We start from the raw sequence: 57671 nt of genomic DNA on the forward strand, positions 1-57671 counted from the left end.
CTGGGTCCTGGTCCCCACCTTCGAACGCTCCACCCTCTTTCTCTATGAAGATGGACGCCTCAAAGAGACACGGTTTTTTGATTAAAAACGGCACCTGAAACAGTAACGCTTCGATTCCCCCCCCCTGCGCCAGGGATATCCGTCCCTGGGCGTTTCCGACCCTTCCGGTTGCCCCAGCCAGAGTTACCCTGAAATGCTTATTATTGAAATCAGACCTGGCTTTTTTATAATAGATTGAGCGCAGCGACTCCTCGAACCAAGAACGAGGAACCAAGCACTAAGAACGCTTTTAATAGAGGAATATCCGTCCTTGGGCGTTCCTGACCGTTCCGGTTGACCCGCGGTGCGCAAGCACACCCTACCCTCGCAGCCCCCACACCGTCGACAACGCGTCACATCAGGGTTCCCGGCCGCCGAAACCATCTCAAGCCCCTACCCCCCCATTTTATGTATTTTACTTTCATGTTTTTCGTGATTGACATGTTTTTTAAGGTTATTAAAAGCCTTTGGACCACGAACGAAGAACCAAGAACGTTCTTCCCTTTCGCCATCTCCCCCAGCCCCGGCTTTTGGCCTCGTTCAAACAGGGTTACACCTTTGAAGTGTGGAGTGAAGGCACCACGGGACCCTCCTGGGCGCGCCGTGCTCCGTCGCGGCTTTTTTTACCGGGGGCTTGCCCCTGCCAGAGTTACCCTGAAATGCTTATTATTGAAACCAGACCCGGTTTTTTCATAACAGATTGAGCGCAGCGACTCCTCGAACCAAGAACCCGGAACGAAGCACCAAGAACGTTTTTGATAGAGGGATATCCGTCCCTGGGCGTTTCCGACCCTTCCGGTTGCCCCGCGGTGCGCAAGCACACCCTACCCTCACAGCCCCCACACCGTCGACAACCTGTCACACCGTAGGGTATGCTTGCGCACCATTGCCAAAGAAACCAAAACCTTTTGCCATTCCTTGGTGGCGTGGGGGATATCCGTCCTTGGGCGTTTCTGACCGTTCCGGTTAATCCGCGGTGCGCAAGCACACCCTACCCTCGCAGCCCTGACGCCGTCGGCAACGCGTCACACCGTAGGGTGTGCTTGCGCACCATTGCCAAAGAAACCAACACCTTTTGACATTCCTTGGCGGCGTGGGGAATATCCGTCCTTGGGCTTTTCTGACCGTTCAGGCCCCCTGCGCCACCCTACCCGACACAGATTTTCTGAAAGTATTGATTTTCGGTGCTGTTCGAGGTAAGAAAGCATCACATTACATTTTATCAACCCATGAAAAATCAGGATGTTAGACATGTCCATTATTGCACCTTCCATATTGTCCGCAGACTTTTCAAAACTTGGCGATGAAATCAAGGCGGTGGAGGCAGCCGGCGCTGGCTGGATTCACATCGACGTGATGGACGGCCACTTCGTACCAAACCTCACCTACGGCCCCATTATCGTGGAAGCATCCAGAAAAGTGACGGACCTGCCCCTGGACGTTCATCTCATGATCGAAAAGCCTGATCAGCTGATTCCGGCCTTTGTCAAAGCGGGCGCGGACTGGATCTCTGTACACGCCGAGGCATGCACCCATCTGAATCGATCCATTCAGCTCATCAAATCACTGGGCGCCAAAGCCGGTGTGGCCTTGAACCCTGCCACTCCCTTGAGCGCCATCGAGTGGGTACTGGACGAGCTCGATTTTGTTGTCGTCATGAGCGTCAACCCGGGATTCGGCGGCCAGTCCTTTATCGAAAACAGCCTGGACAAGATACGTGAGATCAAACGCATGATCACTGAAAGAGGGCTCTCCACCCTGATTCAGATCGATGGCGGGGTGAACAAAAAGACCATCCGCACCATCGCCGAAGCGGGCGTGGATTCCTTTGTGTCGGGCTCGGCCATCTTCGGCAGCGACAGCTACGAAGAGACCCTCGCCTTTTTCAAAAAAGAGATCAGCGAAGCCACAAAATAGCTCATTCACCTTGAAACCGAACGGCGAAATGCATGAGCCAAATCCTCATGCATTCGCTTTCCCAACGGATTTATAAGGCGGAAACCTGCTTTCAAGGTGACACACCTTGCCGCCGGAGGCATGGTTTTTGTGCGTTTATTTTTTTTCCGCACCCGAAGGCCATCCATCAACCAATGACGACCGCCCCGGCGGTTGTCGACAACCGGGAGGACCCTGTGAAACCCATGGTCATCGACGTCATTCATGGTCCCAACCTCAACATGCTGGGACGCCGGGAGCCAGAAATCTACGGCACCACCACCCTGGCCGATATCGACCGGGAGCTCATGGAATACGGCACCTCACAGGGTGCCGATATCGAGAGCTTTCAATCCAACACGGAAGGTGAGATCGTCGACCGCATCCAGGAAGCCTTCGGGCGCGTAAGCGGCGTCATCATCAACCCGGCCGCCTACACCCACACCAGCGTCGCAATCCGTGACGCCCTGGCCATGCTCTCCTGCCCGGTGGTGGAGATTCACCTCTCCAACATTCACAAGCGGGAGCCGTTCCGTCACCACTCCTATATCTCTGGCGTGGCCGACGGGGTTATCGCCGGTTTCGGTGCCCGCGGCTATCTCATGGCCCTTCAAGCCATCCTTGAGATGATCCGAAAATAAGCAGCCCCCTTTTACCGGTGGCTCCCCTTGCTTCACCCTGACAAGGCGCGTGTACATGGAACCCAACCCAACCTTTCTGAACCTGCCCGAAGAAAAAAAACGCCGCATCGAAAAGGCGGCGGCTGACGAATTTTCCGACAACGGATACCGCAGCGCGAGTATCAACACCATTGTCTCCAAAGTCGGCATCGCCAAAGGCTCCATCTTCCAATACTTCGGAGACAAAAAAGGATTATTCCTTTTTATTTTCGGACAGTCCGTGGATAAGGTGAAGAATTACCTCAAGGAGGTTCGTGATGCCACCACCGAGGCCCCTTTGCACCTTCGGCTGGAAGAGACCCTGAAAGCCGGCGTGGACTTCACCCAGAAGCACCCGGTGATTTACCGTCTTTATGTTCGCACCCTGGCGGAAAAAGAGATCCCCTTCCGTGCTGAAATCCTTACTTCCATTCGGAACTACAGCCTGGAGTACCTGCGCTCGCTGCTCGACACGGCCAGGGAAAAAGGGGAGCTGCGAGACGGAGTGAATATCGACGTGGCCTGTTTTGTGATCGACGCCAGCATGGATCGCTTTCTTCAGGCCCTGACTCTGCCGCACATGGACGGGGGCCTGGGCATCCACAACGCGGATGAAAAAGAGTTGGAGATAAAAATTAAACACCTGTGCGACAGCCTGCTTTCGGGAGTCACCCCATGACGCCCATCCTGATTATTGCCGCCGTGGATCTGGAGCTGGCCCCGGCTCTGGCCCAATTTCAAGCCAAAAAACCCCTTGCCATCGCAGGCCGCACAGGGATGACCCTGCAACTCAAGGACCAGCCCCTGATCGCCTTGACCGCAGGCCCCGGAGCGGTCAACACCGCCCAAAGCCTGACCGCCGCCATCGAACGGTTCTCCCCGGGGCTCATCATTCAGGTGGGCTGCGCCGGGGGGTTTGCAAAGTCAGGAATCGCCGTGGGGGACGTGGCCGTGGCCACCGAGGAGATCGATGTTCATATGGGCCTTGAGCTTGAGAGCGATGAAAAAAGCGTCCGACTGGCTCCCCTGCCCTTTCCCGTCATGGAGACCGGCGGACGGACATACCGGCACCGGTTCCTCCTGGATCGGGACCTTGCCGACGAAGCCGCTGCTGCAATCCGCAATGAAAATCTCACCGGCTTCACCCTCCACAAAGGCTCCTTTGTCAGTGGCTCTACCATTACGGCCACCACCGCCCGCGCCAAAGGACTCTTCGACCTCTACTGCCCCGTCATGGAATCCATGGAAGGGGCCGCTGCCGCCCACACCGCCCTTCACTACGGCATCCCCTTTCTCGAAATCCGAGGAGCCAGCAACCTCGTAGGCCGACGCGACAAAGAGGCCTGGAATCTTCCCCTGGCCTTTGAAAACAGCTGTGCCTGCCTGATGGCGTTTTTGAAACGTAACTATTCAGTTCCTGTGAAATCAAAAGAGGCTCCGGTGGAATGGGGTAAGAAAAGGGGGCCAGCGGCACCCTTATGTGACGCGTTGCCGACGGTGTGGGGGATGTGAGGTAGGGTGTGCTTGCGCACCATGGATCAACCGCAACGGCCAAGAAAACTCATGCACGGATACCCCTCAAGCAGCATAGAAATGGCAAAAGGTGTTGGTTTTCCGAACAAATGGTGCGCAAATACACCCTACGTGGTGTCACGTGGCGGGTTGTTTTCGTTACTCTGACCGTCTGAAGTAGATGGGGGCTGAATAGTTACAATTGTTGTAACTATTCAGCTTGCCTTCGGCGAATCGCTTTTTAAAAAAAGCCCAAAAAAAGACGGGCCGAAACGGAGCGCCGCACTCCGGTGCGGCTTTTTAGTTCGTCGTTATTCATGCCGCACCGGAGATCAAGGGTGTTCAGGGGGCGATGTGAACACCCTCAGGACCGAAAGAAAATTCTATAATCACTTAAGAGACTCGCCAGAACACACTCATATAGTTTACCATTTTACCCATAGGCGCCAGCTATGAACCGAACCATCGCATACTCTACCTGCCCCAACGATACGTTCATTTTTCATGCCCTCATCCATGGACTGGTCAAGGCAGGAGACCTTACATTTGAGCCCCATCTCCACGACGTCGAGGCATTAAACACCTTTGCGTTGGCGAGAGAATTCGACATCACCAAGCTCTCCTTTGCCGCCATCGGACACTTAAGGGATCGCTACGCGCTGCTGCGAAGCGGAGCCGCCCTGGGCCGGGGCTGCGGACCCCTCATCGTGGCCAGGCCCGGTTTTGACCCCAAGCGCCTGAAAGAGGTCCCCATTGCCGTCCCAGGACTCATGACGACGGCTCACCTCCTCCTGGGCCTCTACCTGGGCAAAGCGCCCCAGGCCGTCCCCATGGTCTTTGACACCATCATGCCAAAGGTGGCCGCAGGCGAGTTCGAAGCGGGCCTGATCATCCACGAGAGCCGCTTCACCTATCCCGAGCAGGGGTTGACATGCGTTGACGACCTCGGTGCCTTCTGGGAGCGTGAAACAGGCCTTCCGATTCCCCTGGGCGGCATCGCCGCTGCCCGCGATCTGCCAGCAGATGAAATCCACCGCATCGATGCCGCCATCTCCCAAAGCGTCAAACACGCCTTTGCCCACCCCGAAGCCTCCCGGGACTACATCCGCAGCCACGCTGTGGAGCTCTCCGATGAGGTCACCCAAAGCCACATCAACCTCTACGTCAACGACTTCTCCATCGACCTGGGAGACGAGGGCATTGCCGCCGTCGAAGCCCTCATGGACCGAGCGGTGAAGAGGGGTCTCATCCCGCCGTCTGATGTTCCGTTGTTTGTGTAATAAGGGATTAAAAGCGTGCTTGGTTCTTGGTGCTTGGTTCCTCGTTCAAGGGGTCGCTTCGCTCCGTCTATTATTAAAGCGTTCATGGTGCTTCGTGCTTGGTTCTTCGTTCGAGGGGTCGCTTCGCTCCGTCCATTATTAAAAAGCCATGCGCAGGTGGCTGGCGTGGTAAGCCCTCGTAAATTTAAGAGCTTTGCCAGTCACAGTGGACCCGCTGCCAGTGGCTTTAACAATGAAATGGAGACACCGCAGCACCCTTCTGGGCGCGCCGCGCTCCGCCGCGGCTTTTTTTGCCAGGGGCTTGGCCCCGGCCCGCCCCCCCTTAACAGCCAAAACTTGCCACGCATCCGTTATCACATCCCAGCGAACGACTCCCTTCCATCGGTATCGCGTAAATGCCGCGACGGAGCACGGCGCGCCCAAAAAACAGCGAAGCCGCATTTTGTGATTGTGATACGTGTTGAGACGGGGCCGGCGGATTGCGTGACGTTAAACGGTGCGGGAGCCGCACCCTACGCGCGCCGTGCTCCGCCGCGGCTCTTTTTGCCGGGGGCTTGGCCCCGGCCCGTATTCCCCTAAAAGACCCATTATTGAACATAGCCCGGACATTTCATGAGAAACCGCACCGCAAAAGGATATACAATTTTATTACAGAGTGTTGTGGCGAAAAAATCAGGTTTTCGAAAAATACAAAATGTCATTTTCGTTTTCTGTTCGATTTTCTCACCCTTCGGGATAGCCCTTTTTTTATCATTGATAGAGCGCAGCGACTCCTCGAACGAAGAACCAAGCACGAAGAACGAAGCACGCTCTTAACAACCCAGATAATTCAATCAAACAACAGCGCTATGTTGGTTTATGGGCCATGGGGATTCTTTTGAAGGGAAGGTTTCAAAGGGCGAGGCAAAGGCGGGGGTGACTCTTTCAGGGAGAAGGCCGAACTGGTACAACAAATCAAAAAACAGGGTCATCCCCTTGATCTCTGAGGCCCCCAGGGAGACCACAAGATGGTTAAAGTAATGGTTAAGGACGGCCTCTGAAAGGCCTGTTTTTTTATGGGCATCCGATACAACGCCATCTCTCTCTGCAAGGCCCCTGACGCGGGAGCAGTGAAACAGCTCCACGAGGCGATCCACCACGGCGGGGGCCATGATGCAAAAATCCCGACGAATGGCCCAGACCGCAAAAACAAAGGGAAGGCCCGTCATCTGTTTCCACTCTTCACCCAGATCATAGACATACGGGAACTCGGCCTGCCAGTCTGTCAAAAGGGCCGCGTCACCGATCACCAGAGCGCCATGGGCCCCTTCGGGCAGATCCGAGGGCGTATGCACTTTTCCCGGCTCAATGACCGGATTCACCCCTTTTTCACCCAATAAAATCCGCAGAAGCCCCACCGAGGTCTCAGACTCCTCCGTGACGATGACGCGCGCGCCGTCCAAGGCCCCCATGGGCTTTTTCGCCACAAACAGGACGCTCAGCACCTTGCCGTCAGAGGCGATGGACAGATCGGGCAAAAGCAACCATTCACAGGCATTTCGGGCATAGGCCGCCGAGGAGACAGGGCTCATCACCACCTGCCCTGTTTTGAGCATGGCATTCAGGGTTGCCGGAGGCTGTGTCACCATGGAGAGCCACTCGGGACAATCGCCGTGGTCGATGCCATGGTAAACCGGTGAGACGTTGATATAGCTTATGCGACCGATGGGAATCTTACTCATATGATTACCTTTCAGGGTAAAAATTTGGTGAAATACATGCCTCCGGGGAGCCTTCCCAGACGGAGCCTGGGAGCGAGAGAGGGGACCTCTTCACTGTGAGAACCTGTTTGTCAAAATTTCGTCTTGGTCATCGTTTGTACCGCGGCCATAAAAAATGGGCCGAAACGGCCTTAGCCCGGATATTTGATGAGAAAACGACCAAATCAAAATAATAATATGTGTGACTATTCATCCCAATCTACCCCAGACAGCCAGAATAACGAAAACCTCCAGCCATGCGAAACCTCGTAGGGTGTGCTTGCGCACCATTGCCCGTATAACCGGTACCCTTCGCCCTTTCAATTCGGTGCAAGGATCATCCAAACACATCGACTTCGATGATCGATGCGGTGCTTCAGCGGTGCGCAAGCACACCCTACCTTACAACCCCCATGCCACCGGAGCCTCTTTAGATCTCATAGAGGCTGAATAGTTCCATTTGATTTATCAAAGAATACGCACATCCAGGCGTTCATCAAAAAGCCACTCAAAGGAGAAAAAGCGCCCCGAAGCTTCCGGATAAAATTTAAGACACCGTGCCGAGGCTCCAGGCACAAGACGCCCAAACCGCTCGGAGAGCCCAAGGGCTTTTGCGCCATGTTCCGTGGCCATACGAAAAATTTCGGAGGCTGCCAGTCCGGGGGCATGGGCAGCCACAGCCCGCATCTCATCAAGAATGGAGAGGCTCTCACAGCTGGCCAGGCTGTCGGTGCCCAGGGCCACGGCCAACCCTGCCTCTGCCATGGCCGAAAGGTCCGGGGCTTGCCCATGAAGAAGCAGGTTACTGCGGACGCAGCAGGCCACCGTGGCCCCCGCCTCTGCCAGTCGCCTGAAATGGGGAGGGCCACTCTGAAGCAGGTGGACCACCAGGGTTTGATCATCCACCACCCCAAGGTCCAGAAGGTAGGAGACCGGATCATCGGCTGGAAGGGGCCAGCCGGAAAAATCAATACCACGCTCTGTCAGGAAGTCGGCCCAGCCCCCCTGGCCGGTGGTAATAAACTCGCGCTCGGCCTCTGATTCATCCAGGTGAATACTGAACGGACGCCCCGCATTTGCAGCCAGGGCCTTCATCTGCCGGATGGCTTCGGGATCCGTGGTGTGGGGCGCATGGGCGGCAAGGCTGATCCACGGGGCCTCTTTATGTGCCGGCGGCATGGCCAGGGAGTCCGGTGCCCCCAGGAGCTCCTGAAACCAGACGCCCTGTGCTTCCTTTTCATCAAACAAAGGCCTTGTGATACCCAGAGTCGAGATCTCACCAAAAACGAGGGTTCCGGCACTCTCAGCCTCTTGAACAGCCTCCCTGGCCGCCTCAAACAGAACCTCATCTGAATATCCACCGCGAACCACCAGAAGATCCCGTACCCATGCAGCAAACCCGGCGTCGCTTGTGACCCTGCCCTTCAGCGCGGACAGCTCCAGATGGGTATGCGCGTTGACAAAGGCGGGAAGAAGGGCTGCATCGCCATGGTCAATCACCGCTGTCCCTTTGGGACCCGCGCCGGAGCCCACGGAGACAATGACCCCGCCCTCGGTGACCAGATGACCCTGGTGAATCACCGTATCGGCGTCCGCCACCACCCATCTGGCCCGATGCGTCCGTCTCACGCACACACCTTCAGGTGGTTGTAAAAACAATCCCGCTGCACCGGGGTAAACCCGGCTGCGGCCACCACGCGAATCAGCTCCTCCTTGGGCAGCATGTGATCCACCCCTGCGGCGGCCACCACGTTCTCTTCGATCATGGTGGAGCCCATGTCATTGGCCCCGAAAAAGAGGGCCACCTGGGCGATCTTCTCCCCTTGCGTGACCCAGGACGCCTGAACATTGTCCACGTTATCCAGAAAGATCCGGGACAGGGCCAAGACGCGCAAGTAGGCATCGGCCGTGGCCTTCTCTAACTGGAGCTTTGTATGGGTGGGCTGAAAGGTCCAGGGAATAAAGGCGGTGAACCCGCCGGTCTCGTCCTGGAGATCCCGGATACGGACGAGATGCTCAACAATCTCTTCCGGGGTTTCCAGGTGACCAAACATCATGGTGGCGGTGGATCGCATGCCGACCCGGTGCGCCTCACGCATGACCCCCAGCCACTGGTCCACGCTGCATTTATTCGGAGAGACTTGCCTGCGCACCGCGTCCACGAGAATCTCTGCCCCGCCGCCGGGAATCGATTTCAGTCCGGCCTCCTTGAGCTTCATCACCGTCTCGGCGATGGAGAGGTCACTCTGGTCGGCGAGCCAGGAAATTTCAGGGGGAGAAAAACCATGAACGTGAATGGGAAAGGTGGCGGTGAGCCAGCGGAGAAGATCGATGTACCAGTCAAGGTCCAGGGCGGGATTCATCCCCCCCTGAAGCAGGATCTGAGTGCCCCCAAGCTCCAGGGTCTCTTCGATCTTCTGCCGGAAAGACTCACGGCTCAACACATAGCCGCCTTCGTCCCCCACTTTGGAGTAGAACGCGCAGAATTTGCACTCTGACATGCAGACGTTGGTGTAGTTGATGTTGCGGTCCACCACAAAGGTAACCGTCGGATCCGGGTGCTTTCCAAGCCGAAGGGCATGGGCCAGACTGCCGAGTTCCGGAAGGGTTGCCTGGGTAAAAAGCTCAAGCAGCTCCTCAGGGGTTACGCGATGACCCTTTGATATCTTTTGAAATAAAGCCTTCATCAACGCTTCCCCTAAGAGATATGATTGTAAAAAGAATCTCGTTCCACCGGCTCAAACCCTGCCCCACGAATCATGGCAAACATTTCAGCACGGGTGAGGCCTTTGGCCGAGGTGGCGCCAGCGGTATGGGTGATCCGCTCTTCGATGATGGTGCCATCCAAATCGTCGGCCCCGAAAGAGAGCGCGACCTGGGCCATCTTCTCCCCGATCATCACCCAATAGGCCTTGATATGGTCGAAGTTATCGAGCATGAGACGCGCCACCGCCACGTTCTTTAAATCATCCACGCCCGTGGTGGGCGGAAGGTGAGAGAGCTGGGTGTTCTTGGAGTGAAAGGCCAGGGGAATGAAAGACGAAAAACCGCCCGTTCGATCCTGTAAATCACGCAGGGTCATCAAATGTGCCACACGCTCCTCCAGAGTCTCTATATGACCGTAGAGCATGGTGGCGTTGGTGGGAATCCCTGCGTCATGAACCGTCTCCATCACCTCAAGCCAGCGGTCTTTCCCGATCTTCTTCGGAAAAAGGGCTTCATGGACCCGCTCACTCATGACCTCGGCCCCCCCACCCGGCATCATGGCCAGCCCCGCTTGTTTCAATTCAGCCACGGTTTCCGCAAGGGAGAGTCCAGACAGACGGGAAAGGTAATCGATCTCCACAGCCGTAAAGGCCTTGATGGTGGCCTCGGGCCGCACCTCGGCGATCGCCTTTAAAAGCCCCGTAAAATAATCGAAATCAAGGTTTTTATTCAGCCCCCCCACCATATGAATCTCGCGCACCGGCTCGTCCATACGCTCCCTAAGGCGTGACTTCACCTCCTCGATACTCCAGGTGTAAGCGTGGCCCGTGCCCTCATCCGTGGCAAAGGCGCAAAAGGTACACCGGTTGGAGCAGACGTTGGTGTAATTGACATGCTGGTTGTACACATAATAAGCCACATTACCGTGACGTTTCCTGCGCACAAAATCGGCCATTCGGCCCACACCCGACAGATCGTGGGAGGCATAAAGCACCATCCCGTCCTCGAAGGTCAACCGCTCTCCTGCCCTCACCTTGTCCCAGATGGACGCCAGCTTCAAATCGATAAAATCCATAATCCCCTCTTCTGCGAGGTATCTCAGACGGACGGCAACGCGCCAACCCCCTGATTCAGTTTATCTCTCTTCATGTGACCACCTGGTCAGTGACCACCCGGTCATATATACAGAGATTTTTCGCCCATGGCAAGAAAGATGAATGACCCCAAGGGGCTGCGAAGCCTTTCGGAGTCTCTCCTGACTGCATGCTGACGATGTCCTGGGGAACACAGTCATTCAGTCTTTGTCGATGGCGGGTTGACCGATTTTGAAAACCATTCTAAGAGTCAAAGAGACCTGCACACCTCGATGGAGCCATGGACGGACTCGTCCCGTCCTTCCCATCTGTGCTTACACCCTCTGACTTCTCAGGAGAAACCACCATGGAACTCAACACCCACCTGAACATAAACCACGCTCTCTGCGGCTCCATCACCGCCCTTCAAAAAGGACGCTGCGTCGTCACCCTGACCCCCACCCCTGAAATGGGTGCCGATGAGCAGAAACTTGTGCATGGGGGATTTATCTTCGGAATGGCAGATTATGCGGCGATGTGTGCGGTCAATGATCCCTATGTGGTGCTGGGGGCTGCGGAGACCCGATTTTTAAAACCGGTAAAGGTAGGGGAAATTCTCACGGCTGAGGCCGTGGTGGAGGAGACCGAGGGGAAAAAGAACATCGTTCCGGTCTCCGTCAAACGAGGAGAGGAGATCGTCTTCAAAGGAACCTTTACCTGCTTTGTCCTTGACGCGCATGTATTGGGGTAAAATTGAAAACCCAGGGAGCTGACACGTGTGACCCACAACGCAACCCGTCACACGCCGCACGAATGCGGACGCGATAAAGTTTGCGTGACCTCATCCAAAGCGCATTCGTAAACCAGCTTTCAAGGTGGCACACCTTGCCGCCGGAGGCGCTTTTATTTCTTTTTCCGCACCACGCGACGGACTTTCCGGACACGCTTCGTCCCTTCAGGTGCCGTTTTTTTCTCTTGGGAAACCTCTAACCCCTGTTTCGCCTGGGGAGCTTCCAGCCCCTGTTGCGTAAAGGTGCAAACCGATCGAGGACAGGAGAGACCATCTCCGGTCTCATTCTCAACGAGAAAGGGATTTTTGCAAAGGGGGCAGGCAAAGGGATAGGGGCGCTTCCAGGTCACAAAACCACAGGACCGATTGTCACACCTGTAAAAGGTTTTTCCATTGTCCGTGGTGCGCGTCTCCAGTTTCCCGCTGTTGCAGACCGGACACCCCAGGGACAGAGCTTCTTCGAAACGAGCCACGGCGGCGGCAATATCGCCGTCACTGTCACCCCGGGTCAAATTTTCACGGGTCTCTTTTTCAGACTCGCTTAGGGCCGCAGCCATCAGGCCACCTCGATGACGGTCCTCTTCAAGGCGTTTTTTTTCCAGAAGAAACGCTTCCTTCTGCCGTTCCAGTTCCATTTTTTCCCGCTGAAGGGTCAAAAAGGCGTCTCGCTGAATCTCTTCCTGGGAGCGCTGGGGGACGGTTTTGCTGGAATCATCTTGAGGCTCAACGAAACCAGGGGCTTCCGATGGGGCCGAGGCCTCGTCCTCCTCGGTGGAAACCACCAGAGTTCTCAAGGCTCCTTTGGGGGAAGCACTCGCCACCTCCTGAACCTTTACCTCTCGGCCCCTGTCATCAATGAGGCGTTTTCGAATCGTCGAGATCCGTTTGAGAAACCGATCACGCCGTGCTTCGGCCTCCGCCGGGTCTTCCTGTGGAACCGAGGCATTCTCCTCCTGGGGAACCAGGGTCTGGTCCACTTGCTCCAGAGCCTTATCAAGATCATTTCGTCCATCGACCAGCTCTTGAAGAATCTGAACGAGAAAGGCCGGCAAAACAATCCCCTGCATCTTGGGGTATTTTTCGTTTAATCCCGTCATGAGGCGGCTGGCAAGCTCACCGATTTCAGGGGCCTCGTCCGTGCCAGCCAGGAGCCCGTCCTGACGAATCATCCCGAGCACCTCCGCCACGCGATCCTTTAGAAGCAGCCCCAGTTCGATGGCCTCTTCCACAATATCCTGAAGGGAAAAACCAGACCCCTCTTCCGTATGAATCAAAACAAGAAGAGAAAAAGCGTCAATGCTGGGGCCGAGACATTGCCAGACAGAGGTATAGCCATCGACTCCGGTCAATCGTTTCTGGACGTGAAATTCAAAGGTATCTTTTAAATCGACATTCATCAATCACACTCGCTACACCAACGGCGCCATGTTCGACGCTACAAATTTAAAGGAAATCCAACCCATGACAGGCCTGCTGTGGGTCATTCCGTATCCGAGACGGTATCGTCCGGCGAAATCACCCCAGCCACTACGTCCACACAACGGCCATCCCGGCCAATCATCAACGAAAGAGTAATACGAGCCTGAAAATCCATTTGATAGGCAATGCGGTCTTCCTTGACCGTGAGTCGCCCCTCTTTAAACTCAATGTCATCCTGAAGCGAAAGCTGATACTTCTCCTCCAGCAGCTTTTCAATCACATCCCAGTCAAGGCTTCCGGTGACAATATCCATCAGATCCCGCTCACCCTTTGCAAAGGCATCATCGGGAACCAGTTTCTTCTCTTTTTCAGTCATATTCGTGCCATCCAGGTCGGCCTGGTGCATTGCATCCTCTCCATCACGGGTCTGTTTCTGCCTCAAGCATCTCCCGAGCCAGATCCAAAAATGCCTGCGCTCCAGGGGACATCACATCCACCAGAGCTGCGGGAGTTCCTATTGCCATTCCCTTTCGGATGGTATCACAATCCGGCAGTCGACCGACGAATTGCATGCGGGTTTCATCCAAGGCCGGAGCTGACGGCCCCATATAGACCAACCCCACCCCTTTCAGGCCGGGGTTCACACACTTTAATACCTCTTCGACACAATAACCGGCCTCCTTAAGCTGAGAATTACCATTCCAGCCTGGATGGAGGGGGACAAGGGCCAAATCAGAAGCGATGAGGGCACTTTTTACAAAAAACCCGTTCCCCGAGGGCGTATCAATGATCACAATATCATACCCCCGTCCGGGTTTTCGAAGGCTTAAATTCAGCACCCTCTCCTTTTCAGGATTAAAGACCAGAAAGGCTTCCGCCTCTTTTTCTCCTGCCGACGCCGGTATCACGTCAAGGTAAGCCGTCAATCCAGAGACAATGGCCCCGCGTGGGCTCACACAACCACTGACCACGTCCGCAACGCCGCAAGAGGGGCTGATGCCTTCACCCATCAGCATCTGTGATCCCACGCCGGAGGAGGTACAGTCCACATAGAGTGTTCGTTTTTCCAGGAGGGCAAAGGAAAAAGCCAGATTAATGGCCAGCGTCGTCTTGCCGGAGGCCGCCAGGGGATTCAAAAGTGCGATGGTGAGGTTCATGGCACAGACTCTTCAGAGGTTAGAAATCATCGGATAGGTTTCGACGGTTTCGAATGGCTATCTGCATAACCGCAGTCAATTTAAATAAATATCCCTCGTAGGAATAACACAATTGTGCCGCCATGTGAACTTGCATCACTCCAATTAGCACCTGTTACCCGGCTGGATACGCAGGGTATTGTGACCCTTGTCCGATTGGGTTATGGTGACGCATCACTGATCCCTAAAAAACAATCGCCCCCGTCGTCACCACCGTCTTACTAAAATGATCTTATGAGCCTTGATTAACCCTATGAATTCCCGCCCTGAAAAAAAGACCGCGTTCACACTTGATGCCATGAACGGGGTGATCGAACACCTCGGTTACGCCACCCACTCACGAAACATGGCGTACCTGAAAACCCTCCTCTCTTATGCCGACCTCAAGGGGGGCTACAGTTCCCAATCCATGGACCCAAGCCACCTGATCCAATCCATCTGGAACACAACGGATCCCGGACAGCTGCGCTCCAAACGGAAAAACCTCAGCACCATTCGAACCTCCATAAATAAAGACCTCTCCCGGCTGTTCCAGGAAGGGAAAAACCCGGAAGGGGTCACCATCTCACCGGACCATGCCCTGGTGGTCTCCCAGGAAGCCAAGGAAGCCTTCTACGCTCCCTTTGCCGATCATTTTAATCATTCGCATATTCTCGAACTCGAAAAAGCAAGTGCCCTGTTAGATGCCCTCGCCGAGATGGCTGAAAAAGAGGACGCCCCCATTGACGGCGCCGAGGATCTGGCCGAAAAACTGAAGCGTGCGGTTGATGCGCTGGAAAAAATGGGGGATGCCCCCCCAGAAGAAAAACCCGAGGTCATCGAAGAGACAGTCCCGGATGATGACATCGAGAAGACTGAAGTCGAAGAGGTCGAGGTCGAACAGGCTGAGGTTGAAGAGGTTGAGGTTGAACTGGAAGAGGATGACGTCTTCGAAGAGATCGCTGACGACGAGATCGAAGAGGTGGAAGACAGTCTGGATGAAGAGGACACCTTCGAGGAGGTCGCGGACGACGAGATCGAAGAGGTGGAAGATAATCTGGATGAAGAGGACACCTTCGAGGAGGTCGCGGACGACGAGATCGAAGAGGTGGAAGATAATCTGGATGAAGAGGACACCTTCGAGGAGGTCACGGACGACGAGATCGAAGAGGTGGAAGATAATCTGGACGAAGACGACGCCTTCGAGGAGATCGCTGAAGAGCCGCCGGCATGGAATGCCGACGAGGATCCTGACGCCATGCGGGAGCGGGCCGAAAATTTTGAGGCTTTGCTCAATGAGTCCGAACGGTACTACAACCGCTATATCGAGATCCCAGCCGGACGCTATCCCACAATCGACCCGGTAACCGGCGAAGAAACCGAGGCGGAACTCAACGCCTTCCTCGCAGGAAAATACCCCATCACCAATGCCCTCTTCGAGGTCTTCATCAGCCGAACCGGATACAAAACAACCGCCGAAGAGAGGGGTTTCGGTGCGGTATATGAACCCCGGCTGACCCGGCAAACCAACGGAAAAGGCATCAGCCTCTCCACAAGCAAAGGGTTGCGTCTCATGCGGGGAGCCACCTGGCACAAACCGTCCGGAATCCATTCTTCCGTACACACCAGCGCCCACCACCCCGTGGTCCAGGTAAGCTACGAAGACGCCATGGCCTTTGCCTCATGGTCCGGCAAACGGCTACCCACCCTGAGCCAGTGGCTCACGGCTGGCGGTAAAACAGCCACCCCCTACCCCTGGGGGGAAGCCTGGGAGAGTCACCTATGCAACACCGAAGAGGTGGGAGCAGGCGGAACGCTCCCGGTGGATACCTTCCCCAATGGTGCGAGCCCCTTCGGAGTGTACGATCTCATGGGCAACACCCTGGAGTGGGTCTGCGACCTGCGCCCCGAAAAAAAGGGGGAGCCCGTTAAAACAGCGATGGGAGGCAGCTTCCTCTCGGACCGCACCCTCACACGTCAACAACTCCACACCTTTGACACCCGATTTTCATCCAATATTCTCGGCTTTCGCTGTATTGGCGGGTAGACCTCGACACAGGACTTCCGGCGGTGATATAGTTCCACCGAAAATTCCGGCAAACACCATGCGCCAGACCTCAGATATCTATGGGCCTGCCTCGTACCATAGTAAGGAGAACACAACGTGAGTGACCTTTACCAACATCGACTCGATACACTTCAGGAAACACTGAACCAGAACGGCTTCGACGCCTGCCTCATCATGCAGGAAGAGAATCGCAGATATTTAAGCGGATTCACCGGGGAAGACAACAGCGTGGATGAATCCGCCGGAGCCCTGATCATTGGCCCCAAGGGCCGTATTCTGGCCACAGATTCCCGTTTTGAGCTCCACGCCATCCATGAAGCCACGCTCTTTGAGGTCCACGTCTACAAAGAGGGCCTGCACAAGGACCTCCCCGAACTCCTCGCCCGTGTAGGGGCCAGCCGCGTCGCCTTTGAAGAGACACGCGTCTCTGTGGGCCGCTACAACCTGTTCACCAAAGCCCTGAGAGAAAAAGAGGCCAAGGTAGAGCTGGTGGCCCATGAGGACATGACGGCCCCCATGCGCGCCATCAAAAGCACCGATGAAATCACCACCATGAGACAAGCCCTGGCCATCGCCGAGGCCGCTTTTTCAGCCGTAAAAGCCCGCCTGAAACCCGGACTCAGTGAAAAAGCCATCGCCTGGGAGATGGAAAAAGAGATGCGAAGCCGTGGAGCCGAAGGCCTCTCTTTCCCCACCATCGTCGCTTCAGGCCCCAATGCCGCCCTCCCCCACGCCGTCCCCGGCAAGCGTATCGTAAACATCGGAGAACCCATTCTCATTGACTGGGGTGCCCGCTACAACGGCTACTGCAGCGACTCCACCCGAACGGTTGTCCTCGGCGCGCCTTGCGATACCTTTAAACGCGTCTTTGATACCCTCTTTGAGGCCCAGGCGCGTGCTGTCGACGCCATCTGCGACGGTGTCAGCGGCAAAGCCGTCGATGCGGTCGCCCGGGAGTTCATCGAAAAAACCTTTCCCGACGGTTTCGGCCATGGCCTCGGACACGGCGTGGGCATTGAAGTCCATGAAGCCCCACGCCTCAGCCCCATCAAAGACAACACCCTCAAGGCGGGCATGGTGGTCACCGTGGAGCCCGGCATCTACCTTCCCGACTGGGGCGGCATCCGCCTGGAAAACATGGTCCTCGTCACCGAAAATGGCGCTGAAGTCCTGAACACCCTCGACTACCATGACTTTGTGATCGCGCTTTAAAAAAAACGTGCCTCCCTGCCTGCCGGTTGCAACGGATCCTTACGGCCATGCAACCGCGTCAGGCCCAGCCGGTCCGCACCGGCGCCTTTGTCCACCCCCCATACTCTGGTTTTTATGCCTTCACACCTCAACCACCACATCGATCTGTTCATCAGCCATCTCCGCATTGAACGCGGGCTGGCAGAGCTGAGCATCGACGCCTATGCCTCCGATCTGTCACGGTACGCCTTATTTCTGGAGGCCAACGAATTCACGGGAGTCACCGAAGATGATACCTATGCCATCTTAAAACACATGATCAACTTAAGAGACGAAGGGCTGGGTTCCCGCTCCCGCGCCCGGCACCTGGTCTCCATCCGCTCTTTCTACCGGTTTCTTGCTGAGGAAAAAATTCTCGCAAGTGATCCGTCCGGTGTGATTGATTTTCCAAAAACCGGCCTGAAACTGCCGGACACCCTGTCGGTCTCCGAGGTAAAGCAACTTCTGGAGACACCCAACACAAAGACAGCCCGGGGCATGCGAGACGCCGCCATGATTGAGCTTCTCTATGCGGCCGGCCTCAGGGTCTCAGAACTCATTCATTTAGAGCTCAATGATATCAATCTCGAAGCCGGCTTTGTCCGTGTCTTTGGCAAAGGGTCCAAAGAGCGCATCGTTCCCATGGGCCAATACGCCATGGACAAGCTGAATCTCTATCTCACCACGGCTCGTCCCCTGCTCTTGAAGCTTCACACCAGCCGCACCCTTTTTGTCGCCCGAGCCGGAAAGCCCATGACCCGCCAGGGTTTCTGGAAACTTCTCAACAAATACACGCTCCTGGCCGGGCTTGAAGGCAAGATCAGCCCCCACACCCTGCGCCACTCCTTTGCCACACATCTGCTCGAAGGAGGCGCCGACCTTCGTGTGGTTCAGGTCATGCTCGGACACGCAGACATATCAACCACCCAGATCTACACCCACATCACCGGGGATCACCTGCGCATCATGCATCGCACTTACCACCCGAGGGGGTAACCACGGAGGCACCCCATCCCGAGTTTGCAAAATGCCTTATTTTTTCCCAAGAATTCTTTACAGACCGTGGCCACCCCTTTATGATGCAGGGGTGAATGGATTGATCAGGATCGAACCTCCTCGCAGCTGAAAAGCCTCGGCGGAGAGCCTGACACAACCCTTTTTCCCGAGCTTTTAACGCCCGGCAACCTTAACCGACTGGGTCAAATGGTTTATCCCCTGCCTCTTCCGGTGCATGTCCCATCGCGTGACAGCAACCTCAGAGGCTCCCTGCAAAGGATTTTACCATTCGACAGGCAATAGATGTGAATGTATGAACAGCAACAAACGCAATGACTCTCCCGGGGTGATGAAGAGCCTCTTCATGGTCTACCTGATTCTTGGCGGACACCTTCTCCTCATCGTGGCGCTCTGTTTTTTTGTCCTCTTTTTCCGGGGCCTCGTCAACTACCTGCCCTGGATCTTTATGGGCGGTGTCAGCCTTGTGGCCCTTTCGGCCTTCCTCATTTACAAACGCATGAAAACGGAAGGCAAGGCACTGAAAGAGATCCTCTCCCTGCCCATGCTCCAGGGGAAAACCGTGGAGATCAGCATTCTCGGTGGACTCGCCTCCGTGCGTGTGGAAGACCCGCATCCGCAACAGCCCATGGCCATTGCCAACGACACGGGGAATCAGGGTCGCCCGATCCATGCCCTGCCCCCGTCGAGCCATGTGACGGAGCTCCTGGAGCTTGCCCACCTGCTCGACAACAACCTCATCACCATGGACGAATACAACAAGGCGAAAAAGAAAGTCATCAACTGAATCTGTGCCTCGTCTAAAAAAATGACCAAAAAAACCCCGTTTCACACGCACTGACGTGTAAAGCGGGGTTTTATATTTGAGGTCCTGAGACAGGCTCGCCACAGATGAGGCCTCTGCTAGTGGTCATACCCATTGGGGTTGTCCGACTGCCATCGCCAGGTATCCCGACACATGTCCTCCACGCCCTTTTCTGCCCGCCAGCCGATATCCGCTGCGGCTTTCTTCGGCGACGCATAACAGCAGGCGATGTCCCCGGCCCGTCGCGGTGCCACAATGTAGGGAACAGGCTGGCCAGAAGTCTTTTCAAAGGCCTTGACCATATCCAGAACACTGTACCCCTGACCGGTCCCCAAATTATAGATATAGAGCCCCGGAGCCTCCTCGGCGCCTTTCAGGGCACACAGATGCCCCTTGGCCAGATCCACCACATGGATAAAATCCCTGACCCCGGTGCCGTCGGGGGTGGGATAGTCATCGCCGAAAACGTTCAACCGCTCCAGCTTTCCGACGGCCACCTGGGCAATATACGGCATCAGGTTATTGGGAATCCCGTTGGGATCTTCCCCGATCCGTCCGCTCTCATGGGCCCCCACGGGGTTAAAGTACCGAAGCAGCACAACGCGCCAGGCGCTGTCCGCGACCAGAAGATCCTGAAGCATCTCTTCGACGAACAATTTTGAGCGGCCATAAGGGTTGGTGGCGCTAAGTGGAAAACTCTCGTCGATAGGCACCGTCTCCGGGTCCCCATAAACGGTCGCCGACGAAGAAAAAACGATGTTTTTCACCCCGGCGTTGTCCATGGCGTGAAGCAGATTCAATGTCCCGGTCAGATTGTTCCGATAATAGGCAAGGGGCATCTCCACCGACTCCCCCACAGCCTTAAGCCCTGCGAAATGAATGACGGCATGGAACTCAGCCGAGGCAAAAAGGGAGGCCAGAAGCGTCTCATCAAGGAGGTCTCCCTTGACAAACCTCAGCGTCTTTCCCGTCAATGATTGAACTCGCTTCAAGGACTCTTCCGAGCTGTTCGACAGATTATCCACCACGGTCACCTGATGACCGGATTCAAGCAATTCCAGACAGGTATGGCTCCCGATATATCCGGCGCCGCCTGTGACAAGTACATGCATAATGTCCTCTTATGATCCATAGACCCAAAAAAATTTAAAGAGCCGAAACAGTGCAACTGCCCTATCTCTCCAGCTCCTTGTCGTTGATGACAGCCAGCGGATTTTCACTCACCAGCTTTAACGCTTCCTTTTCACCCACGATTTTTGTCACCGCCTTCAACCCCGCACCCAGATGAGGCGTCCGGTAATCCCGATCATGGGCATCCGATGCCATGATATCTACAGCGCCCTTTTTCAGAAGATAGCGGGCACAGGAAGCGATATCCCGGCCAAAGGTTCCAGCGATACTGTCTGCGGTTATCTGAACCAGGGCCCCGGTCTCTTCCACCATCTGAAAAAGAAGCCGCGGATCCCTCAAAATGGTAGGATTTCGTTCCGGATGGGCGATGATGGGATGAAACCCGCGATCCTGATAGGCGCGCAACATACGCGTGGCAGCCTTTGGTAAATGGCTTCCTGGAAACTCCACCAGCACATAGCGAGACCCGTTAAGGGCAAAATCAGCCAGATTTTCCGGGTAAAAACCGGCCAGGATTTCCGCCCCGGGCAGCACCATGATATCAATCCCTTTTTCCTGGAGCCTTTCATTGAGACGCTGAATCAATGGCAGGTACAGCTGGGCATCCAGAAGATCCACGCCCGCATGAAAGGTAGCAACAATACGTGCAGTCCCCCCCTTCTCTGCCAGGGCGGCCATGGTGATGCTTTCCTCCATATCCTGAGAACCATCATCCACTCCGGGAAGAATATGACAGTGAATATCCGTCCATCGAGTCTGCAGCATAAATCGTATCCTTAGGTATCAACAAGTCATTTCGAATACTTAAAATATAAGATAAAACACCTCGGCGATGCCCCATGATAAAAGCGGTATTTTTCGGAGCAGTCGCACGTGCGAAGCGGTCTCACATTTCAGCGTCATTTCAAAATAGAGGCGGGGAAAAACCATCCAGACTAAAGCAACAAACGATTATACTACCGACAACTCACCCTTACGGCAATATATTTTCACTGTAGTGCACGAATTTTAACCACCCTATTCCGTCCATATCAGGCCCCTGAGGGACATTTCATATCAATATTTCTCTTTTCATACATGACATATTCCCCTATAGTCATACACTGTTCATGGTAGAGAATAGACGTCATATCCATCGGATGCGTCCCGGTTTAAAACCCCGTATCCACCGGATATGACTGAGACATATTGATGCTAATCATTATTACTCATTTCGGAGGTTCTTCATGTCTTACGAAACCATTCTTGTGAATGTGGAAAAAAATATTGCCACGCTTACCTTTAATCGTCCTAAAGCTCTCAACGCCCTGAACGACAAGCTTCTCACCGAACTCTCTACAGCACTTGACGAGATTGCCGCCCAGAAAAACATCCATGTTCTGGTGCTTACCGGGGCCGGGCACAAAGCCTTCGTGGCCGGAGCCGACATCACAGAGCTTGCGACTTTGGACGTCCCCCAGGGCAAACGGTGCTCACAAAAAGGCCATGCCGCCATTGGAAAACTCCAGGAACTGACGATCCCGGTTATTGCCGCCGTCAATGGTTTTGCCCTGGGGGGAGGCAGTGAAATGGCCCTGGCCAGTGATTTTATCTATGCGTCCGAAACAGCAAAATTTGGCCTGCCTGAGATTACCCTGGGTATTATTCCCGGTTTTGGCGGTACCCAGAGGCTCGCCCGAGCTGTGGGCGCAAACATCGCCAAAGAGATGATTCTTACCGGTAAAATGATTTCAGCCGCGGAAGCCAAAGAGATCGGCATGGTCAATAAAGTCGTGGCTCCGGAAGCCCTGATGGATGAAGTCATGAAAACCGCTGAAGCCATTGCTGCCAAAGGGCGGGTCCCGGTCAGCGCCGCCAAGCACGCCATCAATGCCGGCTTGAATGGTGACCTGCCTTCCGGGTGCGCCATCGAAGTGGAGGCTTTTGCCACGTGTGTCGCAAGTGGCGATGCCAAAGAGGGAACCAGCGCTTTTCTCGAAAAGAGAAAACCGATTTTTAATGCGGGCTCGCAGAAGTAAGGGCTGAAAAGGCCCACGGACGCACACGCCCCAGGCCACTCATAGCGGAGAATTCCTTCCTTGCCCCTTGCGGGCGTTGCTTTACCGGAAAATATGTCCGGCGGTCATTTACTGGCCGCCGGTTTTTTTTGACACCATCGTTTCCCTTTACGTCAAGTTCCCTCTGGCTCTTTACCTAAAATAAAAAAGGCCTCGCGTCCCCATACTTCCCATTTATTCAGACTGTTACCCCCTTGGCCCACGTCTTCTTGCCCAGTCAACACGGAGCCTGGGTTCACACTTTTACAACCCGCGCCTATCCGCACGTTATCAAAGTGTTTTTGATCAAAAATTGGGGTGTATACGTTGTTTTTTGTGTGACTTTTACAGGTGAATCCTTTATGACCTGATGACTGTATAGATATGATTGACACAGAACCGTGGCCTCACGGAACTTCATGCCCTTGCATTTGAGCCCATACACATTTTCAGGCCCGGTGTTTTCATCCGAAGTTCGGAGTTCACGGCATTCCCCATAGACACAGTATGTAGAGGACAGTTCGCATGATTTACGATATTGACTTTGAAACGATGCCGAGGGAAGCCTTGGAAGCGATTCAGCTCAGGCGACTTCAAAGCACCCTTGAAAATGTTTACGCCAAGGTTCCTTTTTATCAGAAAAAATTTAAGGAGGCGGGTCTTGTCCCCGGAGATATCCGCTCTCTCAAAGATCTTTCTCTGCTGCCTTTCACCACGAAGCAGGACCTGAGGGACAACTACCCCTACGGCATGTTTGCCGTCCCCATGGAGAGCGTGGTCCGTATTCACGCCTCATCCGGTACGACAGGGTCCCCCACGGTCGTCGGCTACACACGACGGGATATTGATACCTGGTCCAACCTCATGGCCCGCGCCCTCAGCGCTGGGGGTGCCACCCGCGGGGACATCATTCATAACGCCTACGGATACGGCCTGTTCACCGGCGGCCTCGGTGTCCACTACGGCGCTGAAAAATTGGGTGCCTCGGTGATTCCGGTTTCCGGCGGCAACACCAAGCGCCAGATCGTCATCATGAAAGATTTTGGTCCCACCATACTCACAGCCACCCCCTCCTACACCCTGCACCTTGCCGAAGTGGCCAAAGAGATGGGTTTCTCCTTAGCCGACCTCAACTTCAAGTTTGGCATTTTTGGTGCCGAACCCTGGAGTGAGAACATGCGCAAGGAGTTGGAAGAGACCCTGGGCATCGACGCAGTGGATATCTACGGGCTCAGCGAGGTCATGGGGCCCGGTGTCGCCATTGAGTGCCATGAGGCCAAAAATGGCCTCCACATCTTCGAAGACCATTTCATTCCAGAAATCATCGACCCGATCACCGAAGAGATTCTGCCCTATGGAGAAACAGGGGAACTTGTCTTCACCTCCATCACCAAAGAAGCCTTCCCCATTATCCGCTACCGAACCCGGGACATCACCTCACTCCACCCCGAGCCCTGCATCTGCGGGCGGACCCACATCCGCATGAAGCGCGTCAGCGGACGCACCGATGACATGCTCATCATTCGCGGGGTCAACGTCTTCCCCTCACAGATTGAAAGCGTGCTCATGAAGAGCTCGGATACCACGCCCCACTATCAGCTGGTGGTGGATCGTGAGAACAACCTTGATACCCTGACGGTGAAGGTGGAAGTCAGCGAAACCCTCTTCGCTGATGAAATCCGGATGCTTCAAAACACGGAGAAAAAAATCTCCAAAGATATCAAAGAATATCTGGGTGTCTCCGCCAAAGTCATGCTGGTGGAACCGAAATCCATTGCAAGAAGCGAAGGAAAAGCGGTAAGAGTCATTGACAACAGAAAGCGATAGGCCGAGAATAACGGAGATATCCGTGAGCCGGAAATAGACTCAAAACACGGCCAGGCCGTGAACATTTTTCGGCTCCTTCTATCGGGATGTGCCACCTGAGGCGTCCCGACAGTCTGGCGAGGTCATCATTTTTAATTTATTACGATGCTCATGAAAGGAGGCCTTTGATGCGCGTTGAACAGATATCTATTTTCCTTGAGAATACAGGCGGGCGAATTGCCGAGGTTACCACGATTCTTTCCGCCGCTTCTGTCAATATCCGCGCGCTCTCCCTTGCGGATACCACAGATTTCGGCGTACTCAGACTCATTGTCGATGACAATGAAACGGCCGAAAAGGTCCTGAAAGAGAACGGATTCTCTGTGGGCAAGACCAGCGTCGCTGCCGTGGCTGTTGAAGACAAGCCCGGAGGTCTCAACCGTATCCTGATTCTTCTTGCCAAGGCGGACATCAACGTGGAGTACATGTACGCCCTGCAGCAGAACGGGGACCACGCCGTGATGATCTTCCGGTTCGACAATATCGATGATGCCGTCAAGCTTCTCGACAGTGAAGGCATTCGCGTCTACAAAGCAAGCGAAGTTGCCTCTCTGTAAGTCGTGGGCCGTCAGGGTCTTATGACCCTGATGGCCACGCTGTCTCACCTCTGGCACATCAAAAAAGCGGAACCCTTTACCGGGTCCGCTTTTTTCTTTGGAGTTCTCTCGTCATGCCCCAGAAAAAAGCCCACAAACTCTCTGAAGAGTTAGAACGCCGCCTGCTCCATGGCCTTCATCTGGAGTGGTCTTCGGCGAAAGCAAGCAACCCGGACCCACGCATTCAAACCCTCACCCCTCCCGTGTTCGCCCTCAACGACGCCACGGGGACGCTGGCCCTCTGGAATGGAAGCCGACGCGAGATCTCGTTTAGCCGACAATTTCTCTCTCTTCACCCCTGGGATGCCATCCGGGAAGTCCTACTGCATGAAATGGCTCACCAGGTCGCCCATGAAATACTCGGCGCGGCAGACCAACCGCCCCATGGCCCATCATTCAGGCTCGCCTGCGACCTCCTCGGAGCCAACCCCAAAGCCTCTGGCAGCTACCCGAGCTTGAGAGAGCGACTCGCCATGGGCCACACCTCACCCGAAGATGCCCTCACCCAGCGAATTCAAAAGCTGTTTGCCCTGGCCCAGAGTACCAACCCCCATGAATCCGAAGCGGCCCTTGCCAAGGCCCGGTCCCTCATGGAAAAACACCGCATCGACACCCTTGAAACCAAGGGTCCGCACGATGAATACACCACCCTTTTCCTCGGCCAACCGGCCCTGCGACATCACCGGGAGTATTATGCCCTTGCCAACCTTCTGACCGAGCACTATTTTGTCCGCTGTATCTGGGCCATGGCCTGTGTGGTGGAGAAGGGAAAAATGGGACGTGTCCTGGAAGTCAGCGGCGCCCGGTCCCATGTGTTGACGGCAGAGTATGTTTACCACTTTATCCTGAAAGCCGTAGACCGAGCCTGGATGGACCTACAAAAAGAGGGGGGACAAACACTCGGCCGATATCGCAAAAGCGATTTCGCCGAAGGCCTTGTGGAGGGCTTTTCTCAAACATTAAGGGAAGACAAAAAAAAGGGCGAGATGTCCCTGCTTCCCGAATGGGTCAAAGACCCGGTGCTTGATGCCTATATGGGCAGACGCTACCCCCGGGTGACCACCCGGACCCGCCGCGTCAACCACGTGGATGGCCAGCTCATCAGCAAAGGAAAAGAAGCCGGCCGCCGCATCACCCTCCGTCCAGGGGTCGAAAAAAAAAGGGCACCCAAAGGCACCCTTCTTACCGAATAAAGTTGTTAAAAACGTTCTTCGTTCTTGGTGCTTCGTTTGAGGAGTCGCTGCGGGATATTTCACAAAAAAACGATAGCACCGAATAAATAAGGCGTTATTACAAGCCGTTACCGTGGTAAACCTAAGGCATTTCTCACCCTTCGGGCGAGCCGAATGAACGATCAGGGCTAACCTCGGTCAAAGCCCCCGACCAGGTGCAGGTGGAGATGAAACACCTCCTGACCGCCGCCCTTCTCCACGTTAAAGAAGACCCGGTAGCCTGACTTGTCGGTCTTCTCTTTGACGGCCAGCCCTTTGGCCACGGTCATCATCCGCCCCACCAGGGCCTCATCCACCGCTTCAAGGTCATTGATGCTTCGAATATGCTTTCGGGGAATGATCAGAAGGTGTACCGGGGCCTTAGGGTTGATGTCCCGAATGGCAATCATCTCGTCATCTTCGTAAATAAATTCAGAAGGGATCTCTTTGCCAATAATCTTGCAGAAAATGCAGTCAGCAGCCACAGCCACTCCTTTCGTGTTCTAAGTCATCTTGTTGTTGGATTCGTGCGGCCCAACAAACAGCGGCCCGATAGCTATGATAAGCTCCGAGCCGTTATCGTGTCTCACCGTATATGAAAAACACCGGACCAGGATCCAATGAGGTCTTCTTCCGTCAATGCCTCATCAAGCTCATGAAGGAACTGACGTCTCGGAATCTCTTCAGCCCCGAACCGGAGGAGGTGATCCGTGGTCATCTGGCAATCGATAAACCGAAAACCCTCCTCTTTCAGAAACCGTACGAGCTGAACAAAGCAAACCTTGGAGGCATCGGGTTTCCGGGCAAACATCGACTCCCCGAAAAAAGCACGGCCCAGAGAAACCCCGTAGAGGCCCCCCACCAGCTCGTCCCCGTCCCACGCCTCCACAGAGTGAGCAAAGCCCTCTTTATGCAAGAGGGTATACGCCTCCTGCATCTCATCGACAATCCAGGTCCCCTCTTCTTCGGCCCGCCGGATGGTCGCGCAGCTTGAGATCACCTCGGCAAAAGCCCGATCCATGGTCACCCGATAGGGGGCTCGCCTCAGGGTTTTGCGTAAGGAGCGATTCACCACCAGGTTCTCAGGATAAAGGACCAACCGGGGGTCTGGAGACCACCAGAGGATCGGCTCACCAGGGCTGTACCAGGGAAAAATGCCCATGGAATATGCCAGGATCAGGCGATGCACCGCAAGATCCCCTCCCAGGGCAAGAAGTCCATCCCGTCGTGAGAGCTGGGGGGGAGGAAAGGTCACCTGATCGGACAGTTGAAACAAGGGCATCTGTCGTCACCCTATGCAAAACTGAAGGTAAGTGCGTCTTGCCGCAGTCCGATGGTCACGGTCCCGCCCCTGGACAATCGCCCAAAGAGGAGCTCATCAGCCAACAGGTCTTTAATGGAGGTCTGAATCAACCGTCCCAGGGGTCTGGCACCATAATCGGGGTTGTAGCCCTTCACAGCCAGCCAGTGCCTGGCCTTCGGCGTCAATTTCAGATTCACCTTTCGATCGGAAAGCTGCCCCTTCATTTCGACGATAAACTTGTCCACGATCATCTCCATCACCTTTTCCGACAGGGCTTTAAACGTGATGATGGCATCCAGGCGATTTCGAAATTCAGGACTGAAAATACGCTCAACAGCGCTGCGACCTTTGCCTTCGATCTCGTCTTTGGGGCTGCCAAAGCCAATGGTCTTGGTACTCATCTCCCGAGCACCGGCGTTGGAGCTCATAAGGATGACCACATTACGGAAATCCGCTTTCTTGCCATTGTTGTCCGTCAGGGTTCCATGGTCCATCACCTGCAGCAGGATATTGATAAGATCGGGGTGTGCTTTTTCAATCTCATCCATCAGCAGCACACAGTGCGGGGTCTTGCGAATCCGCTCGGTGAGAAGCCCACCCTGTTCGAATCCCACATAGCCCGGAGGCGCTCCGATGAGTCGTGCCACGGCGTGTTTTTCCATGTACTCGCTCATATCAAAACGCAGAAACTCGACGCCCAGATTAAGGGCCAACTGTTTGGCCACCTCGGTTTTTCCAACGCCCGTGGGCCCGGAAAAGAGAAAAGAACCGATGGGCTTATCAGGAATCGAGAGTCCGGCACGGGAACGCTTGATGGCGGTAATCAATCCGTCCAGGGCTTCATCCTGACCAAAAATTGCACGTTTCATTCGTTTGCCAAGGGTCTTGAGGCGATCTCGGTCAGATCTGGAGACACTGCGCGCCGGAATCTTGGCGATGACGGCCACCACCTTCTCCATATCGGCTACGCGCACCTTCCGAGTGGTGTCTTCTTCGTCAAGACGTTTAAGCACACCGGCTTCATCAATCACATCGATGGCTTTGTCCGGCAGGTAGCGATCATTGATGTGTTTGAAAGAAAGATCCGCCGCCGCTTCGAGGGCGGCCGGGGTGTAGATCACCTGATGATGGGATTCAAACCGATCCTTCAGACCGTTTAAAATCTCTACGGTCTCGGCGACACTGGGCTCTCGGATGTCAATCTTTTCAAATCGGCGGGAAAGGGCCCGGTCTTTCTCAAAATTGTTTTTGTACTCTTCGTAGGTGGTGGACCCCATGCACCGCAGCTCGCCATTTCCGAGCACGGGCTTGAGCATGTTGGAGGCATCAATGGAGCCGCTGCTGGTGGCACCCGCCCCGACGACCGTATGAATTTCGTCAATGTAAAGGATCACATTGGGAATCGCCTTCAGGGATTCAATCACCCCTTTCATCCGCTTTTCAAAGTCACCCCGAAACTTGGTTCCGGCAAGCACCGCAGGAAGGTCAAGAGAGTATATCTTGGTATCCCTCAAGGGCTCGGGCACCACCCCCGAGGCCACCATTTGTGCCAGCCCTTCGGCAAGGGCGGTTTTGCCCACCCCGGGGTCCCCCACAAAGATCGGGTTGTTCTTCCGGCGACGAAGCAGCACCTGAATAATGCGCTGCAACTCCCGGGTGCGGCCGATCAGAGGATCAAGACGCCCTTCGAGAGCTCGTTCCACAAGATCTACGGTATAAAGATTCAGAGGATCTGTCTCCTCCTTATCCTCACGCGAATCTCCGCCTTCGGGGCCGGACTGGCCGTCCCCGGCCGGGGTTTGTTTCTGCTCGTGCTCATGGGAAATGTACCTGAGCACCGAGAGCCGGGTCACCCCTTCTGTCTCCAGAAAATAGCTGGCGTGGGAATCCCGTTCCTGAAAAATGGAGGCAATGACATCGCCCACCTCCACCTCTTTCTTCTCTGCCGAACGCACATGTGAGACAGCCCGCTGGATGACCCGCTGAAAGCCCAGGGTCTGTTGGAGCACGTAATCTTCGGCGCCATCGAGCCTCTCGATCTTCTCCTGAAGAAAAGCATCCACCTTGCTCTTAAGCTCAATGGTATCGCCACCACAGCTCTCAATAATATCAATGCCGGTGGGATCGTGAAGGATGGCAAACAGAACATGCTCAATGCACACATATTCATGGCGTCTTTTTTTTGCTTCGCGAACGGCAAAGCCCAAGGTTGCGCTGAGTTCTCTGCTTATCATAGGTCGTTTTTCTCCATAACACTTCGCAAAGGGTAACCGTTTTCTTCGGCTATTTCATGGACGGCATCCACTTTGGTTTCTGCCACCTCGTACGTGTAAATCCCGCACAACCCCTTGCCCTGATGGTGAACATGAAGCATGGTCTCCGTCGCCTTCTCCTTTGATTGACGAAAAACCGTCATCAGGATATCCACCACAAAATCCATGGGAGTGTAGTCATCATTGATAAGGTAGACCCGATACATGGGCGGTTCGATCAGCCTGGTTTCCCTGTCGACCTCTATGTCTTCCTGCAGATCGGGATGATTCTCGGCCATTGGTCACTCATTCCCCCCTGAAATCCTATGGTTGAAATTATAACACAGAACAAGACAAAAAAGCATCGACGATCATTGAGGGCCAGGGGGTTGCATGTGAATAGGGGGATGGAAGGTCCACATGCCTTTGCCCTTACAGGGATCATCGATGCTTTTGTTACCGATAAACGAAGCAACCCATCACAGCTGGCCGCAACATTTTTTATATTTTTTTCCGCTTCCACAGGGACAGGGATCGTTTCGCCCGACCTTGTTATCCGCATTCCGCGTGGGCTGCTTTGCGGCTCCACTCTCATTATGGGAGTACGAAAGCCGGGACTGCTTCCGCTCGGGGTTCACCTCTTCGACCTGCTCCGGCTCGGCGATCTGAATACGGAACAAAATAGCCACCACCTCTTCCTGAATCCGATCAATCATACCCTGGAACATCTCAAAGCCCTCTTTTTTATAAACGATCAGAGGGTTCTGCTGGGCATAGCCACGAAGGCCGACGCCTTCTTTAAGGTGATCCATGGAGAGGAGATGATCCTTCCAGTGATTGTCCACGGTCTGAAGAATCACATAGCGTTCGAGCTGGCGAAACTGATCCGCCCCGATCAGGTCCTCCTTGCCGCCCATGATCCCCAGGACGTGCTCGTAAATCTGCTCACCCAATCGATCCCGCGTGATATCATTTTGCGTGGCGTCCACCGCAAGGGCGGTGTTGAAATGGCTCCCCATCAACTGGGCGAATGTCTCCCAGTCCCAGGATTCGGGCATCGCCTTCTCCACAACAATCTTGGCGGCAATGTCCCAGGCCACGCCTTCGACCATGCGCAGCACCTCGCCATGGAGGTCTCCGCCCCGAAGGGCTTCGCGACGCTGGCGATAAATCACTTCGCGCTGTTTGTTCATCACGTCATCATATTCAAGGATGTGCTTTCGAATATCGAAGTTGTGACCTTCCACTTTCCTCTGGGCATTTTCGATGGCCCGTGAGATCAGGCGGTGCTCAATCGGCTCTCCGTCTTCAAGGCCGAGTCGTTCCATAATAGCGGTGATACGCTCCCCACCGAAAATACGAAGCAGGTCGTCTTCAAGGGAGAGAAAATAACGCGAGAGGCCGGGGTCACCCTGCCGCCCGGAGCGGCCACGAAGCTGATTGTCAATACGGCGGCTGTCATGACGTTCGGTCCCCAGAATATAAAGGCCCCCAAGATCGGTCACCCCTTCGCCCAACACAATATCGGTCCCTCGACCGGCCATGTTGGTAGAAAGGGTCACGGAGCCCTTCTGCCCGGCCATGGCGACAATTTCCGCCTCCTTGCCGTGATGCTTGGCGTTCAACACCTCATGCTGGACACCCTTCTTGCCCAGTTTCTTGCTGAGCTGTTCGGACATATCGATGGAGATCGTCCCCACCAGCACAGGCTGACCCGTTTTATGCACACTGATGATCTCTTCAACCACCGCTTCAAATTTTTCCTTGCGGGTTTTGTAGATCACATCCGGCATGTCCTTGCGGATCATGGGCTTATTGGTGGGAATGACCAGACACTCCAGGCTGTAAATCTTCATAAATTCTTCCGCCTCGGTCATGGCCGTACCGGTCATGCCGCAAAGCGTTTCGTACATACGGAAGTAATTCTGAAATGTGATGGAAGCCAGGGTCTGGTTTTCATTTTCAATATGGACATTTTCCTTGGCTTCCAGTGCCTGGTGAAGGCCTTCGCTGTACCGTCGCCCTTCCATGAGACGCCCGGTAAACTCATCGACGATCACCACCTTGCCGTCCTTGACAATGTAATCGGTGTCGCGCTTGAACGACGCGTGGGCCTTGAGCGCCTGGTTTACGTGATGAAGCACTTCAATATTGGCCTGATCAAAGAGGTTCTCTACGTTAAGCTTCTCTTCGGCTTTTTGAACCCCCTCATCGGTCAGGCTCACGCTGCGGGATTTTTCATCCACGGTGTAATCCACATCGGCCTTAAAAAGAGGCATGATGCTGTTGACAACGCCATAAAGCTGGGTGGACTGCTCCGCCGGGCCTGAAATAATCAAAGGGGTTCGAGCTTCGTCGATGAGGATACTGTCGACCTCATCCACAATAGCAAAATTAAGATCTCTCTGGACCAACTGATCCTTCGTGAACTTCATGTTGTCCCGAAGGTAATCGAAACCGAATTCGTTGTTGGTCCCGTAGGTAATATCGGCGTTGTACGCGGCCTTCCTCTGACGATCATCAAGGCCATGAACAATATTACCGACCTTAAGTCCCATAAAATTGTAAAGTCTGCCCATCCACTCCGCGTCACGTGAGGCGAGGTAGTCGTTGACAGTCACCACATGGACACCCTTGCCCGTCAGTGCGTTCAAGTAGGCCGGGAGGGTGGCCACCAGGGTCTTGCCCTCACCGGTTTTCATTTCGGTGATCATCCCGCTGTGAAGGGCCATGCCACCGATAAGCTGGCTGTCGTAATGCCTCATTTCAAGGACTCGGCAGGAGGCTTCGCGAACGGCGGCAAAAGATTCAGGAAGCAGATCGTCGAGGGTTTCCCCTTGTGCATAGCGTTCCTTAAAAGCCGGGGTCAGAGCCTGGAGCGCCTCGTCATCCAAAGACTTGTATGTCTCTTCCAGCGCGTTGATTTGCTCCACGATCAGGGCAAGACGTTTAATCACACGATCGTTTTTCGTTCCAAACAGTCGGGTCAGTAAGTTTATCAGCATCGGCTGTATTCCTCTTTCAGCGGGAAACCGTTCTTAATTTTATAATCATCAAATGATAGCCTCAACGCATAGACAATGGCCATGCATTCGGCCAGGGGACGCCATGGAGGATTCCATGACAATGAGGGGACCTTCGGTGGCGGTTCTCTATTCATTTTTGTCAACACGAGGGAAGCCCATGGGGTGCCGGGGCTCGGCATCCGCCACATAGTTGTACAAAACGGGGATAAAATCAAGGGAAAGGCGTGGGATGAAGCGGTAAAAAGAAAGCGATGACAACGTTGGATCAATCAAGAATATATTTCGCAGGGTCCATCGGCATACCGTTAAGACGCACTTCATAGTGAAGATGGGGACCCGTGCTTCGCCCGGTATTTCCCATCAGACCGATGGTTTCTCCACGTTTTACATGCTCGCCCCGTTTTTTCAAGGTTTTCGACATGTGACCATAACGGGTCACCATGCCATGCCCATGATCGATGCTCACCATAATCCCCATGGACCCGAGAGGGCCTGAATAGGTCACCACGCCATCGGCCGGGGCATAAATCGGAGTGCCCACGTGGTTGGCAATATCGTACCCCTTGTGAAATCTTTTTTTCCCGGTAAAGGGGGAGGTGCGGTTGCCAAACTTGGAGGAAATCCACCCGGTGGTGGGACGAATAGCCGGCGTGGATTCAAGGATGGATCGTTTCTCATCCAAAATATCGTAAAGAGAGGCAAAACGGCCCAGCTCCGCCTCGGCGGCCAGGCTGGACTCACGAATCTGATCCCCCATTTCCCGGACAAGAGCCTCGCCCTGTTCATGGATCACCAGATTGGTATCGATGTCTTCGGGAATCGCCCCCCCCACGCCAAAAAGGTTGCCTCCCATGGCTGAAGGTCCGAGATTGGCGATGACACGAATCTTCTTTTCGAACTCATAAAGCCCTAGAAGATTGCCCTTCAAGCCGTTGATCTCGTTTGCCATGGCCAGAAGTTGCCCATCCCGCGATTGAACCTCCGCCTCTTTGCGTTGCAAGGCAATAGACAGATCCGCGGCGGCCTGCTGATGATAAAAAGAACCCCAGCGGGAATAGAGGGCCATGGAAGAAAGGGATGAGATGGCAACAAGAAGGGCCACGAGGGCCAAGGCAGATCGCCCTGACAAGGCGATCTGACGGAAGGGTCTTTTCCCGGGTCCAAGTATATAAAAGGTGTACTTGTTTTTCATACGCTCCATGATATCGCTGCCAGGGAAATGACTCAAACCCTGAAATGAACGGTGGCAATTCTGCTGCAGACACAAGCCGTTTCGTGCGCCCGAAGCAAGAGAGGTGCAATGCTCTTATCACACCCCCATTATCCCAATTTTCAGGATAAGTTGCTAACACGAAAAGGCCCAACTGTCAAGCATCACACCAGAAATTCCCTGCCCTTTTGCAGGCCATGGCCGGGTCGTTTTTTTCCATAAAAAGAATCCGACCAGGACCCCGCAAAGGCCGTTTTTTTATCTTCATTCCAAGGCATTGTTCTTCCCATGCGATGGCCCTGCACGTTACCGGATCAAATCAGGAAGCCACATGATCAGGCCCGGAACAAAGGTAATAAGAAGAAGCACCGCCAACTGAATCAAGAGAAAGGGCATCACCGCCCGGGAGACAAAAAGCAAGCCCCGTCCTGCGATGGATCCGGTAATAAAAAGGCTCACCCCCATGGGGGGCGTGCAGTATCCGATGGCCAGGTTCACGGTAAGGATCAGGCCAAAATGAATGGGGTCCACACCAAAATGGGGGAGCATGGGAATCAGCACCGGCCCCAGGATCAATGTGGCGGAGATAATGTCCATGAACATCCCCGTCAGAAGAAGCAGCAGGTTCATCATGAGAAGAAATCCCCACTCGGATGAAACTGTCAGCATCACCGCCTCGGTGATGCGCCCCGGAATATTCTCAAAGGTCAGGTAGCGCCCGAAACAGGTGGCACCGGCCACAATGATAAGTAGCGTCGCCGAGGTGACCGCCGAGCTCACGGTAATCTGCTTGAGATCCACAAGGTTCATGGATCGATGGATAAAAAGCTCCACCCCAAAGGCATAAACACAAGCGACCACCGCCGCCTCATTGGCCGTAAAGACACCGGAAAAAATTCCGCCGAAAATAATCACCGGAAGCATCAAGGCCCAGAACCCTTCTTTGAGTGCCGCACAAATCTCCCCAGAACCCGAGGGCTGTCGCTTTTGAACCCGCCCACCGCGTCGATAAAGAATCCCAGTGTAGAGGCAGATCCCCAGAACGATGAGCAGTCCGGGAAGAAAACCTGTTAGAAACAATGCCTCCAGAGAGACGTTGCTGATCATGCTGTACAGAATCATCCCGATACTGGGGGGAATGATCACGCCCAGGTTGGGAGAGGTGGCCATCAGGCCCACGGTATAAGATTCATCATAGCCATGTTCCAGAAGGGCTGGAATCATGAAGCCGCCGATGGCCACCACCGTCGCCACGGTGGATCCGGAGATAGCGCCGAACAGACCGCAGGCCACGACCCCTGCCATGCCGAGCCCTCCGGGAAGCCAGCCCACCAGCACGTCAGCCACACGAATCAGCCTGGCAACAATGCTTCCGGCGGTCATGATGTTGCCGCAGAGAATAAAAAAGAGAACCACCACCAAAGCAAAATTATCGAGGCTCCTGAACAGGGTCTGCACCAGCAGAAGAACCGGCATGTCCGCAAAGAGAAGAAACCCACAGGCGGCCGTAAAAAAAAGGGCAATACCCACCGGAATATAAGCGGCCATACACCCCAGAAGCAAAGAGAGAATGATCAGATCGTTACTGCCCATGTGTCGACCCACCTTGCTTGCCTGCATCCCCGTTCGACAACGCCCCGTCCCCTCCCCCCACCCGCAGGGCGGCCGCCTGAACAAGCGCACGGAACCCCATCATGGCCCCGGAGAGGGGAAGAATACCGTAAAGCCAAGCCGTGGGAATCTGCATGATAATGGTCTTCTGACCGGTTCTCATCTGAAGCATGGCCATCTCGGTGCCATAGACAATCAAAATGCCGGCAAAAAGAAGGGTCGCCCCGTAAGAGAACAACAGGAGAGGACGCTTCAGCCTGGGAAAAAACTGAACCAGGGCGTCAATGCGCACCATGGCACCATTTTTTACGGCACGACTGCACCCCACGAAGGTGGTGTAAATAATGACCAGCCGGACGAGTTCCTCGGACCAGGCCAGAGAATGATTAAACCCGTACCGAAGCACCACATTGGCGAAAAGAGCTATCAGGGCGACCATGACGGTCAAAAAAAGTGACCACTCCTCAAAAAAGGTGACCCCACGATCTATTTTTAAAACCATTTTTGAAACCATTGATGCCATACCAAATCTATCCATGAAGGGTGAAGGGCTAAGGGACTCACCTTGCCACCGGCGGTTACTTACTGCTCGAAATAACCCAGGTGATTCCGAACCTCTGAGAGGTAATCGCCGGAACGGTGGGTATCTCCCTCGTAAAGACGGTTGATCTCCTTTTTCCAGTTCTGATGCACCGTGTCCCCCTTCTTCTTCAGCAGGGCAAGTTCCTCTTCAGGCAAGGCATAAAAGGTCACGCCCGTTGCCTTGGCCTCGGCGATCTGTGCCTCTTCCTGGGCCCGGGTCTCCTCTCGAATATCGGCACAGACCTCATGCACCACCTCAATAAACACAGCACGCAGATCTTCAGGGAGCTTTTCCAGCCAAGCCGTGTTGAAGACCCAGATAAAGAGCCCCTGGGCGTAATTGACCTGGGTGTAATACTTGGCTACTTCAAATTTTTTGGTGATATTACAGACCATGGGGGTATGGTCCAGGCCTGTAATCACCCCCTGTTTCAGGGAAACAGGGACGTCCGGCCAGGGCATAACCACAGGATTCAGCCCCCAGGCATCATAAAGAGACTTGTTCACGCTGGCCTCGGCAATGCGAAACTTTACCTTCCGTGCATCGTCCAGACGGAGGACCGGCGTGGTGGTGGCCCAGCCATAACTCCCGTATCCTGTGATCTCCAGGCCGGTGATGCCCTGATGATCCATCGCCCTCATGAAATGATCGAAGAGCGGCCCGCTCGCAATGAAACGATCCAGTTTATCAAAGGAATTGACCAGGAAAGGAAGATTAACCAGCCCAAATCGAGGCCCCAGATTGGTGGCTGCGACCGAACTCACGGCCATGCCCTGAATGGCTCCCATCTGCAATTGATTGAGGACCTCTACCTCGCCGCCCAGGACTGAAAGAGGCTTAAAATCGAGATAAATCTTTCCACCGGTCCGTTTCCACAAGGCATCCCGAATGGCGAACCCGGCATGAACCCCCTTCATGACCGGATGCGATACATTGGAGACAATGCACCGATAAGCGGCTGTCGAAGGGTCAAAGGCGGGCTTCCATTGATCCAGGGGAGAGGCGGCCACGGGTACAGAAGCCCCTTTCTCAGCCACGTCTGCCTTGGACTCACCGTCTCGACTGCATCCCGCCGTTAAAAGCACCCCCAAAGAAATCACGCACAGAACCCACCGCCGACCCACCGTCCATGTTTTCAGATTCACTTTTTTTCTCCTTATTTGCATTGATGACCCCCGCCCACTTTATGACCAACGGTCATTCACCTGCACAAAAAAATACGGGACATCGAAGCAAAGAAACCGTCTCGGCATCTTTGCTTCGCCCGCATGTCACGATTTGTCGATATGCAGCACCAGCGTCCGAATCGCCTGGCGCAAATCCTCTTTATCAATGCCGGTGCTTCCCAGAAGGATTTGGATCAAATATCCTTCAAAAAGCGCGGTGACGATGGCTCCCAGCTTCTTGGAGGGAAACGCCGGATTTTCACGATGAGGTTCCACGATGTCCGCAAAGAGATCGCTGGAGAGCCGGTAAAAGCCCTTGTTAAGCTCCTGCCTCACCTCATCGTTGCCCGCCGCATGAATGGTAAACTCCAGAAAAACCCGGGCCCATTTGCCGTCATCCAGAATCTGATCAAGGAAATCAATGATCACCTCGATCACATCATCCATACTGGATGCCTGATTCAAAGAATCCACACGGCGCGACCGGTAAAGTCGGTACTTCTCTTCCATGATACTCAGAAACAGGTCATCTTTGCTCTTCCAGTACCGGTAAAAGTTTCCCTTTGCATATCCGGCATGCTCTGTAATCTCAGAAATCGTGGTGGTGTTGAATCCTTTTTCTCCAAAATAATACACGGCAGAGGCCCTGAGTTCATCGTGGGTCTCCATCGATTTTTCCTGTTGTCGTCGCGCCATGTCGCCACCCGCCTGTTCACTTAAAAACCGACAAATTTATGCTGCCGTTCATTTTTTGACCGTTGGTCACTATTTGCTGATTATTAAAGCTGCTTGCCCCGTCTGTCAACAAAAAAGAGAAAAAAGCCATTTACGAAGACACCCAAATCCGATCTCTCTCCGTTTAAAACAGGCCTGCCCTTTCATCCAACCCCGCCATGATATTCATGTTTTGAATGGCCTGCCCTGAAGCCCCCTTCACAAGGTTATCAATGGCAGAAACCACCACCAGACGCCCATTGCGAGGGTCCGATGAGAGACCGATATCGCAGAAATTGGTGTGTTGAACATGGAGGATATCCGGCATCTTGCCCTTCTCCCTCAGTCGAACAAAAGGACGTTCGGAATACGCTGCCTCAAGCGCTTTCCTTGCATCCTCTTCGGTTTTACCGTCGACCAGGGTGCAATAGATCGTGGAGAGCATGCCGCGCGTCATGGGCAGAAGATGCGGAATAAAGGTAATCTCCATGTCGGCACCATGGGCCAGTGACAACACCTCTTCAATTTCAGGTCGGTGACGATGGCCCTCCACCTTGTAAGGCTTAAACGATTCGTTGGCTTCACAAAAATGAGCCCCCAGGGAGAGGCCACGTCCTGCACCGCTCACCCCTGATTTGGAATCAGAAACAATCCCTTCGGCTTTAATGATGCCGGCTCTCAGAAGTGGGACCAAGGCCAGAAGGATGGTGGTGGGATAACACCCAGGGTTCCCCACAACCCGAGCCTTTCGAATCTCATCATGATAAAGCTCACACAGGCCGTAGACGGCATGTTCAGAGAGCTCGGGAGCTGTATGGGGCTGGTACCAAGCCTCATAGGCTGTCACATTGCGAAACCTGAAGTCTGCCGACAGATCCACCACGCGAACCCCTCTTTCCAGAAGCTCGGGGACGATACCCATCGGGATTTTATGGGGAAGTGCGGTAAAGGCAATATCCACCCGCTCACTGAATGTTTCGGGATCATACGCTTCACAAACCAGCTCCGAACGCCCCGCAAGGGCCGGATACACATCGCTGATCTTTGTGCCTTTATATTGCCGTGAGGTGATCACAGTGAGCTCTACGTCAGGATGCGCTGAAAGCATACGCACAAGCTCCGCGCCTGTGTATCCCGTCGCACCGATGATTCCTGCCTTTATCATAGTCACCTCCAACGATCGATCATTCAAAGTTCTTCGTGTTATTCCGGAAGCTTAACGCCTCTCGCCTGAAAAAATGGCATGGAATCAGAAGAACTTTATAGTTTCCATAAATAAACATACAATTTAGATGAGTGGCAGCTTAAATAATATCGCCCATTTTAATATAAGGTGCCCGGATTGAGACACGACCGGTCATTTGTCCGCCTATCTAAAGATTGTACAACGATTTTTTTCAGTCTCCCTTATACCCCCTGCCCGCTATTTTTTCAACAAACCGTTTGCTCTCAAAAACCCTGTAACACCCATATCAAGGGCCTTGGAAGGAGGCGGGCAATCGCCCATAGCATGTTGACAATATGACACTTTCTCTATAAGATCTAAGACTAAAGTTTCATGATGCCGCAACGGTTGATTAGAAATCATATGCAACACAAATCAAACCCATCCACGTTTATTGGTTTTTTCGTCCTGCTTAATTCGCGACATCTCAATGGATACACGTTTCAACCTGGCACCCCAAGGCATCACCCTGTATTCCAAACACCCCGTTTATGCCTTAGCACATCATCGGTTTCGCCCAGAGGTCTCCGGGTCCATGTTGGTATCAGGCTCTTATCAATCCATTTATATTAACACTGTCTCCATCAATAAGGAGGAACCCATGAACCAGGTTTTCACCGAAATGTTCAAAGGCTTTGACTCTTGGAAGAGTTGGGACATGTCAAAAAACCTCGAAATGTTCAACTCACCCGATGCGGCACGCATGGGAGTCCGGTTTATTGACTTTCAAAAAAGTGCCTTCAACACCACCTTTGACACCATGCTCAAGATGCAGGAACAATCACAAAAGATGACCACGGCTCTTATGTCCGGCAACAAATCAATGCCCGATTCAGGCCAAAAATTGATGGATGACTGGCAAACCCAGCTCACCACCAATCAAAATGAATTCCGTAAATACATCACCGACCATTACGATCAATTGATCGGTATGCTGAATCCCAAGGACAAAAAATAAGGCCTGAACAAAACCGTTGAGACGTCGAATGAGTCGTCGATAGAATTCCTTTACGACCTACCGGCCCCTTTTTTTCGACCTGAACGCCAGAGGCGCTTCCGATTTCCGGTGGCGCCTTTTGTGTTCTCACACCGGAGACGATGGAGCCAGCCAAGAAAGGCGATCCCCCATTTTTCTACTTTCCTGCCAACGAAAACAAAAGCTGTGATATATCTGTGCCACTCAATCCGTCTGGCTGTCGCCCAACCGATAAATCTCAGCCCACGAAAAAGGAGCCTCGTATGAGTCAGATCCCTTCACCGAACCTGATGCAACAGATCCTTCAATTTCAAAAAACGTCTGCAAACAATAGCTTCAGGTCCATGAACATGCTCCTGGAACATGGCGAGCGCCTCGGATTTGCGTGGTTCGACAGATTTTCCCTGCTGCCTGGCATGAGCCGGCAAACGACGGCCTTGTGGATGGATGCGGCCCGAACATCTCGATCATGCTGTCATTCAACCGTAAATGCTTTTTTTGAGCCCTTTGAACAATCTTAAAAAAAATGGTAACTATTCAGCCCATGAACAACAGCCTCCGGTGGCAAGGTGTGCCACCTTGAAAGCAGGATTACGAATGCATCCGCATGCGCATGACGTGCCGGGCATGGACATAGCCCGGATATTTCACGCCGGAGGCATAAGCTGAATAGTTACAAGCACACTACCTGAAACAACACCCGACACGATTCACGAGGCACCCATGACGTTCCACCGACACCCTGTAATCCCCCTTTTTCACATGCTCTTTCTCTTGGTTTTCCTGTCCACAGCCTTAGCCGAAACGCCCCAAGGCCCCCCTGGCACCCTCTCGATTACCGCGGTCGGAGATATCATGCCCTCAAGCTCTTTTCCAACCTCCGAGTACCTCTCCTCCATTCCACCGGAAACCCTTAAGCGCACACTGACCGGCATTCTGGGCGATTCGGACATCCGTTTTGGGAACCTTGAAGGCACCATGGCAGACGACGCCCCATGCCAAAAAGCCTGTACAAACTCCTCCCGGTGCTATGCCTTCAACATCCCTGCGCACTATGCCGACACCCTGAGAGGCGCGGGGTTTAACCTCCTCAGCCTGGCAAACAACCACATCAGCGATTTTGGAAAGCCAGGACGCGAGCGCACGGTCCACCACCTCGAACAGAGTGGCCTCGCCTGCGCCGGAACCCTTGAAAAGCCCTCGGATACCCTCTACACCCAGGGCCTGTCCATCGGATTCGCAGCCTTTGCCCCCCACAAAGGGGTGGCCGACCTCCTGGACAGAGAGACCGCCATCCGACGCATCCAGAAGCTCAATGAGCTCTATGATGTTGTCGTGGTTTCTATTCACGGAGGCGCCGAAGGCCGCGATGCAGCGCACGTCCCCCGCGAGGAGGAGCACTATTTAGGAGAGAACCGAGGTGATCTTTACGCCTTTTCCCACGCCCTGGTAGACGCCGGGGCCGACCTCATCATCGGACACGGCCCCCATGTCGTCCGAGGCATGGAACTCTATAAAGAACGCCTCATCGCCTACAGCCTGGGCAACTTTTTCACCTGGGCGCGATTCAACCTTGAAGGGCCCAACGGAATAGCACCCGTCCTTACCGCCACCCTTGATACAAAGGGACGTTTCATCAGCGGTCGCGTTCTCTCTTTTCGTCAGCCATACAAAAGCCTGCCGGTGCCGGATCCCACATTAACCGCCGCAAAAGAAATGGCCCGCCTCTCCCGTGAAGATTTTCCAGAGAGTCCCCTTCACATCTCCGAAGAGGGTCGCCTGTCACGAGCAGATGATCGCAGCTGAATAGGTTGATTACCGCCCTTTCTCAGTGACCATCAAGGTCCCAAAACGTTCTTCGTGCTTGGTTCTTCGTTCGAGGAGTCGCTGCGCTCCATCAATGAGGAAAAAGCCATGGTGGGAGGCTGACGTCATAAGTCTTCATACCTTCCATAATCTTGACAGCCGCCGCTGGCCAGGTGCCTTACCCTTTCAACAGGGTACACCTGGCGTATAGGCTTTAAACACGGCTGTAGAAAAGGGGTCTCCACATTAATAATTAACGACCCTGAAAACAAAAAACGGCAGCCCTTCTGTCAGGACTGCCGTTACTTATTCACAGGTGATCTCACTCACCCTGCCTTCAGCCATGCCGAATCACCCTTAGTGATGATCGCAGGCGTCGCCATGCCCACTGCAGACATCGACAGGCATAAACTCTTTCAGCTCGCCATTCTTAAATTTGCCCAGGTTTTCACGAACCGTTCCCTCCACGGCCCTGTAAACGGTGACCCCCTTGACCTTCAATTTGCCAAGAGCGCTGCCGCCGATGCCCCCCACGACAACCGCGTCCACAATCCGCCCCCCCAGCGCCATGACGGGCTGGCACTTTCCATGCTGATGATTCAAGTCCTGATTCAACACCTTTTCACACGCACCGGTCTCGGTATCCACAATCACAAAAAAATTTGCAGAACCAAAATGATTGTATACGGGGCTCTCCTGCTCATCGAATTTTTCCGTCGGAAAGGCTATCTTCATGGGAAATATCTCCTTTATAAGCTTTCATTAGATCATGAAACACGGCCTTAACGGCTGTCTCAATCCTGTCATGCAACCACTGATCGCTCAAAAAGATAATTCCGGTGGTGTGAAATGTCAATAATAGGGTGTTCCTTACGAAGGCAGGGGCGGGCTCCCAACGTCACGGAGAGTGATGTCACTTCCGGGAGCCCGATGATGAAATCAGTCTCTTAACCCTGTGTCATCTGACAATTAGAAAGGTTTTTTATAAGGTAGGATAAGGTTGATGAAATCACTTTGTCAGATAAGCGATCCAAACCGAAGGTGGAACAATCCTTACCAGATTCGCAGGGAATGTGTTAACCGTAATAATACGGTAAAAATACGGTAGCCCTTACCGTACGCTTACATCTGCATCAGATAGACCCTTAGATTTACCCCGCTTTTTTTCAGACCTAATTTATCTCGAATACTGTCACGGTAAGCCTCAATGGTCCGGGGAGAAAGATTTAGAACATCGGCAATCTCTTTGGTGGTTTTTCCACTGCGCACCAACTGCGCGGTCTGTATTTCAGCCGGAGTGAGTCGATAAAAACCGGCATTGAGCTTTCGAGCAAAAGGTGAGAGGAGATCTTCAATATTCTTTTCGAGCATCCCCACCAGATTTCCCTGGACCTGAGTCAACCGCGTCCCTTTGAGACGCTCGATATAGGGAAAAATCAAGTCATCGACATTCCGGATCATATTTTCCTGAATCTCAGCCATATTCTCATCACTTTTGCTCAGCATCTGCTTCAGGGTAATGTTGGCCTCTCTGAGCTTTTCGCCGGACTCATTGAGTTCCCTCTCCTTTTCCAGAAGGGCCAATTCTTTATTTTTACGATCCGCGGTCTCATTTTTCAAAACCAGATTCACTCTATGAAGATTTTCGGCCTGATTTTCCTGGCTCTCATAGAGTCGGGTACTCTCCATGGCGTTGGCTATTTGAGAAGAAAGGGTGTTCAACACACGCAGCCGTTGTCCTTCGAAGAGATGATCCACGGTCCGGTTTTCCAGGTAAAGGGCTCCGCATAATCGAGACTGAATCCGAGAGGGAATACAGATGGCACTCCCGCCTTGAAAATCATCAAAATAGGGATCATAAGCCACCGGAACCGTTCCATGATTGTACTGAAGAAGGCGTCCTGTGCGCGCCACATACTGAATCATCGCGCTCGGCAGGTCGGCACTGTCGGTCAAGGGAACAGACCCGCAGAGTTCAACCTCCTCGGCGCCCTCTCCTTTCCATGCCACCAGTCGCACCAGCTCACCGTCCATCCGTAACACCGCCCCCGCCTCGGCTCCGCCATACTCCAGGGCCGTCAGCATCAGTTTTTCAACAAAATGATTTAATGTCCGTTCCGTGGAAAGCGCTTCAAAGGCCTTGGAGACCCCCTCTAAATTAAGACAGCCCACCGTCCGAGGACACGCATCGATGGGCACATGTCCATGAGAGGCATCCATGATGGCCGGAAGACGCCTTAACACCTCTTCATAATCCTTTTCCAGCTTGAGCGCTTTGGCCTCAGCGCCCCAAAATCGCCAGAGATTTACCGCATCGGTGAGGCACACCCTGGCCAGACGTTTCCAGCCCATTTTTAAATAACAGAACCCGGCCCTTTCCAGCGCATAGGCTTCATGGAAGGTAAAATTATGTTTCTTTGCGACCTCACTTGCATGCTCAAAGAACCCAGCCGCTTTCGACAGTTTTTTCTGAGCCAGCGCCCGCTCCCCTTGAACCAACACATGGAGATGGGAAAAGTTCTCAGGGGCGTCCACAGCCGCTTTCTTTAACTCGGCCTCAATCCGTTTGGCCTTTTTTCTCCATGCCTTCTGCTTTAATGTGATGCCACCGCCCCCGTATCGGGCAAAGATAGCCGCAACAAACGCTGAAAAAACCGGGATCGTGTAGGTGCTGGTGCCTTCATCCATCATGGCGGTGTAACACTCCACATGGTGAAGCGCCAGAGCATCGTCTCCGAAGAGGAAGGCCATAAATCCTTTGGTAATATGGTAATTCAGAGCGGCCGTATGATCATTGGGCATGTCGCCCCCCCGCGGGCGCTCTTCATCGGTAAAAAAAGGTCCAGAGAACCTCATGGGGTAATCTCCGGCCTCGGTCAAATTGACCACGGTTTGTTGAAGATTACGAACAGTCCTCAAAAAAGGCAGTTTGAGGCGTTCCATCTCTTCAACGTAAACCACCATATCGCGAGCCAGCTGATGCAACTCTCCGGACGAAAAGAAGCGAGAGTAAAGCCAGGCGGAGACGGCACTTCCGGCATACTCATTGTCCCCTTCTGCCAGAGACTGCTCATAGGCCTGCAGGTACATGGGGAGCAACTTGTGAATAGGCTCCTTCCAATGCCGGATAAGACAGATGATCACCACCAGGGTCTTGCCCCTCCCCCCCCATTGCGACTTCTTATCCATCAGGTCCAGGGCTGCCTGGACTTGGACCATCCCCTTGTCGACATTCTTGTCCACCCGAATGCAAATGACCCCGTAGGTGACCAGAAGAAAAGGGGTGTATTTGGAACGTCCGTGCTTCAAGCTGTAACGCAGGGCGCTGAATATAATCAAAGAGGAGAGGACAGTTCCAGCGAGATAGGATGCCATGATCACCGTAAAAAGGAGCTCCATAATAGAAAGATGCCCCGCATCCGTCATGGAATGAAGCCGATCAAGCCCCCGTCGCCCCAACCGAACCAGATGACTCCGAACGCGCAGGAAAGCCATCATCTGATGCCCTCGGGTCACCGTCTCCGGTAAACGAAAACCAAATTTGGAGAGGGCCTTCCGTCCCAGGGACAAAGCGCCGGTAAGATCATTCACGGCAATGGCTCCGCGGATCCTCATACGCCAGACCCCCACACAATCAAAGTCGCTTTTCGCCTTTTGCTCAACCGTCGCCACGTAGCCCTCCATGACGGCGTACTCCCCAAGGGCATAGGCGGCTTCCGCAGCCGCCGATGTGATGTCAAGACAAACCCCGTAGTCGTCAAGCCATGCCCCTTCCCCAAAAAGACGAAGCCCGGACCGAAAAAAATCAAGCGCCTGACCGAACGAAGAGGTCTCCATGGACCGTTTACCGGCGGAAAGGTTCAGAAGAACCAGTTCTTTACGATAACTCTCGCGCACAGGAACCGTTCCAGAGGCATTAAACTGATACACGACATCAAAAAGATAGCGGCCTGGCCTGCGCTGAAGCCCCTCATACATGTGCATCCCCGCATTGAAATGAGCCAGTGCCCTCTGGCTTTGATTCATGCGATCGTAGGCAGACTTCTGAACCAGGTCATGGACAAAACGGTAGTCACCGTCTTTCACATGAACAAAAATTTTCTCTTCACAAAGGCATTCAAGCCCCTGCCTCACCTCGGCCTCCGATGTTTGTACCACCAGGCACAAGAGTGATGGCACCACCCTGTGCCCCAGCAGGGAGGCCGCCTCGACGAGCTGTTTCAAGGGCGTATCCAGACGATCCACCCGTTCTGAAATCCACAGTGCGGCCGTATTGCTGACAGGGAGGGCCTCCAGCTTCTGCTGATTCCAGTACCACCCTTCCCCGTCTGGCCCATGGGCCCTGACCAGCCCCCCCCCATAAAGGACTTTTTCCAAAAGAGCATTCAGGTGGTAAGGGTTGCCCCCTGTTTTGGCATAAAAAAGGTCTGCAAGAGGAGCGATCCGTTTTCGGTCCTCCCGAAGATGCAAAACCAGAAAGGTCTCCACGGCGAGGCTATCCAAGCCCTGAAGCAGAAGGACATCGGCTTTGCCCTCGTTTTTCAACCGGGCGGTATCAAAAAAGGCCTCCATCCGCAGGCTCTGTCCGGCTTGGGTTCGAAGAGCGCCCAGAAGCCCCACCTTCTCACCGACCATCTCCGTTAAAAGATTCAAAAACAGATGAGAATCTTCATCCGCCCACTGGATATCATCGATAAAGAGGATCAGGGGCCGGTCCATTCGTTTAAACACACGAAATAAATTAATCATGGACAGTCGGATCACGTTGGCCTTGGCCGACGCCTCCAGAGTCCTGAACCGTTCATCCGGCTCTTTGCCGGTAATCAAAGAAAAGTCCGGCACGATGGCGGAGAGGGTAGAGGCCCCGTCCCCCATCAGAAGATTCACCACATTACGCCACTTCCAAAGCTTTGCTTCGGGTTCTCCGAGGATGGATCGTGCCACCTGCTGCAACACACCGATAAAGACGGAGCCCGGCCGGTCCACATCCTGATCAAATTTTCCAGAGACAAGCATGACGTCGGGATAATGCCGACGGGCATAACAGCAAACCCATTCCGCAAGGGTCGTTTTCCCGGCACCCGGCTCTCCGGATAAAAGCATCACCCCCGGACGTTCAAAGGCAAGGCTGCCTGACTCAGAGAGCCCCTTGAGCCACGCCACCAGCACCCGTTTTTCTTCTTCCCGCCCGCAAAGCGGTTCTTCTGCAAAGGATTCTTGAGACGTGTCGATCGCATGCCCTGATGATTCACCCGTCCGTATTCCGTTCTCAAGAGCCACGGAAAGAGCCCCTGCGGAATCAAAACGACCCGCCGGATTTCGGTCTATCAAGCGCATGATCACCTCATCCAGCCAGGGGGGAATATCCAGACAAATTTTGGAAGGAGCCAAAGGGGCCACAGCCACCTGGGAGTGTATAATTCCACCCAAGGTTTCCACCTCAAAGGGAAGGCGGCCGGTAAAGGCCTCGTACATCATAACCCCCAGGGAGTAGAGATCGCTCCGGGGGTCCGAATGAAGGCCTCCAGTCGTTTTCAACTCAGGCGCGCTGTAGGCCAGGGCCATAAGACGATCGTCGATATTTCGCAGAGAGTTCACATCGCCAAGGCAGACATTGTTGTGAAACCCAGCCAGCTGAACCTGACCTGTTCTGATGTTCACAACGATATAATAGGGGGTAATGTTTCCGTGGACAACACCACAGCGATGACAATAAGAAAGGGTATGAGCCAGGGTCTGAAACCAGGACAAAAGAGCCTCATGACCGGGGGTGGAGATCTCATAAATCCGTTTAAGCTGCTCCCCTCCAATGTCTTCCAGGGAGAGGGTCAGGCCCAGGGAGGTCTGTTTCAGCTCAATGGCTTTCATCACCCCTGGATGCTCCAGCCCCTGAAGCGTAACGCACTCTTGCTTGTACATCTCCATTTCAGTGTCACTGGGACACTCACGTTTCAACACCTTTAAGATAACGTTGCGATGATGCTCCGTACTCCAGGCCTTGTAATATCCGGACAACCCATCTTGAAAAACCAATTTCGGCTGAACAAACTCATCAATAACAGCCATATGCTCCCTTTCCATCTCCGCGGTAGCGTGCATAATCTCGTCAGCAGAGGTACCATAAACGGGCGTTTTCCTGCGGCACGGTACTCAAAGCATAAGCCCACCATAGAGAAACACGCGAAACGAACCCAACCTCAGGCAAACCGTTCGCCAAGCCTCTTATCCGTGACAATTGCATGCATTATCCTTGAAGGGGCATTCATCGTTTTTACCCACCACATCGCAGGAAGTCAATATGGATCAGGCAATATGGCAGGGGGCAGGAACGTTTGGAATCATTAGGCGGGAAAGAAGGGGCAGATTAAGACCGAAAGCGACGGTAAAGGATCTGCCCCTGTATGAAAAACCCTCAGGCAAAAATCACCCGTTGAAATCGGCCACGGTCGGCCTGCTCGCAAAGATCTGTTCCACAGCGGCTTCGTAAACGACCGGGTCGGAAAGACGACGCAAAGGCTTGAAGAGACGGGCACCCTCTTCAAAGGCATCCTGAAAATACACCCAGAAGGCCTTCATCACACTGGTGACATGACCAGGCCCATCCAGCCTCGCCACCTGGCGCTCATAAATGGCATCATGAAACCGCTTTAAAAGGGCCAGTTTCTCCTCCGGGTCAAAGTGAAGGCCCTTGATTTCGCCAGGCAAAAAGGGGTTGGGAATCACCCATCGTCCGATCATCCAATCCGAAAGAGAAGGAAACCTGGTTGAAAGGGCGCGAAATCGAGGGAGGGACCAGAGATCCCCATTGTAGATCACGCGGTGGTGTATTTCAGGCAGAATCGCCTCAAAGAAATCGAGGTCCGGCACCCCAGCGTACATCTGAACCCCTGTGCGCGGATGGACCGTCAGATCTTCCAGGGGGTAGCGGTTGTAGATGGAGACAAGGGCTGGAAATTCATCGCGGGTGTGCCGCCCCAGACGGGTCTTGATGGAAAGCCGGCCTTTCATGCCGCTGCACAAAATATCCAGAAGGGCGTCAAGTTCATCGGGAAAACAAAGCATCCCCGATCCTTTTTTTTTCTTGGCGACCATTTTAAAAGGACACCCCAGGTTAAGGTTCACCACAGGATGGCCCAGATCGTACAAACGATTGGCCAGGAGCGTGAGGTCTTCTGCCACATTGCCCATAATCTGTGGAATTACGGGCATCTTCGTGTTGGCGCCCAATAAGACATCGTTCCATTCTCGCTCTTTGGAACGCCCCTGGGGAAGGGCAGAAATAAAGGGAGAAATGGCCTGGTCTATGCCGGTAAAGATCTCGGCGTAAACATCTCGAAAAAGCAATTCAGTATACCCCTGCATGGGGGCTAACCAGAGTCGGTGTGTCATGTGCTCTCTATACAAATAATAACGTTTCAGGTCTTCACGGTGGCAACAAAAACTATCTGGCGTTCATCCAGAGAACCGTGGTGGATCCCACAGCCCACAGAAGAACCCCCAGGGTGAGCAGACTGCAGACAAACGCCACGGTCTTGTCTTTCTGCGTCTCCCGGGTGCGCTCTAAATAACCAAATCCCCACGCCAGGGCAGCGCCGGCAATAACCCCTCCCCCATGAGCCCAGTTGTTGATACCGGGAATGATGAAGCCAAAGACAGCCATGCTCACCACCCACCCGCTCACCTGTCGATAGACGGCGTTTCCATAATCCCCGCCGCGGCTTTTCCCGAAATAGAGAGCCGCCCCCACCAGGGCACACACAGCCCCTGAGGCGCCAATGGTAAAGGTCACCCCGGCCAGATAGGAGACCAGGTAACTGCCCACGCCCCCGAGGACATAGATAATCACCAGGCGGTAAGAGCCGAACTCACGCAGGACAAAAGGAGCAAGGTTTCGAAGGGCCATCATGTTGAACAGAATATGAAGAATACTGCCATGCAGCCAGTTTGCGGAGAGAAGAGACCACCAGCGTCCGAACCGATCGATGGGCAGGGTCCCCGAGGCCCCTAAAAGCAGCATGGCGTTATTTGATGGAGAGAGGAATCCCAGGGGATTGCCGCTCACCCCGATCCCGCCCCCGCTGAAGAGGAGAGACACCACATACATCACGATATTGATGCCGATGATCGCCTTGAGAATCAGATCGGGGTCAGACAGGCTCCGAATCATGGGGTTGTTCTTAAGCCCCGAGCCAGGCTTCCGAAGTCCGCAATGCGGGCATAAAGGCTCGTCGGTGCTGATAAGACGCCTGCAATTAGGGCAAAGCAGGGAGGTTCGTTTGGGTTGTCTGGTCATGAAGCCTCTTTAAGGAAGATAAAGATCGTGTCGGCCCTGAGTCTTTCCGCAACGCCACACAATGACAGCAGGAGACGCTCTTAAAATCCGGGGCGTTTTCTTAAAATGGGCCTTCAAAACGTCAAATACGCAGCATGAGGCGGACTCACGTCACGGGAAAAAAACCATGGATCTGCAACGTTTTTAAAGCGCATCACTCATTGATATGGAACCCATCATAGAAGATCCACTCCACAGCATCAATAAAAACCGGAGCCTGACGCAATGCAGACTCCGGAAACACCGCAACAGCAGCAATTCAAGGAAAACAACAAAGCGCGTTGTCGTGCAACGACGCCATCCTGCTGCCCGGGGTAAAAAGCCACTTACTTTTTAAAGGTGAGGGTGGGGTCCGCCGGAAGAGCCAGCCCGACACTCACCTCAAGCGCCTTGAGAATGGCTGAAGGGACAGGACAGGAGACATGAGGCAGATGTTCTGAACAGACCGCAATCACCCGGGACTGCCCCTTGCCAAAGAGCTCATTCATCACATCCAACGGTTCATCACCCAGAGCCATGGCAACCTTTTTCAAGTTCGGGCACCCCGTTTCGAGGGTACAGGTCGCCTTGTACTTATCCGTCGGGTCCGCACTGATTACGGTCGTAAACCCACACACGCCAGCAAACACTTCCAATACCGTCATAGTTCATCCTCATAAGCCAGACTGCCCAGACACTCGAAACAGCCCCGTTAAAAAAATCAAGATTGCCCCACGCCATCGCCGGAGCTCAAGTTAAAAGGAGAACGTCTGTCAATCTTACCGGACAGTGTCCCCGACCCCTGACATGATGAAAAGCCCTCAAGCTTATTATCAAACGCCCGCGAGTATAGGACGATTCACAATCAAACACAAAGCAGAAAATTAAGCTCCCTGCCATTCAGGCCACCCCTATAAAAAAACAAACCGGGTTTGACTTTCGCCGTCTCCGCATTGACAGGCCCGAGAGCGTTCCTGTATATACACATTCTGCGTCTGTCGACGCAGCTGACAGCAACGGATTAAATCAGTACCATTCAATCGTATGCAAGACCGTCATAAAATCGCAACCACATATATGGGGCCGGGACGCCTGCTATTTTAAGGAGTCCAGCCCCTTCTTTTCGGCCGTTAGCCCACTATGATGATTGGAGAATCAGGGTATGAAACACACTGGAAAAAGAGACCAGTTCGGAAGTCGACTGGGGTTTATTCTGGCATCCGCAGGATCTGCCGTAGGATTGGGGAACATATGGAGGTTTCCCTACGTCACAGGTGAAAATGGGGGGGCAGCCTTTGTCTTTATTTATCTCCTGATGGTTTTTTCCCTCGGATTTACCGTGATGCTCGCTGAATTCACCCTCGGCCGAAAAACCCAACGGAACAACGTGGGGGCGCTCATGCGACTGGGCGGTAAATACTGGTCCATGGTGGGCTGGCTCGGGATTGTCGCCTCCATCATTATTCTCTCCTTTTACGGAGTGATCGGCGGTTGGACCATCAAGTATTTTCTGGCTGTCTTTCAAGGGCTGCCCACAGGCACAGATGCCGCCTCACAGGCCGGTCAGGCCTTTGAAGGGTTTATCAGCAACTCCCCGTCCGTGATTCTCTACCAGGGCCTTTTCATGGTCGCCACCATCTGGGTGGTTTCCAAAGGCATCGGTCAGGGGATCGAGCGGTTCTGCAAAGTCCTGATGCCCGCCCTCTTTATTATTATGATCATTCTTGTCGTCCGCGCTGTGACCCTGGATGGCGCCATGGCAGGGATCGCTTTTTATTTAAAACCCGACTTTTCCAAAGTCACCGGGGGGATGTGTCTGGCCGCCATGGGGCAGGCCTTTTTCTCACTGAGCCTGGGCAACGGCGGGATGCTTACCTACGGGAGTTACCTGAGAAAAGAAGAACCCCTGCCCTCCTCTGCGTTCCAAATCTGTGTACTGGACAGCCTGGTCGCCTTCCTCTCCGGCCTGATTATCTTCCCGGCTGTCTTTGCCTTCGGTTTTGAGCCGGGGTCTGGAGCGGGCCTCACCTTTGTGACCCTGCCTGCCGTCTTTTCACAGATGTTCGGCGGCGTCTTCTGGGCCGGACTCTTCTTTCTGCTTCTCGTGATCGCCTCCCTCACCTCTTCGGTCAACATGCTCGAAGTGGTCTGCGCCCACTTTATCGATGAAAAGGGATGGTCCCGAACCAAAGCACCCTGGGCCATCGGTTTCGGCATCTTTCTCCTGGGAGTGCCCTCGGCCTTCTCCCTTGCAGGTGGGCTGAACATATTCGGGAAAAGTTTCCTCGACACCATGGACTTCATCGCCTCCAACCTGATGATGCCCCTGGGCGGCCTTTTCATCGTTCTTTTCACCGGCTGGGTCATCTCCGATATCGCCAAAGACGAGGTGACCAACAACGGACAGATCACCTTTTCTCTGCTCCCCGTCTGGCAGGTGGCGTGCAAGGTGGTGGCTCCCCTTGCGGTCGGGTATATCTTTTTCCAGGGACTCTCCTGGTAACAGGTGCCCAGGGCATAAGCCATCACACACCCTGTGCTGTTTAACCGTTTTAATCCATTCACATCCATCTCAGAGGGTACCATGAGTGATTACACCATTTTTATCGGGCTGCTTGCCTTGTATATCGGCAGCCTGGTTGGCATCGGCCTTTACTACAACAAAAAACAGAAAAGCAGCATCGACTTTTTTCTGGCGGGACGGGAACTCAACGCCCTGTCCATTGGATTTTCCGCAGCAGCGTCCTGGCTGACGGCCGGCGCTCTCCTGGCCGTGACCGGCTTTTTCATGCTTCTGGGCATGGGCTCCATCTGGGGCTTTGTCGCCCCCAACATCATTGCCCTTCTCGTCATCGCCCTGCTGGTCAGGAAGCTGAAACGCCTGCCGGCGGTCACCCAGCCCGAGCTCCTGGAGATGCGCTACGGCGGATCGCTGAGAGGTCCTGTGGCCCTCGTCATTACGATCGTGATGATCCTTTTTGCGGTCTCGGACATCAAGGGATTCTCCATGGTCCTGGAAATTTTCTATGGACTGGATCCCCTTTACTCCGTGCTGATCGTCGGGGCTGCCGTGGCCCTCTATGTCAACTTAGGGGGCTTTTCCGCCGTGGTCTTTACCGACCGCATCCAGTTCCTGATGCTCTTCCTCTTCATCATGATCATGGCCGTCATGACCACAGGGGCCGCCACCGACGCAGACGCCGCCCTCGATTTCTCAAAAATGATGGGAGAGGTTCCCGGCTCCTGGTACAATCCCTTCTCCGTGGGGTTGCCCATGGTTCTCATTTTCACCCTCTCCATCGTTCCCGGCTGGATCACCGAGCAGGATCCCTGGCAGAAAGTGTGGGCCGCCAAAGATGAAAAGGCGGCGCAATCCGGCATGCTCATCGGCGCCGTGCTGGTCACCCTTGTGTTTGCGGGCTGTGCCGTCATCGCCATCGCCCTCAACAGGATCTATCCCGAGATCGCAGCCGCAGGCTTCCCTGCTGGCATGGCCAAGGCCGAACCAGCCCTGCTGGTCTTCATCAAGGAGAGCGGCTTCTCCCGATTCGGGTTGGCCTTTTGCGCCATCGGCCTTGCCACAGCAGCCATGTCCTGCGCCGACACCTTCGCCACCTCCGGCGCCTCCTGCATCTCCCGGGACCTCTACCAGCGCTACGTAAACCCCAACGCCGATGAGAAACAGATCATGCGGATCAACCGCCTCTCCGTGCTTTTCATCATCGCCGCGGCCACCATCTGCTCCTACTTTATCCACAACATCATCGAGGCGATCCACATCGCCACGTTCATTGCCAGTGCCTCCTGCTTCTTCCCCCTCATGGGCGGCCTCTTCTGGAGACGCGCCACCCACAAAGGCGCCATGGCAAGCATCACCACCGGTGCCGGGGTTCAGATCGTTCTTGTTCTCATCGACCTGATCAAAACCCCGCCCATGGCCCCGGGGTACCTGGAATCTCTCTCACCCATCCTCTCTGGACACGGCGTCATTGTCGGCATGTTTCTCAGTGGCCTCGCTTTTATCGCCGTCTCCTTTGCGACACCGCCCGTTGATAAGGAACGCCTGGACCGTTTCTTCCCTGCTTAATTTTTCCTGCTTAAAAAAAAGGGGCGCTCTTTTACCAAAGAGCGCCCCACGAAGAAAGCATGAAGAAACGAAATGACGATTCAAGGATAAGGCCTACTCACCCTGGCCAAAAGGCTTTCTAAAGCCCGCCCAGCAGCCCCCCCCAGTGTATCGAGATCGACAGGGACGCCGTTGACCAAAAGCACGCCTTCCATGCCCACAGGATCAATGGACGCCTGACTGAGACGGTAAGACAAGGTTAACGCCTGAAAGCCTATCGTCATGCCATCAAGCAGTCCGCCTTTAACGGTCAAGGGGGACTCCGCCGGAGTATTGAGAATCATTTTGATTTTTGAGTCCAAGAGCCCCATATCCACTCCGGCCAAAAGCGTAAATTTGCCGGTAACGGTCTCTTCACCACCCTCTACGGGTGAAAATTCATCAAAGGTAAAACCCAGAACAAGCCCCAGGGGATCCATGCTCACCCCTTCAACGGCAATGACCATTCCGTCGACGTTATAAATCACACCGTCTTCCAGCACCCCGCTCCCGTCAAGAAAGACAGGCTGATCCAGGTCAACCGGTACCCCGTTGATCAAAAGCGTTCCGCTCACGCCCACCGGATCAATGGCGGTCTGGCTCAAGCTGAAATAAAAAGTGAACGCCTCGAAACCCAGGTTCATGCCATCGAGCGGCCCGCCGGTGATGCTCAAGGGGGTCTCCTCCTCGGAATTGAGGATCATCAACACTTTGGGATCGAGGATTTCCATATCCAGCCCCACCCGCATCGTCATTTTCCCGCTGACGGTCTCTTCGCCACCCGCCACAGGAAGAAAATCGTCAAAAACGAATCCAAGAATCACCCCCGAGGGATCCGTGTTTTTCATGTCTCGATAAATCATAAAACAGAACATTGGCAGTCACTTATACGGGCAATTATTTTCTTTGTAAAGCCCCAACCTCGAAAAAATCGCTGCTTTTTTTGCTTATTTACATCGCGACAACGTCACGAAAAATCTCCATCGACGCCTCATTCCAGACCTGCCGCTCAAGCTGTGCCGGGATGATTGACAAGCCGCGCACAATCACATAAAATTATGAACCATATCCCATAGCTATCATTGATGAGTTCAGCCCACATCGTGCGCCTGTTTCTAACACGTAAGGGACTTCTTTCCCTGCCGTTTCCAGCATCACGCTCACGAGGGCGGACCATCGCCCAGCCCCCATCCTCTCTATTTGCCCTCTCCCTTTCCTGCACCGCGCAGAAACATCCCGGATGGCTTCGTATGAACAAACCACCCCCAACCCAAGGAAGGCCTCATGAAACCATTGAAAGAGACCCTGCCCTACCGCAGCCTCTGTGTTGTCCTGTTTTCGCTTGTCGTCATCGCAACCCAGGCCCATGCCATCGTCACGGAAAAAGAGATCACAGCCTCACGAGGAACACTGAAAGAGACGGTTCACCTTGAATGGACACCTGTCAGCTGGGCAACGGGATATCATATCCTGCGATCTTTCAATTATAACGGTCTCTATTTTCCTGTGGGCTGGTCGGAAGACGGCGACGAGACATACCGGGATGAAAACGTGGAGGGCGGGGTTTATTACTGGTACAAGGTCAAACCTCAGTTTGGTATTTTTTCAGGCCGAGCGACCCAGAGGGTCCAGGGCTGGATCACCCCGAGAGAGCCCGGAGGCATGGTGGATACCGCGGAAAGGATCCCCGGAATCCTCAAACAGATCCCCCATTTCCACAATGTAAAATCCCTTGCAGAAACGCGTCGCGCCTCACTCCCCGAGCCCACGACAGATGAGGCAAACATCCCTTCAAACGCCGATATTTTCAAATGGGTAGAGGGCATTTGCGCCACAGAACACCGGCGAATCGGATCACCCGAATCCCAGAGAGCCATCGCCCAATTAAAAACATGGCTAACGGATCTCATCGGGGCCCAGGGTCTGGTTTACGACGAAGCGTTCGATCTCGAAGCGGTCTACACGGCATCCGAGTGGGGCCTGACCGTCAACACAGGAGAAGGCGATCACCCCTTTGATGCTTTTTACGCCGTCAACACGGGCATGACCCTTAACAGCCCCCATGGATCCACGGTTTCCGGTCCCATGGTCTGGGCAGCAGACGGCTCCCCCGAGGCCTTTGATGCTCTGGGCAATATCCAGGGAAAGGTGGTGGTGGCTGAATGCGAATTTTCAAGCCTGCCCCTGGGGCTCATCGACCTGCTTTTTAACGGTGGCTACGCAAAATCCGACCCAGAGAGCTGGATCAACCTGCTGACCTCGATCCCCATGACCTTTACGCGATCCAATTTTCCTGCGGAATATTTAGACGACGAGCACTACGACGACTCTGTTTACTGGCAAGCCTACGATCGCGGAGCCGCCGGTCTGGTCTTGATCATGAAAAACCACCCCGGCGATATCAACACGCACTGGGGACCCTATGACGGACGCATGAAACCCATGCCCTGCATGTGGGTGAGCAGTCACAAAGAAGAGGAGATCAAACAACTTGCCGAAAGTAACGCCACGGCGACCATCACCCTCGAAGGACTCGTGGAGCCTGGACAAGGCCACAATATTTATGCGGTGTTACCGGCAACAGTCCCGGTGGATGGGAAACTGTCTGAAGAGATCATCCTGATCAGCTCCCACCACGACTCCTGCTTTAAAGGAGCCACCGAAGACGGAACGGGCGTTGCCATGGTTCTGGCCCAGGCCGCCTACTGGAGCCGTATCGAGAAGAGAGAGAAAAACCTCGTCTTTGTCTTTACCGACGGGCATCACTACAGGGGCATCGGAGCCGAGAGCTTTGCCCATACCCATTTAAACGACATCATGGCCCACACCATCATCAACATCAACCTGGAACACATGGCCGCCAAAGGGGTGAAAGAAAACAGCGATGGAAAACTGGTCGTTCAGGACCACGGGGCCCTGACCACCATTTTTATCAATGAATCTCCCACCGCCATCGCCACGACCCGCCGCATGCTTGAAAAAGCCATGCCCGATCGGACGGTGGCGATTCACTCCACCCTCCTGGGCAATGTTCCCCCCGGAGAATCCGGCCATTTCCATGTGGTCGCGGGCATCGACTTCATCCACTGGATTGGCTAT

The 57671-nt window shown here is 54.0% G+C and carries 45 protein-coding genes (1 of these 45 running past the window's edge); 19 read left to right on the forward strand and 26 right to left on the reverse strand.

Translation table 11 applies throughout. The features are described 5' to 3' along the window. The first annotated feature begins 1290 nt into the window (after nucleotides 1–1290). The 5 genes from rpe (at nucleotide 1291) to Q1Q75_RS10730 (ending at nucleotide 5425) form a co-directional block, all read left to right on the forward strand. Entirely contained in the window at nucleotides 1291–1956 is a 666-nt protein-coding gene (gene rpe, locus Q1Q75_RS10710; RefSeq protein ID WP_300670212.1) for a ribulose-phosphate 3-epimerase, read from the forward strand. A gap of 224 nt (nucleotides 1957–2180) precedes the next feature. Then, complete coding sequence (gene aroQ, locus Q1Q75_RS10715; RefSeq protein WP_300670309.1) at nucleotides 2181–2615, forward strand: type II 3-dehydroquinate dehydratase; 435 nt, start codon at nucleotides 2181–2183, stop codon at nucleotides 2613–2615. A 55-nt stretch (nucleotides 2616–2670) separates the two neighbouring features. Further along, nucleotides 2671–3312, forward strand: coding sequence for a TetR/AcrR family transcriptional regulator (locus Q1Q75_RS10720; protein ID WP_300670214.1), 642 nt, complete (start codon nucleotides 2671–2673; stop codon nucleotides 3310–3312). Next, nucleotides 3309–4145, forward strand: coding sequence for a futalosine hydrolase (gene mqnB, locus Q1Q75_RS10725; RefSeq protein ID WP_300670216.1), 837 nt, complete (start codon nucleotides 3309–3311; stop codon nucleotides 4143–4145). The genes Q1Q75_RS10720 and mqnB overlap by 4 nt, the downstream gene beginning before the upstream one ends. Before the next feature lie 452 nt (nucleotides 4146–4597). Continuing rightward, nucleotides 4598–5425, forward strand: coding sequence for a 1,4-dihydroxy-6-naphthoate synthase (locus Q1Q75_RS10730; protein ID WP_300670218.1), 828 nt, complete (start codon nucleotides 4598–4600; stop codon nucleotides 5423–5425). Nucleotides 5426–6258: 833 nt separating this feature from the next. Here Q1Q75_RS10730 and Q1Q75_RS10735 read toward each other — a convergent pair. The 4 genes from Q1Q75_RS10735 to mqnE all read right to left on the reverse strand — a co-directional run bounded on the left by Q1Q75_RS10735 (nucleotide 6259) and on the right by mqnE (nucleotide 10945). Then, the gene (locus Q1Q75_RS10735) at nucleotides 6259–7146 is read right to left on the reverse strand and encodes a menaquinone biosynthetic enzyme MqnA/MqnD family protein (protein ID WP_300670220.1); all 888 of its coding nucleotides are present in this window, start codon (nucleotides 7144–7146) and stop codon (nucleotides 6259–6261) included. 486 nt (nucleotides 7147–7632) lie between these two features. Beyond that, nucleotides 7633–8793: an amidohydrolase family protein gene (locus tag Q1Q75_RS10740; protein ID WP_300670222.1), complete on the reverse strand. Its 1161-nt coding sequence runs from the start codon at nucleotides 8791–8793 to the stop codon at nucleotides 7633–7635. Beyond that, nucleotides 8790–9851: a cyclic dehypoxanthinyl futalosine synthase gene (gene mqnC, locus Q1Q75_RS10745; protein WP_300670224.1), complete on the reverse strand. Its 1062-nt coding sequence runs from the start codon at nucleotides 9849–9851 to the stop codon at nucleotides 8790–8792. The genes Q1Q75_RS10740 and mqnC overlap by 4 nt, the downstream gene beginning before the upstream one ends. Nucleotides 9852–9862: 11 nt before the next feature. Then, nucleotides 9863–10945, reverse strand: a complete 1083-nt coding sequence (gene mqnE, locus Q1Q75_RS10750) for an aminofutalosine synthase MqnE (RefSeq protein WP_300670226.1) — start codon at nucleotides 10943–10945, stop codon at nucleotides 9863–9865. Nucleotides 10946–11310: 365 nt separating this feature from the next. On the opposite strand from mqnE, the gene Q1Q75_RS10755 reads away from it, so the two are divergent. After that, nucleotides 11311–11694, forward strand: coding sequence for a hotdog domain-containing protein (locus Q1Q75_RS10755; protein ID WP_300670228.1), 384 nt, complete (start codon nucleotides 11311–11313; stop codon nucleotides 11692–11694). Between the two features lie 152 nt (nucleotides 11695–11846). Here Q1Q75_RS10755 and Q1Q75_RS10760 read toward each other — a convergent pair whose 3' ends face one another. From Q1Q75_RS10760 to Q1Q75_RS10770, 3 genes are all read right to left on the reverse strand, one after another. Next, nucleotides 11847–13130 (reverse strand): DUF1936 domain-containing protein, encoded by a 1284-nt coding sequence (locus Q1Q75_RS10760; protein ID WP_300670230.1) that lies wholly within the window; start codon nucleotides 13128–13130, stop codon nucleotides 11847–11849. Nucleotides 13131–13213: 83 nt separating this feature from the next. Continuing rightward, on the reverse strand, nucleotides 13214–13558 hold the full coding sequence (locus Q1Q75_RS10765; protein WP_300670232.1) for a hypothetical protein: 345 nt from the start codon (nucleotides 13556–13558) through the stop codon (nucleotides 13214–13216). A gap of 13 nt (nucleotides 13559–13571) precedes the next feature. Then, nucleotides 13572–14309 carry a ParA family protein gene (locus Q1Q75_RS10770; RefSeq protein ID WP_300670234.1) on the reverse strand — a complete coding sequence of 246 codons (738 nt, stop codon included), beginning with the start codon at nucleotides 14307–14309 and terminating at the stop codon, nucleotides 13572–13574. A 292-nt stretch (nucleotides 14310–14601) separates the two neighbouring features. Between Q1Q75_RS10770 and Q1Q75_RS10775 the strand changes: the two genes are divergently transcribed. The 4 genes from Q1Q75_RS10775 (at nucleotide 14602) to Q1Q75_RS10790 (ending at nucleotide 19426) form a co-directional block, all read left to right on the forward strand. Then, nucleotides 14602–16374 carry an SUMF1/EgtB/PvdO family nonheme iron enzyme gene (locus Q1Q75_RS10775; protein ID WP_300670237.1) on the forward strand — a complete coding sequence of 591 codons (1773 nt, stop codon included), beginning with the start codon at nucleotides 14602–14604 and terminating at the stop codon, nucleotides 16372–16374. A gap of 117 nt (nucleotides 16375–16491) precedes the next feature. After that, nucleotides 16492–17607, forward strand: coding sequence for an aminopeptidase P family protein (locus Q1Q75_RS10780; RefSeq protein WP_300670239.1), 1116 nt, complete (start codon nucleotides 16492–16494; stop codon nucleotides 17605–17607). Between the two features lie 114 nt (nucleotides 17608–17721). After that, on the forward strand, nucleotides 17722–18621 hold the full coding sequence (xerD, locus tag Q1Q75_RS10785; RefSeq protein WP_300670241.1) for a site-specific tyrosine recombinase XerD: 900 nt from the start codon (nucleotides 17722–17724) through the stop codon (nucleotides 18619–18621). Nucleotides 18622–18934: 313 nt separating this feature from the next. Further along, the gene (locus Q1Q75_RS10790) at nucleotides 18935–19426 is read left to right on the forward strand and encodes a hypothetical protein (protein WP_300670244.1); all 492 of its coding nucleotides are present in this window, start codon (nucleotides 18935–18937) and stop codon (nucleotides 19424–19426) included. A gap of 116 nt (nucleotides 19427–19542) precedes the next feature. Here the strand turns inward: Q1Q75_RS10790 and galE are convergent, their stop codons facing one another. Both galE and Q1Q75_RS10800 read right to left on the reverse strand, forming a co-directional pair. Further along, nucleotides 19543–20556, reverse strand: a complete 1014-nt coding sequence (galE, locus tag Q1Q75_RS10795) for a UDP-glucose 4-epimerase GalE (RefSeq protein WP_300670246.1) — start codon at nucleotides 20554–20556, stop codon at nucleotides 19543–19545. 61 nt (nucleotides 20557–20617) lie between these two features. After that, nucleotides 20618–21340: a CpsB/CapC family capsule biosynthesis tyrosine phosphatase gene (locus tag Q1Q75_RS10800; RefSeq protein WP_300670247.1), complete on the reverse strand. Its 723-nt coding sequence runs from the start codon at nucleotides 21338–21340 to the stop codon at nucleotides 20618–20620. Nucleotides 21341–21801: 461 nt separating this feature from the next. Here Q1Q75_RS10800 and Q1Q75_RS10805 point away from each other — a divergent pair, with 461 nt between their 5' ends. From Q1Q75_RS10805 to Q1Q75_RS10820, 4 genes are all read left to right on the forward strand, one after another. Beyond that, the gene (locus Q1Q75_RS10805; protein WP_300670249.1) at nucleotides 21802–22593 is read left to right on the forward strand and encodes an enoyl-CoA hydratase-related protein; all 792 of its coding nucleotides are present in this window, start codon (nucleotides 21802–21804) and stop codon (nucleotides 22591–22593) included. A 543-nt stretch (nucleotides 22594–23136) separates the two neighbouring features. After that, the gene (locus Q1Q75_RS10810) at nucleotides 23137–24438 is read left to right on the forward strand and encodes a phenylacetate--CoA ligase family protein (protein ID WP_300670251.1); all 1302 of its coding nucleotides are present in this window, start codon (nucleotides 23137–23139) and stop codon (nucleotides 24436–24438) included. Between the two features lie 167 nt (nucleotides 24439–24605). After that, entirely contained in the window at nucleotides 24606–25034 is a 429-nt protein-coding gene (locus tag Q1Q75_RS10815; RefSeq protein ID WP_300670253.1) for an amino acid-binding protein, read from the forward strand. A gap of 113 nt (nucleotides 25035–25147) precedes the next feature. Further along, complete coding sequence (locus Q1Q75_RS10820; protein WP_300670255.1) at nucleotides 25148–26266, forward strand: DUF2786 domain-containing protein; 1119 nt, start codon at nucleotides 25148–25150, stop codon at nucleotides 26264–26266. 167 nt (nucleotides 26267–26433) lie between these two features. Here the strand turns inward: Q1Q75_RS10820 and Q1Q75_RS10825 are convergent, their stop codons facing one another. The 11 genes from Q1Q75_RS10825 to argC form a co-directional block, all read right to left on the reverse strand. Then, entirely contained in the window at nucleotides 26434–26769 is a 336-nt protein-coding gene (locus Q1Q75_RS10825) for a histidine triad nucleotide-binding protein (protein ID WP_300670257.1), read from the reverse strand. Between the two features lie 101 nt (nucleotides 26770–26870). Further along, entirely contained in the window at nucleotides 26871–27566 is a 696-nt protein-coding gene (gene aat, locus Q1Q75_RS10830; protein ID WP_300670259.1) for a leucyl/phenylalanyl-tRNA--protein transferase, read from the reverse strand. Nucleotides 27567–27577: 11 nt separating this feature from the next. Next, entirely contained in the window at nucleotides 27578–29821 is a 2244-nt protein-coding gene (clpA, locus tag Q1Q75_RS10835; protein ID WP_300670261.1) for an ATP-dependent Clp protease ATP-binding subunit ClpA, read from the reverse strand. Next, nucleotides 29818–30138, reverse strand: a complete 321-nt coding sequence (gene clpS / locus Q1Q75_RS10840) for an ATP-dependent Clp protease adapter ClpS (protein WP_300670263.1) — start codon at nucleotides 30136–30138, stop codon at nucleotides 29818–29820. Before clpS ends, clpA begins: the two co-directional genes overlap by 4 nt. Nucleotides 30139–30318: 180 nt before the next feature. Next, the gene (secA, locus tag Q1Q75_RS10845) at nucleotides 30319–32844 is read right to left on the reverse strand and encodes a preprotein translocase subunit SecA (RefSeq protein ID WP_300670265.1); all 2526 of its coding nucleotides are present in this window, start codon (nucleotides 32842–32844) and stop codon (nucleotides 30319–30321) included. Nucleotides 32845–33130: 286 nt separating this feature from the next. Then, on the reverse strand, nucleotides 33131–34057 hold the full coding sequence (locus Q1Q75_RS10850; protein ID WP_300670267.1) for a M23 family metallopeptidase: 927 nt from the start codon (nucleotides 34055–34057) through the stop codon (nucleotides 33131–33133). Between the two features lie 324 nt (nucleotides 34058–34381). Next, a complete protein-coding gene (locus Q1Q75_RS10855; RefSeq protein ID WP_300670269.1) occupies nucleotides 34382–35668 on the reverse strand; it encodes a TRAP transporter large permease subunit in 1287 nt (428 codons plus the stop codon). Further along, the gene (locus Q1Q75_RS10860; RefSeq protein WP_300670271.1) at nucleotides 35658–36209 is read right to left on the reverse strand and encodes a TRAP transporter small permease; all 552 of its coding nucleotides are present in this window, start codon (nucleotides 36207–36209) and stop codon (nucleotides 35658–35660) included. The genes Q1Q75_RS10855 and Q1Q75_RS10860 overlap by 11 nt, the downstream gene beginning before the upstream one ends. A 59-nt stretch (nucleotides 36210–36268) precedes the next feature. Next, the gene (locus tag Q1Q75_RS10865) at nucleotides 36269–37414 is read right to left on the reverse strand and encodes a TRAP transporter substrate-binding protein (protein WP_300670273.1); all 1146 of its coding nucleotides are present in this window, start codon (nucleotides 37412–37414) and stop codon (nucleotides 36269–36271) included. Between the two features lie 126 nt (nucleotides 37415–37540). Next, nucleotides 37541–38131, reverse strand: coding sequence for a TetR/AcrR family transcriptional regulator (locus Q1Q75_RS10870; protein ID WP_300670275.1), 591 nt, complete (start codon nucleotides 38129–38131; stop codon nucleotides 37541–37543). 163 nt (nucleotides 38132–38294) lie between these two features. Then, entirely contained in the window at nucleotides 38295–39314 is a 1020-nt protein-coding gene (argC, locus tag Q1Q75_RS10875; protein WP_300670277.1) for an N-acetyl-gamma-glutamyl-phosphate reductase, read from the reverse strand. A gap of 661 nt (nucleotides 39315–39975) precedes the next feature. Here argC and Q1Q75_RS10880 point away from each other — a divergent pair. After that, complete coding sequence (locus Q1Q75_RS10880; RefSeq protein ID WP_300670279.1) at nucleotides 39976–40332, forward strand: hypothetical protein; 357 nt, start codon at nucleotides 39976–39978, stop codon at nucleotides 40330–40332. A 780-nt stretch (nucleotides 40333–41112) separates the two neighbouring features. Beyond that, entirely contained in the window at nucleotides 41113–42156 is a 1044-nt protein-coding gene (locus tag Q1Q75_RS10885) for a CapA family protein (protein ID WP_300670311.1), read from the forward strand. Nucleotides 42157–42513: 357 nt separating this feature from the next. On the opposite strand, the gene Q1Q75_RS10890 is transcribed toward Q1Q75_RS10885, so the two are convergent. From Q1Q75_RS10890 to Q1Q75_RS10910, 5 genes are all read right to left on the reverse strand, one after another. Then, on the reverse strand, nucleotides 42514–42891 hold the full coding sequence (locus Q1Q75_RS10890; protein ID WP_300670281.1) for a NifB/NifX family molybdenum-iron cluster-binding protein: 378 nt from the start codon (nucleotides 42889–42891) through the stop codon (nucleotides 42514–42516). A 387-nt stretch (nucleotides 42892–43278) separates the two neighbouring features. Then, complete coding sequence (locus Q1Q75_RS10895) at nucleotides 43279–48222, reverse strand: AAA family ATPase (RefSeq protein ID WP_300670283.1); 4944 nt, start codon at nucleotides 48220–48222, stop codon at nucleotides 43279–43281. A 357-nt stretch (nucleotides 48223–48579) separates the two neighbouring features. Then, nucleotides 48580–49545, reverse strand: coding sequence for a tRNA-dihydrouridine synthase family protein (locus tag Q1Q75_RS10900; protein ID WP_300670285.1), 966 nt, complete (start codon nucleotides 49543–49545; stop codon nucleotides 48580–48582). 52 nt (nucleotides 49546–49597) lie between these two features. Continuing rightward, nucleotides 49598–50449, reverse strand: a complete 852-nt coding sequence (locus tag Q1Q75_RS10905) for a rhomboid family intramembrane serine protease (protein WP_300670286.1) — start codon at nucleotides 50447–50449, stop codon at nucleotides 49598–49600. Nucleotides 50450–50814: 365 nt separating this feature from the next. Next, entirely contained in the window at nucleotides 50815–51132 is a 318-nt protein-coding gene (locus Q1Q75_RS10910; protein ID WP_300670287.1) for a hypothetical protein, read from the reverse strand. A gap of 497 nt (nucleotides 51133–51629) precedes the next feature. On the opposite strand from Q1Q75_RS10910, the gene Q1Q75_RS10915 reads away from it, so the two are divergent. Both Q1Q75_RS10915 and Q1Q75_RS10920 read left to right on the forward strand, forming a co-directional pair. Continuing rightward, the gene (locus tag Q1Q75_RS10915; protein WP_300670289.1) at nucleotides 51630–52970 is read left to right on the forward strand and encodes a sodium-dependent transporter; all 1341 of its coding nucleotides are present in this window, start codon (nucleotides 51630–51632) and stop codon (nucleotides 52968–52970) included. 81 nt (nucleotides 52971–53051) lie between these two features. Further along, nucleotides 53052–54554 carry a sodium:solute symporter gene (locus Q1Q75_RS10920; RefSeq protein WP_300670290.1) on the forward strand — a complete coding sequence of 501 codons (1503 nt, stop codon included), beginning with the start codon at nucleotides 53052–53054 and terminating at the stop codon, nucleotides 54552–54554. Between the two features lie 80 nt (nucleotides 54555–54634). Here the strand turns inward: Q1Q75_RS10920 and Q1Q75_RS10925 are convergent, their stop codons facing one another. After that, nucleotides 54635–55420 (reverse strand): hypothetical protein, encoded by a 786-nt coding sequence (locus Q1Q75_RS10925; protein WP_300670291.1) that lies wholly within the window; start codon nucleotides 55418–55420, stop codon nucleotides 54635–54637. Between the two features lie 436 nt (nucleotides 55421–55856). On the opposite strand from Q1Q75_RS10925, the gene Q1Q75_RS10930 reads away from it, so the two are divergent. Then, nucleotides 55857–57671: the 5' portion of a M28 family peptidase gene (locus Q1Q75_RS10930; protein WP_300670294.1), read on the forward strand. 138 nt of this gene lie beyond the right edge of the window; the window shows 1815 of its 1953 coding nt (coding positions 1–1815); it begins with the start codon at nucleotides 55857–55859; its stop codon lies beyond the right edge, outside the window.

This window comes from Desulfoluna sp., assembly GCF_030145185.1.
Classification (GTDB): Bacteria; Desulfobacterota; Desulfobacteria; order Desulfobacterales; family Desulfolunaceae; genus Desulfoluna.

What these genes read in the sequence shown, in the direction of transcription:
- rpe (WP_300670212.1), top strand. Translation starts at nt 1,291, where the DNA reads ATGTCCATTATTGCACCTTCCATATTGTCCGCAGACTTTTCAAAACTT.
- aroQ (WP_300670309.1), top strand. Translation starts at nt 2,181, where the DNA reads ATGGTCATCGACGTCATTCATGGTCCCAACCTCAACATGCTGGGACGC.
- Q1Q75_RS10720 (WP_300670214.1), top strand. Translation starts at nt 2,671, where the DNA reads ATGGAACCCAACCCAACCTTTCTGAACCTGCCCGAAGAAAAAAAACGC.
- mqnB (WP_300670216.1), top strand. Translation starts at nt 3,309, where the DNA reads ATGACGCCCATCCTGATTATTGCCGCCGTGGATCTGGAGCTGGCCCCG.
- Q1Q75_RS10730 (WP_300670218.1), top strand. Translation starts at nt 4,598, where the DNA reads ATGAACCGAACCATCGCATACTCTACCTGCCCCAACGATACGTTCATT.
- Q1Q75_RS10735 (WP_300670220.1), bottom strand. Translation starts at nt 7,146, where the DNA reads ATGAGTAAGATTCCCATCGGTCGCATAAGCTATATCAACGTCTCACCG.
- mqnC (WP_300670224.1), bottom strand. Translation starts at nt 9,851, where the DNA reads ATGAAGGCTTTATTTCAAAAGATATCAAAGGGTCATCGCGTAACCCCT.
- mqnE (WP_300670226.1), bottom strand. Translation starts at nt 10,945, where the DNA reads ATGGATTTTATCGATTTGAAGCTGGCGTCCATCTGGGACAAGGTGAGG.
- Q1Q75_RS10755 (WP_300670228.1), top strand. Translation starts at nt 11,311, where the DNA reads ATGGAACTCAACACCCACCTGAACATAAACCACGCTCTCTGCGGCTCC.
- Q1Q75_RS10760 (WP_300670230.1), bottom strand. Translation starts at nt 13,130, where the DNA reads ATGAATGTCGATTTAAAAGATACCTTTGAATTTCACGTCCAGAAACGA.
- Q1Q75_RS10765 (WP_300670232.1), bottom strand. Translation starts at nt 13,558, where the DNA reads ATGCACCAGGCCGACCTGGATGGCACGAATATGACTGAAAAAGAGAAG.
- Q1Q75_RS10770 (WP_300670234.1), bottom strand. Translation starts at nt 14,309, where the DNA reads ATGAACCTCACCATCGCACTTTTGAATCCCCTGGCGGCCTCCGGCAAG.
- Q1Q75_RS10775 (WP_300670237.1), top strand. Translation starts at nt 14,602, where the DNA reads ATGAATTCCCGCCCTGAAAAAAAGACCGCGTTCACACTTGATGCCATG.
- xerD (WP_300670241.1), top strand. Translation starts at nt 17,722, where the DNA reads ATGCCTTCACACCTCAACCACCACATCGATCTGTTCATCAGCCATCTC.
- Q1Q75_RS10790 (WP_300670244.1), top strand. Translation starts at nt 18,935, where the DNA reads ATGAACAGCAACAAACGCAATGACTCTCCCGGGGTGATGAAGAGCCTC.
- galE (WP_300670246.1), bottom strand. Translation starts at nt 20,556, where the DNA reads ATGCATGTACTTGTCACAGGCGGCGCCGGATATATCGGGAGCCATACC.
- Q1Q75_RS10800 (WP_300670247.1), bottom strand. Translation starts at nt 21,340, where the DNA reads ATGCTGCAGACTCGATGGACGGATATTCACTGTCATATTCTTCCCGGA.
- Q1Q75_RS10805 (WP_300670249.1), top strand. Translation starts at nt 21,802, where the DNA reads ATGTCTTACGAAACCATTCTTGTGAATGTGGAAAAAAATATTGCCACG.
- Q1Q75_RS10810 (WP_300670251.1), top strand. Translation starts at nt 23,137, where the DNA reads ATGATTTACGATATTGACTTTGAAACGATGCCGAGGGAAGCCTTGGAA.
- Q1Q75_RS10815 (WP_300670253.1), top strand. Translation starts at nt 24,606, where the DNA reads ATGCGCGTTGAACAGATATCTATTTTCCTTGAGAATACAGGCGGGCGA.
- Q1Q75_RS10820 (WP_300670255.1), top strand. Translation starts at nt 25,148, where the DNA reads ATGCCCCAGAAAAAAGCCCACAAACTCTCTGAAGAGTTAGAACGCCGC.
- aat (WP_300670259.1), bottom strand. Translation starts at nt 27,566, where the DNA reads ATGCCCTTGTTTCAACTGTCCGATCAGGTGACCTTTCCTCCCCCCCAG.
- clpA (WP_300670261.1), bottom strand. Translation starts at nt 29,821, where the DNA reads ATGATAAGCAGAGAACTCAGCGCAACCTTGGGCTTTGCCGTTCGCGAA.
- clpS (WP_300670263.1), bottom strand. Translation starts at nt 30,138, where the DNA reads ATGGCCGAGAATCATCCCGATCTGCAGGAAGACATAGAGGTCGACAGG.
- secA (WP_300670265.1), bottom strand. Translation starts at nt 32,844, where the DNA reads ATGCTGATAAACTTACTGACCCGACTGTTTGGAACGAAAAACGATCGT.
- Q1Q75_RS10850 (WP_300670267.1), bottom strand. Translation starts at nt 34,057, where the DNA reads ATGAAAAACAAGTACACCTTTTATATACTTGGACCCGGGAAAAGACCC.
- Q1Q75_RS10855 (WP_300670269.1), bottom strand. Translation starts at nt 35,668, where the DNA reads ATGGGCAGTAACGATCTGATCATTCTCTCTTTGCTTCTGGGGTGTATG.
- Q1Q75_RS10860 (WP_300670271.1), bottom strand. Translation starts at nt 36,209, where the DNA reads ATGGCATCAATGGTTTCAAAAATGGTTTTAAAAATAGATCGTGGGGTC.
- Q1Q75_RS10870 (WP_300670275.1), bottom strand. Translation starts at nt 38,131, where the DNA reads ATGGCGCGACGACAACAGGAAAAATCGATGGAGACCCACGATGAACTC.
- argC (WP_300670277.1), bottom strand. Translation starts at nt 39,314, where the DNA reads ATGATAAAGGCAGGAATCATCGGTGCGACGGGATACACAGGCGCGGAG.
- Q1Q75_RS10880 (WP_300670279.1), top strand. Translation starts at nt 39,976, where the DNA reads ATGAACCAGGTTTTCACCGAAATGTTCAAAGGCTTTGACTCTTGGAAG.
- Q1Q75_RS10885 (WP_300670311.1), top strand. Translation starts at nt 41,113, where the DNA reads ATGCTCTTTCTCTTGGTTTTCCTGTCCACAGCCTTAGCCGAAACGCCC.
- Q1Q75_RS10890 (WP_300670281.1), bottom strand. Translation starts at nt 42,891, where the DNA reads ATGAAGATAGCCTTTCCGACGGAAAAATTCGATGAGCAGGAGAGCCCC.
- Q1Q75_RS10895 (WP_300670283.1), bottom strand. Translation starts at nt 48,222, where the DNA reads ATGGCTGTTATTGATGAGTTTGTTCAGCCGAAATTGGTTTTTCAAGAT.
- Q1Q75_RS10900 (WP_300670285.1), bottom strand. Translation starts at nt 49,545, where the DNA reads ATGACACACCGACTCTGGTTAGCCCCCATGCAGGGGTATACTGAATTG.
- Q1Q75_RS10905 (WP_300670286.1), bottom strand. Translation starts at nt 50,449, where the DNA reads ATGACCAGACAACCCAAACGAACCTCCCTGCTTTGCCCTAATTGCAGG.
- Q1Q75_RS10910 (WP_300670287.1), bottom strand. Translation starts at nt 51,132, where the DNA reads ATGACGGTATTGGAAGTGTTTGCTGGCGTGTGTGGGTTTACGACCGTA.
- Q1Q75_RS10915 (WP_300670289.1), top strand. Translation starts at nt 51,630, where the DNA reads ATGAAACACACTGGAAAAAGAGACCAGTTCGGAAGTCGACTGGGGTTT.
- Q1Q75_RS10920 (WP_300670290.1), top strand. Translation starts at nt 53,052, where the DNA reads ATGAGTGATTACACCATTTTTATCGGGCTGCTTGCCTTGTATATCGGC.
- Q1Q75_RS10925 (WP_300670291.1), bottom strand. Translation starts at nt 55,420, where the DNA reads ATGAAAAACACGGATCCCTCGGGGGTGATTCTTGGATTCGTTTTTGAC.